The organism is Paenibacillus sp. JMULE4 (assembly GCF_013337105.1).
GTDB lineage: Bacteria > Bacillota > Bacilli > Paenibacillales > NBRC-103111 > Paenibacillus_G > Paenibacillus_G naphthalenovorans.
The window spans coordinates 1-41,927 of sequence record NZ_SGWF01000024.1 but is presented as its reverse complement, the minus strand read 5'-3'; the positions used below and the strand labels follow the sequence as shown (position 1 = coordinate 41,927).

Genomic DNA, 41,927 nt, shown 5'->3' with positions numbered 1-41,927 from the left:
ATGATCCATCTCCTTTATTTCCTCCGGTGTAAGAGGACTCCGTATGTTCTTGATCCATAGTTCCGCCAGCCGTTGGTGGATAGGCATCACGTCCATAGATGCCACCACCCATAGCAGGCAAGAGCGCCAAGGATTATTACAGACCAATGAGCATGACGCTTGAGCGGACCGTCCTCGCGCAGCGGTTCCTGCGTTTCTCGGATAGTCCGGATCCGGCTGCCGTCATAACTGAAGCGATAGACCGTTTGTTTCTTCACTGTAACCCATCTCCTTTTCGGTTGATGATACAGTATATGCGCTCATGCGTAGAAGTTGACTGGATAGTTGTAAAAATTGCACACTAAGTTTCAGGGCTTGTCAGATAAAACAGATCATTTACTGGACGGTTTACTTTACCGCTTATTTTCAACGCCAATTCAAGACTAGGTTGTGTTCGTTGATTCTCATAACGGTTGTACTGTTGTTGCGGCAATCCTAGAAACTCAGCGAACTCGATCTGGTTCATCCTATGTTCGAATCGAATATCCTTCAAGTTATTTTTCACTGCCACGCAGATCACCTCACCGAACAGAATTCGACGGACAAGCTTGTCGAATCCTTCAAAGAAACATAGGAGCTTTTGGCGAAATATATGGTTTACACGATTGGAGATATATGGTATATTTTACTTGTCCGGAAGCACCGGCAAGAGCCCCTTGAGGAAGCACCTCAGGGGCTTAATTCATTTCCGATTCCTGTACTAATCTTTAGTACTTATGATAAAACAAAAAAAATGCCCCCACCAGCCGTAGCCAATAAAAAAGCCCCCCATCCCAAAGGAAAGAGGGCTCAAAAAGTTATATTTTCTGAATTATTGAACAGGCCGACCGGATCCCTTCCGAAGCTCAAGCCAGCAGGGAACTCTATCATTCATCTCTCATCGGTGCCGCAACTCCGGCCATGCGTGATACAATCATCAGTGCTAGGTATGCAGCCTGCGAACCAGTGAGTTCCTGCTTGTATGACTTTTCGGCCCACTCATAAGAAATCAGCGGATCGCCGTCCGGACCGCCCGGAAGCTGGCTCAACCCGGTAAGCTGATCTCCCAGTTGCCGCCACTGCTTAAGATTCAAATCCAACGGTCTTGACATATCGTCATCCTCCTCCAAGCAATCTGCATATTCCTTAGCCACATCAGCCACAAAATCGGTGAACGTCTTCCCAAGCAGCTGCAGCGCATTCTGCGGATCTGTTCGCCGCGCCGGGTCGAGAATGTAATGCCCTGTGATGTCTGTAGCCGGATTGAGCCCGTAGCGGTAGCAGCTGTAAGCCATGACCCACACATACCGCTTATACGCTTCCTGATTGTCGATCTTGCCGCCATAGCAGAGCTCCACGCCACCAGCTGCATCGTTCGCATCGGCCCCATATCTGGCATTGTCCGTCTTTACATCATAAATGACATGGTATGCCTTCTCCGCCGGACCGGTCAAAAAGGGGATGCATTCGATAATCTCCTTATCATCCACAAAAATATGAGCGGATTGGTACACATCGGCATGCGTACGTTCATAATAAGACACATTGGCTGCGGCCGTTGATCCGGGATTACCGGTATCGTGGGCCACCATAAACCTGCAGCGAGCCAGCGATAGGCAGGGCCGGCGTTTACTTGGCCCCGATAAGTACCGCTGGATGATCGGGTATTTCATTTTGAAAGAGGTCATTGTTGGCCATCACCTTTCTGCTGCAGTTGCTCCAAAAACTTTGTTAATGCTGGCGGTAACGGCACACCAAGAACACCCAGGTTTTCGACAACTGACAATCCCTCGCGACCAGAGTAAAAGTACAGAGCGATCGTTCTAAATACCGGGACTTCTCCTCCGATTAACTCGTCCAGCAGTACGGCCAGTGCGATCACTCCCAGCACAACGCCCTTGCGGATGCCGCCCCAAAACATGATCTCGCTGTTAACGGTTTTCGTCTTAACGGCCCCGAGAAGCCCGCTGATATAATCAGCAATCATAAGGAATACCAGCACCTTCAGCGCCGTATCCCAGCCTCCCAAGTATTGGCTTGCGATCAAACCAATAAAGGCCACAACTCCACCGATCGCCGTTTCCCCTTTGGTATCTCCAGCTGCGGCCGTAATGACCAATGCGCCTAACTGTCTAATTTGCATAAATGACCCCTCTCCGCCCTTTCACGGGCATAAAAAATACCCCGATCAGCTCGGGGCTTGATATTTGTGCTAATTTAAGTTATGCCTTATTTTTGTCAACTTGAGCGTATCGCCTTACTCGCTATAATTGGCGCGGAGGAATGTCGTCTTTTTGGTATATAGTCAGCAGCAAGCAGAGCGAGTATCACAAAAAACAGCGTTCCAATACTGCTGTACGCAGTCAATTCGTAGGTGTTCATGTTCAGCAATAAGGCCACCAAACAGAGTTTTAGCAGTGTTGCTTTTGTTTTGAATAACAAAATCAGAATGGCTGACAGAAAAAGAACAAACCCAATCATGCCGGACTCATACAATATTTTGATGAAATTATTGTCGAGCACCCCTGTAATGTGGCGAATACTTACACCCGCACCAGGGGAAAGACCAAAGAGCATGATAGCACCAAATTCGTTAAAAGCGTCCCAAATGTTAGAAATCACACTGAAACGATGGCTATAAGACTCATCATCCGTTCGAGCGATACGAGTAACGAACGATTGCCATATCCCGGTTTGATACAGTACGGCGAATATCGCAGCACACAAGAGGCCAAATCTAAACATCAGTTTAAAGCTGATCTTAATCTTGTAAGCCACCAAAAATAGTACGAGCACAATGGTTGTGGCAAAAATGTTTCCGCGCGAGAAACTGGTCAATAGCCCAAAGGAGAGGATGAGGGCACTTATAATATACCATTTGGCTCCTTTTCCACTCCGCCGATGCTCAACAATCATCCCGAGCGCCATAATGAGCCCTACCATGCAGACAGTCCCGAGTGCCAACGGCTCCCCTTGAAAGCCAAACGAACGGGTGATACGGTCGCCCGCAGCAAAAAAGCCCCTTTCACGCAATAGATACCCTTCGATCAATAACGGTTGCCGGGTGATGAACTGCAAAATTGCCAAAATGGCGTTGAATGTACTGAGAAAAATTACACCCTTTATAAATTTGATCCTGAAAGAATCATAATTTGAGGCGAGCAGATACACTGCAAAAAACACACCAAAGTTCATGATTAGCATAAACACGAGAGAGTTGATTTGGAAATATCCTTCCCCCGTTACGACGGATAGATAGGATGAAAATATGATACAGAAAAGGTAAGTCGACATGATCAGCACCGGGAATTTGGGCAACGCTATTATTTTGGCCCGAGAGATCATCAAAGAAATGAACGAAAGATACATCGCACTTAATACCAATACCTTATCCGGCGATAAAGTCCCGATCGGTGTAGGTACTTGGTAGAACACGGTTGCTTTGCTGTCCGGGATAAGGCATACCACCGCGGCGAATAAGAATGCGACTAGCGTTAATGTTTTATTTGGCACCAACAAAATTCCCCCCACCCCTTGATACATTTTGTATCCTACTTTCAGATCAATAATACCACACCTTTCATAAAAATGGGTACATTTTCTTATTCATCTTATGCGTCTTCTGCATTTACAAAATTCGACAAAGTTTTTAAGTATTCGTAAGCTTGTTTGATAAAATTAGACGATCCTTCTTCTACCGACGGCGCAAACTCATACCGCTCTTGTTTCACAAAGGCATTTCCACTAATAAATGCAGATTGGTCAATGTAATAGTTTAGCGTAAATGCCAAGCTCGTTTTTGACCCGAATATACTGTCTACCCGAGCATAGGAATCGGTAATTATGATGCCAGATTCTGCGCTCGTACTGATAATGAATGCCATTTAACTACCTCCTCCCCTTACTTAATTTCCTGTCAGTACCTTCATCTCGACCCAGGTTCCCGGTGTACCGCTGGCGATACAAGTCCAGCCAACGACGACATACTTGCTGCCAGGATCGCCTTCCTCTATCCTAAGCGTGTTCCGTTTCTCGTCCCCATTATTCCACGTACCAGTCGTCGGCATCAGGGTGCCGTACGTGATCACCTTACCCCCAACCTTATAATAGAACAAATCCTCATTGATCCTTCTGACCAGTGGCGGGAAAATGTTATTGTTCTGTACAAACACTTGCGAAAAGTTGTCATACTTAACGTTCTCAAAGGAAACACTTCCGGCGTTCGTTTCGGCTCCTGCATAGAGCAGATATCCGCTGCCCCCGCCCGACACGGTTACGTTCCGAATCTTGATATTGCGGAAAACGGCGGTATCTCCCGTTGCCGTATTCTTAAACCGAACCAGTCCATAGATGTTAGCCACGCTGACATTACTGAACGAAACCATCCCGGTATCGACTTCCACATTGGAACCTTGGATGTCAAAAAACGCATTGTAATTGTTATTGTTGTCTGCTCCCTCGATGTGGAAGCTAATCAGCTTGAAGCTCTCGCAGTTGTCGAACACAAAGCAGTTGGTCAGTTTCGTATGCTCCACATTTAGCTGAGACGCAAAGCTTTCGGAAAAATTCTTGAAGACAAAACCGTTAATCGCTGTCCGTTTTGTTCCCTGCTCAAAATTATCCCAGTTGTTCGAGTAAATATTGCTGAAAATACATCCCGTATTCCCAGCGTTGATAGAGGACAAATACATGATGTGTCTCGAATAATTGGAAATACGAATGTCCCGGATCGTGGTACTATAAATATAGTTCTGTGACGTATCTGTATCACTGGTACTATAACGTTCGCAGTAGATGAAACTTGCTGCGTTAGAAACACTCAATCGTTCGATGACACTTTCATAGAGCTTTTGAACATGGATAGCGTTGCCCCACTTATTTGCACTAGGCTGAAAGTTTTTGTACTCCAGTCTCAAGTCTCCAATTCGTATGCCTTCGCCGCCGGAGTAGAAGATTGGAATGTTATCCGATGTCTGTACAATGACAGAGGACGAACGGCTAAATCCTATCAGTTGTTTCCCCGATGCCACGTTGAGGCTGCGAGTGATTTTGTAACGCCCCCGGAGCACGAATACCCGGGAGAATGCGGCAAGGGCCTTCTCAAACGCATCTGAATTATCTGTCCCCTCCCCCGTTGTAGGATTGTAGTCATTTACGGCTCCAAACCATTGGGGGTACACCCAATCGACGCTCGCCGTGGTCATGCTGATATTGCCGCCCAGTGACAAATCGAATATGTGATCAAAAGGATTCGCTTCAATCTGTCCGTAGATCGTCACTGTCACCCCGGATGCAGGCTTAATCTTTGCACCGGGAGCAAAGGCCAACGCCTTACCTGCCGGGATTGTAATGTCCTCACTAATCAAATATTCGCCTTCCGGTAAGAAAGCGGCGTTAGCATTGGCAAGAATCGAGACAATTACAGAAGAACTATCCTCTGTCCCGGTCGGATCGGCCCCTTCACGGCGAATGTTAACCCCACGATGGTCTACATCATCGTAGATACTCGTTACGCGCGTCTCGTGGTCCGCGATATTATTCTTAAAAGCGTCATGGTCGTAAGCTGTAAAAAATCTCCCGACTTTTACACCACTCCCCCATGCTTTCGCCGCGCCCTGGAATCCTCGTGTCACACCTGTTAAGTTATCGCCGGATATGCCAGTGTAAAGGATAGTTTCCGCATCTTCTCCGCCGCCGATTACCAGCAGATTCGGCGCGGCTGGTAGAACAGAGGCGTCCATTACAGGAACTGTTGTTTGCACATCATCGATTGCGCTGGCGAGCTCTGTTTGAGGGCTGTTGACTTGGCCAGGATACATAGGTTGTTGTGCCATTCTTATTTGACCTCCTCACGCCAATTAAAATAAACCCCTGAAACCAACCCCGGGGCTTGATCGGTAATATATGGTATAATGCAAGTAAAAGATTAAAAGGAGATGATCGCTTTGAAAAAGACGATAGTCGCCCTTGCGCTCGGACTCTTGATCGGATCAGCAGGAACGGCGCTTGCCGCGAGCGAAACGGTACAAGCTGTGTTTGGTAAGTTTAATTTTGTTGTCAACGGAGAGGTTAAAGAGCTAAAAACTGATCCACTCGTTGTCGACGGAACCTCGTACTTGCCTGTCCGTGAGGTAGCCGGACTGCTCGGATTCCGGTTGGACTATGACGCCGATAGTCGTACAATTAAATTGGATAATAAACTTGGTACCGGGAGCGCCGGAGGATCAACAACAAATCAAACTAAAGGAGGCAGTAGTATGGAAACAATTACTGATGAATGGATTTCGCTTCAAGAACTAACCCAAAATTTCGGTATTAAAATCAACGCTAACAGCAATTCCTTGTCATTATCAAAGAATGAATTGGTTATTGAAATAAAATTCATTCGTAACGGTGATGAAATTATTGGCGGAAAAACTTCATCCGGTAATATAGGGTTAAGAATTAAAGATTCCGAGACTCAACTTAAACTCTCTGATTTACGAGCTGTCGGAATAGTAGATTAGAAATTCCCGCCTCCGCGAGACTGCACGAATATTTGAGAATTTAGATTTGCCACTATACGCCCGAGACCATTGGGCGTTATTTTTATTTCATGCCAGCCCCGATTAACCTTCCCTGATCCATCTTTCGACAAATACGGTATGATGTCCACGTCTTGAACGCTCGTTCCGAGTCCCGTAAGCAAGTTGCCGTCGACTTGAACCTCTATGCTTGTCGGCGTAGGCCCTTCAAATATCCCGTATTCTATCTCATGAGTATGGGACGGTATGATATGGGTGTGATCCATTCCGTGGACATGAGCCGCAATTTGGTGAGTATGGTCCATCCCGTGAACATGATCAATTGTCGCATAAGAGTGGGTGTGTGGGACAAGTCCATGGCGGTGATTTCCGGAAGGCACCCATGTATGCCAGCCGCCATCCTTGTCGACGAGGACAGTTCCGGCGCTTATTCCATGATCATGATATCCAGTAAGTTGGGACACTTCAGGTGTGCCATAGCTACCCGATATTTCCCAGCTGCCTCCACTCGATGTATCCGTTAGATGCTGACCGCCACTAGGGACAGTCGTACTCGTGCTGCTTGGGCCTGACGTCGTTTGACCTCCCGCTGCTGTCGTACTGGTGCTGCTCGGGCCGGATGTTATGGCGGGGGCTGCTGCTATAGCACGTTCATATGCCCGGAATGCCTCGACTTGATACGATAGTTGCATTTTGTTTATTCGCGCCGTCTCCTCCGGTATATACAATCTGAGAATGGCCGGGTGCGTCGGATCGGCGTTGTCCGCAAAGTCGTGCGAAACGAGATTCGTCGCCCCTTGTGCGTATACCTCGTTTATTCGTTGCCTATTGGCAAGTTCAGCAATTGTCCCAGCTATGTCTTGCGGACGGTTCGCAATTTCAATTTCAACGGCTCCCGGAGCACCATATAGATCACGTTTGCGGACGTTAACAACACGAGCCGTAATGTCGATGCCCAAATCTTTATCTTGTACCCGTACATTCGTCCCGGTCCTAAACCGATATATATCCTGCCCGGTCAATCGATGGATTTCGGACGCTTGTACCGTATACGACACGCGCGGTTGCTTCATTTCGTCCAGCAGTGCCTCAGCCCGTGCCAAGAGCGTTTCCGGATACTCAAACCGACGATCCACCCATACGCGGGAGATAATGCCGTATTGTGCCTGTGACGCGGTATCCTCGACATAGGGCTTACCTCCATTGATATCGGCAAACGTCAACTGATTGACGCCCTCGCCGTATCCGAGCGCATAGAGTCGGTTACAAACGTTCGACGGGTCAACGACTCTTTCCACGCCCTGCATGTTGATGCCATATCGAATAAAGGCTGCAACCTCACTGGATGCTGCAACAAGGTTCAGCTTCCAAGGATAAACTGTCGTGTCCCACGTCCACTGATACCCTACGTCAAATGGCTTCGGAACACTCATAATAGCCGCAAGCAGCGTTTCATTTTCCCAGTTATACTCAAACTGCCGAGCAAACTCGACCGTTCCGAGCTGCCAGCGCTGAACAGTTTGACGCTGTAGGATATAAGCCAGCACTTCTGCCGTATACACGCCAAGGTTGCCGATTGTGTGATATTGAAAAAGTACATCGTCGATCAGTGTTGCAAGGACATGTTCACAACTATACGTAACCGTTTTTCCGTCGCTGCTTCGCTTTGCGGTCGTCGGGAGGATGCGGAACAGTTCCACGCGCTCACGGCCGTCATACAACTCCACGAAACGCAAGGGTTGGCATTCCGCATTCTTAGGGTCGTTGGCAGGCAAGGAAAAAGACGCCGTCCAAAGTCCGTTGAGCGGCGTCTCATATCCGACTGTAAAGGCGTTTTCCAAAAGCGCCACGCGGCGCATGTTATTGTCGTAAACCGTCACCGGTGCTGCTGGCAAGATAATTACCCCCTACACAAATTTATCGCGGTGCGTAATCCGTAAAATGACATTGCGGCTTCCGGACGTATCGGTATATGTGATCTTGTTTGCTCCAAGGGCTAAATCGAAAAAATCGCCCGTCGTCTGTTGCAGCGCGTTCTGACCGTTGATTGTGACCGTTAGTGTGTTAGAATCAATGACAATCCTGTCACCAGGCTCAAACTCACCGTCAAACTCGATATAATCGATGTGGTATTTGGATAAGTTTGCTGCTAATGAACCTGCGCCGGACATGTTCGACTGCATATTGCGCTCGCGGACATAGATCGCGCCAATCGATCCCGCGCCGGACATGTCTGAGTCAAAGACGATCTCGCGGACGTAAACGGCTTCGATTGATCCCGCTCCGGACATGGCCGCATACATGGCTTGATCAGTATTGAGCAGCACTGATAACGCACCTGCACCGGACATGACTGAGTTGAACAAGATGATAGTTGCCACACCCGGGAGATTATAAGGCGTCCAGTTAAATCCGCTCCGGTTGAACATTAGCCCTCACTCACTTGTATCGATCCCGTCAAAAACCGCGCCCGGTCGTTGGCCAAAATCGTACGAGGGCTGTTAACCGGCCCGTGATAGAGTAAGTTGCCGCCTGTTGCTGCGCTGCGAATCCCGATATGCGTCACCGTCCCCCAATCGGCTGTAGCCACCGGGAAATTGATGTCTGCTGTATTGCTTGTCTTTGCCTGATCGGCTGCAAGTGTCGGGGCTGAGAATGTTATTGCCTGACGCGCATACCCTCCCCCACTCACTTCCTGCCCCGTATCAGCGGCAGTGGGATTGGACGTATATAGAGCGACGTAAAGTGCCGTTGGGGCCGTAAAGTTCTGTCCTCTTAGCGCGGCGTTGATTGCCGCTGTCTTCCAATAGTTTGATTTGGACAATGCAACTTCTGCCATGACATTCACCCCTCAACTAAATATTCGTTCTCGATTTTAAAGTGCTGGATTGTCGTCGGCCCTTGATTGGCCAAAACGATAACCGGCGGCGTTCGGATCTCCCCCGTTGACTGAATCGTCGTCACATACGGCGATGTAGTAACAGTGTCCTCGAATATCCGTTCAGCATCAGCGTTCGCCCACGGGTCAAACGCCGTAAAAGGAAGTGAAAACACCCCTGTCCCAATAATGCGATCAATATCAAAAGAACCGACAAAGCGCACGGTAAAAAACTGCCCTGGTCGTTCACGAAACCGCAATTCCAATGTGCGTGGCTTGCCGTAACTGTCGATCAAGTGTGCAGCCAGCGCAACAGCCTGTTGTTGTAATTCGTTGGCGTTGCGCGTAATGAAAGCACAATCTAGGACAAATGGACGCGGGCCCATATCTGCGCCAAAGTCCCATTGACCATTGCGTCCCGGAATTGTCAATGTGCGATCTACTGTACTTGGAAGGGCTGGACGTTTGGATGTGCCACGGACGATAAAACCAAAATCTTCATTAGATTTATCTCCAAGCCATATAAACGCGGTCATAGTATACCCCCTATACTCCGTTGTGCCTGGCTTGCTCGGTTGAATATAGCTCGAGCGATTGCTTCAATATCGTTTTCGTTTCTGATCTGGAGCACAGCACCGGCAAACATTCCCTCAAAATTGTAGACGGCGGCTCCTCCTGACCCGGAAACGCCGGCCATCTGCGCCGTTGGAGCCGCCGTGCCGGACAGTACATCGGCAGCCGTTGCGGCCATGTCAGCAGCTTTTTGGCGTACATCGGTTATCGAATTACCAATCCCTCTCGCAAAGCCCTCGCCTGTGTACTCCCCGAGACGCATTAACACACGAGATGGGGAGCGGATATCCAGAAAGTCCCGCAGTCCACCGGTTACTCTATCCGCGATACCTTTGACCGCTTCCCCAACGGCACCCGCCATGTTTTTGATACCATTGACGAATCCTTGAATCATGTCTTTTCCAAGCTGCAGCATAGTTGACGGAAGCTCTCGAACCCAATCGATTGCGGCCGTTATCCCAGTTACAATTGCATCTTTAACAGTTGCCACCGTGGAGATTACAGCATCCCGCATCTTGGTAAACATGTCCGAGCCGATTGTATAAAGCTTGCTAGGCAGTTCTCGGAACCAATCAAGAAGCGTGTTCCAAGTATCTTTAATCCATGTCGATGTTGCGGTGATGATTGTGGATATGGCCGACTGTATTCCGTTCCATGCCGATTCCGCTGCCGACTTAATGCCGCTCCACGCCGCACTCAGCGCTTTCGATATCAAATCGAGCGCCCCGGAAAATACCTGCTTGATGCCGTCCCAAATGTCACCGAAGGCTTCTTTCAGATTATTCCAGATAGCCTCAGCGTCTTTTTTCAGGTTTTCAAAGTCTCCCGTCACTAAATCAATGATGAGCAGGAGAGCGCCGCCGAAAATGTTTTTGATTGCCTCCCAGACGCCCGAAAAGAACGTTCGGAAGCCATCCATGATCGGACGAATCACATCAATGATTGCCGCGAATGCCGTCTGAGCTACCGACTTAAGGCCGTTCCAGGTGTCCGTGAGGAACGATACAATGCCGCTCCATACATCCGTGAAGAAAGTTGCGATACCTTCAAACACGGACGAAGTGGTGTTTTTAATAGCTTCCCACGTGGCAGACAAACCGGAAGTGATCGCTTCCCATGCCGTCGATGTGGCGGACGAAATGTTGTCCCACAATCCGACAAAGAAATCCTTGATCGAATCCCAGTTGGCGATGATCAAAGCTGCTCCGGCTACAATGGCAGCTATGGCTAGACCCACCGGACCGGTAAGCGTGGTAAATGCAGCGCCCACCGCCGACAAAACTGGAGTAAGCATCGCAAAACCCGCGACAATTTGCGGGATAAACCCAATCAATAGAAGCAGCGGCCCAGTAATCAATGCAAGAGCAGAAACAATAGCGCCGATGATGGCGATGGTCGTCTGGACGCTTGGCGGAAAACTATTAAACACGTCAACAACTGATTGGACAATACTGACCAGCATCCGTAACGCCGGAATTAACGCGGTGCCGATCGATATCTGGGCAGTCTCCACCGAACCGCTGAGTTCTTCAAGCGCTCCCCTGAAGGTGTTCATCTTTTGGGCAGCTACATCTTCGGCAGATATTTTGCCCATGGCCTCCGCCATAGCCTTGATGCCGTCTGCACCCTCTTTGTAGAGGATGTTCGCGGCGCGGATGGCGTCTGACCCAAATAGGGTGTTGAGTGTGACCTGACGCTGTTCCGCGGTCATGCCTTTTAAAGCATTTTGTAAAATATCCGCAATCTCGGCCATCGACTTGAGGTTGCCGTTGGAATCATAAAATGCCGACGACATAGCCCCGGAGTTAAAGGCCATTTCGTTGAACGCTTTATTTGCCTTATCCGTTCCAACTTTTACGCCTTCAAGTTCTGCCGAATAAGTCATCATAGCATCTACAATATCTTTTGTAGCCGTAGATGCAGGGGTAACACCATTTTCGGCTAAATACTGCAGAGCTTTTTGGGCGTTAAAAGAGTACAGTCCCAACCTTTCAAATTCGGCGGCAGCATCATCCGTAGTAGGCGTTAGGCGCATCAACATGGTTTTTAACGCTGTGCCTGCATCAGAACCTTTCAGCCCGTTTTGTGCAAACGCCGCAAGTGCCGTTACAGTGTCTTCAAATGATAGCCCAACGCCGGATGCTACAGCGGATACCTGGGACAGACCAAATTTGAGTTCTCCGACGCTCGTCGCGGAGGCGTTCGCTGCGCCGGCCAGAATGTCGGCAGCCTGCTGAACGGTGATGGCATCATCCTTGAACGCATTGAGCGCCGTGCTTGCAATCTCGGCAGCGTCCGCCAGCTCCAGCTCGCCAGCCGTCGCCAAAGATAAAGCGCCCGACAGACCTCCATTTAGGATGTCCTGGACACTTACACCGGCTTTGACCAGTTCCTCGATGCCGCGCGCTGCTTCGGTTGCGCTGTATTTGGTTTGCGCCCCCATGGTAACGGCCAAGTCCTTAAGCTCGTCCTTGAACTGAGCGACTTCATCCGGCGCCATGACCGAATAAACGTTTGCCATGCCCTGTTCAAAGTCGGCAGCGCCCTTCACAGCCACGCCCAAGCCTGCAGCAATCGCAGCGCCGGCCGCCGTCATGCCGGCACCCAGCTTTTTGGCTTGTTCGAAGGTATTCCCGAGCGATTGTTTGGCCTGTTCAAACGATTCCTGATAGTCTTTACCAAGCTTTTTCACAAAGCCGCTTTGATCGCCAAGCTCTGTCGTGACATCGGAGAGGCGGTCTTCCAGATTCCGGAGCTCGGCTTCTGTTTTCGCAACCTCCCGCTGAAACGCTCGGTACTGGCCCTCGCTGATCTGGCCTTTTTGGAATTGCTCGTTTACCTGTTCTTGCACCGATTTCAGCCGGTTCAGCTTTTCGCGAGTATTCTCCACCGCCTGCGAAAGCAACTGCTGCTTCTGTGCAACCAGTTCCGTGTTCGTCGGGTCCAATTTCAGGAGCTTATCGACCTGTTTTAGCTCTGACTGGATGTCTCGCGCCCGTTTGTTCACATCCGACAGGGCTGCAGACAGCCCGGACGTCTCCGCACCAATGACAACGTTGATCCCTTTAATTGTTTCGGCCATTTGATTCGCCTGCCTTTCCCCGGAAAAAGAAAAAGGCAGGCACTTGGCTCGCTACTATGTGCGGCTCTGGCTCTGTCCTTGGATTTTCACAGTAACGATTTGTTTGCAACGCTGACACTTAATTTCAAGGTCAGCCCTGTTCGCATAAAATAATGTTTGCCCGCATTTCGGGCATTTAACTTTCTCCATCGTCATCAGCTCGCTTCAACTTCTTTTCGCAAATTGTCCATTGCTGTAGCGAGTTTCCTTTTCGTTTTTCGAATTCGCTTGTCGAGAGATTCAGCCTGTTTGGCTGATATACCTTTTCGCAGTTTGCGCTGTAAAGCGGAAAGCTCCTCTTGAATCTTTTTTGTGACAGAATTTTGATAATATGCCGTATACACTTTGCCGCAATGAGGGCACGAAAAGCCAACCCGCTCGATGTCGTCTTTGACAGCTTCGGTCCCGTAACTGATCAGTATAAATTCCTGGCCACAGCCTTCGTTGCATGTCAGTTCTAGCAACCAATTCACCCCCGGTAAAATGCATCTATGTCCTCTTGCGTTGCTTCTCTTGGTTCATCGTTCATCCGACCAAAGAAAAAGTCCGCCATATCAAACAGGTCGCGGACTCGCAATTCGTTCATTTCTGCAAACGACAAACCTATACGCTTGCCCAGCCCAAGTATATCGATCTCTGGTTTATCGCTGGGCTTGCTGGACTGTTTGTTTGAGTCCTTTCGCTCCGGCACGAAAAAAGCCGCTTGTCGCTTCCTCCATAACAGCCGTCAAAATTTCAGAGTCGAAGAGATCAAACGATTCAAACGAGCTAACCCACTCTACGAAAGACGGAAACTGTTTACCTAAAGCGTCCGCCTTTGCCATTGCCCAGATAAGCTGCAAAAACATAACGGAGTCCAATTGACCGAGGTTAATATCTTTCAAGTCCAGTTGCTGATTACTGCCGGAAAGTGCTTGGAGGCCGACCATTCCCTGTGCCATTTTCAAAAAATCTCCAAGTAAGTCAGTCTTGAATTCCTGCTTATAAAACAAAAGAGCCAGGGGCGTCGCCCTGACTCTTACCGTTTGATCCCCGATATTCAGCTCGCGCATGTGCATCCCCCTTATGGTGTAAACGTCGGAGTGTATACCGCGTTGAAAAAGCCGTTATAAGCTGTTGCGTTGGTATCGGAAAGTTCCAGATCGCCCTTAACGAGCATCCGGCCATCAATCTCAATAGGTGAGATTGTCAGGCTTAAAACATCTGTTGCCGGCGTGATCGACTCATTTTTCGTCGTGCGTTCTTTTGCCGGCCGTGCAGCTACGCAATCGTAATAGACAAAACGCCGGTTGCGCTTGTCGCCTTGAACCTGGCCCAAAAGTGCGAACTTTTTCGGAATAGCATCCGAAATTTCAATCAGCGCACCGTTATTGTCAATTTCCCAGCCAAGCATTTCGGCCAACACTGCATCCGGCACGTTGGCCATTTCCAATTCCCCGGTGTATCCGTTGTTCGCGGTCACCGTGAAATAGGCGGTGTTGTCAGCGTAAAACGTACTTGCCTCACCAACCGTCGTCGGCGTCCAGCGGACAGCTCCGGGGATGGCAATAGGTGTCTCCCAAGCCGGTTGTTCGGCAGCTTGTGCGTCTACGAACGCGATATGGACTTTTTCGAGTCCAAACGTTACTTTGTTTTGAGACATGTTCGGTTTCAACCTCCTTATTCATTTCTAGCAATACCGGCATTCGCCCAGAATACCGTTTGCTCCAGATTTGTCATCGCCAACGACTTTTCGCGGCTATTGGGACAAAGCTCATCGATCAGATAGGCCAGTTCCTTTGCCTTCTCCCGGATTGCTTGGTATCTTTCGGGTTGTCCGTCTTTGGGAGCGTGATACTTAAAATTGTTTTCGATTTGCTGATTCACAGCCTTCACTCTCCGATCAATTGAATTTCGTAAATGGTTTGAAAGAGCTTTTCCTCATCCAGCCATGTTGCCGTTTTGGAGTATGGCATCCGCAATTCCTTGAGTTTGTCCTGGACAAGCTTCTCCGTTGCAACGTCCTTTTTGGTAGTGTAGAGCTCAACCTGATAGTTGCTGACCTCAACATAATTTAAGTTGTCGGCCATCACGTCACCGGAAAAAGCAAATTGGACCGTAATAAACGGTGGTGGAGGAGCGGGATTTTCGGGCGTGCTCACGAAATGCGAATAGGCGACCGGGTATCCGATCGCCTTGAGCGCTTGAATTAATTCGGCATTCGTCATGTTCCGCCCCCATTCCGGATGATCCGCTTAATCTCATCCGGCAACTTGGCAGCGTGCTTTTCATAGGCTGGTCGCAAGTGTGGAAAAGCCCGCACCCGGCCGCCTCCACGCTTGGCGTGCCCGAATTCCAGCAGATGTACACGGCGATAATGCTTCTTGTTCCAAACCGTATAGCCTCGATAACCGTGTGAAGCCAAAGTGCGACGGGTTTGAACAAAGCCTTTCGCATATTTGCCTGTTCGTTTTGGTGCCAGGCGAATCGTTTCCTCCAATACATCAGTGGCCGTTTCATCAACTTTAGTTTCAATAGCATTAATGACGTCTTCCGTGTACTCGCGAACGGCGTCTGTTATTGCAGCGGCCAGTTGATCGATTGAGATGTTAGCCACTTCCGCTCACCCTTTCACAAACCAAAATCACTTTGTCGCCGTTATTCCTTGTCCGAATGATGCTGTAGACGATCCCTTCATATTTAAGCTTTTGTTGGCCCAAATAATGGACAGAGTAAGTCTCCAATTGCTTTTCCGGGCGAAGGCCAGCGGCCGCGGCATTGTAGAATGCTGAGTCGCTTACGTTCAACTCACGCCCGAACACCTTCTTTTCGGAATAGGACGGGATTTGATTCCCATCCTCGTCCCTAGTGATGGTGCTCGACATCAGAAAAAAGACTTTGTCGTAGCGGGCCATTTGACTTCGCTTCATCGTCGCCATTTAAACCACCTGGCTTCGATATGCTAATTGATTCGCCATGACATAAAAGGCGGGCGAGAACTTCGTCTCCCCGCCTGTCAAGTTCCAGATGTCAGTTACGCCGAGCACAATCACGCCGACGGCCAGATCATCCGCGAGCATGGTTTCTGATACGCCAGCGCCTTTCAGGAATGATTTCACGACCCGAATCTTTTGCATAAGTACACCGTCAAAGTCGGTACCATCTACAGGAAGGCTCAAACCTTTTTTACACTCGGTGAGTAACTCGATATCAGTCATTGCTAGTCCCCGTTTGTTTTTCGGTCAAGCCCTGTACTGAATCATTAATTTGCGTAGTGTTGAGGTTTGACTCAGAAATTTGCCCGTCATTGGTTTGCCCAGGATAACCCTCTGGCCCAGCCGGATCTCCTAAGCCATCATCAACAGCCGCGTTTACCGCAAATGGTACGAGAACGATTTTTATTCCGCTTTTCTCCTGCTCAAATCGCAGCTTATTGGACAACTGTTCATGTTCGGTTTCCGACAACGGTTGCTTTGCTTGCCAGATCAAAACGGTTTCTTCTGTTTTCGTTGTGGCCTTCAATTCTGTTAATTGTTCAACTTCAGGCTTTTTCCTTGCCATGTGATCTCCGCCTTTCAAATAGGGGGGCTTTCACCCCCACATATTAGGTTGCTGTGCCTTTCTTGACGATGACGACGCCGTTCGGATCGATCAGCTTGCCATCAGCAATCAGGATCGCCTTGTCCACCCATTCATTCGAGTCATGGTCAAAGTAGCGGAACATGGTCATTTGCATATTGCTGTTAAAACCATAGTTCCGCAGGTTGCAATAAACCGCAACAACATCACCAGCAGCGGCGTCGTCATATGGGGCGATCACGTCATCCTCTACTTGGATGACTTCTTTTCCGCCAAAACGTTCCTGCGGACCGTCTGTAATGCCGTAGTTAACCCGGCCGATAGGCTGACCGTTTGCGTCGACCATGCCATCAATGTAACCTTCAAACGTGCCGGAAGCCATGAGGAAGGTAGCGCCGGCCTTATAAGCGAGCGGCATTTTCGCGAACACTTTTTTCTTCCACGCTTCCCATTCAGCAAATTCGGTTGGAGACAATGTTACGACTTGGGCTGCCGGAACCCGGTTGTCTGCCGTAATACCAAGCGGCTTACCTGTCCCGTTACCCTTGACGACTGCAAGATCAACGGCCTGCACCATTGCTTCTACGATCAAATCCGTAATGACGCTCTCGAACCCGTTTAAAGTAACCGTATCGGCGAGCAATGAAGTAGAAACCTTGCATTCAAGTCCGTAGTAGCTGAACGAGACGTTGGTATTCGCCTGAACCTTTTGTTTGTCGCTGGTCGGCGCTTCCCCGATCCATGATGCTGTCGGGCGGAGAGAAAGGATCGGAACCGTAACGCCACCTTTGATATTGAGCTTGCGAACGCGATTGAACACCTGTCCGTAAACCGTCATTTTCTTGACGACTTCATTCAGAATCGTGCTCGGAATGACGGCGGTCACATCGGAAATAGTGGTCATTGCATCAGCACGCGCCTCTTGACCAACAAGCAAAGCTGGCGTAACCTTGCCTGTTTTTGCATAAGACATAAACGCTTGCCGATACTCAAGCGTACCGTAAATATCCTCCGGCTCGGCGGAGCGCTGTTGTGTTTGTTGAGCTCCACCCAAGCCATATGTGGCCATAATTTGCGTGCGGCCTACGGGAGGTCCGGAGCGTTGTTGCCCCTGATCATCTACCGGAGGCAATACGCCGCGATTTTCTTCATCCGGGTCATCCGGCAGAGCATTAACGATGTCTCGCAGCTCCGCGATTTCAGCATTCAGTGTTTCAAGCTCGGTATTGATAGAGCGGAGCTCTTTCACGTCTTCAGTGGTGTTCGCTTTGGCGACGAGTTCAGCTTTTCGAGCTTCCTTCTTTGCAATCAGTTCAAGTAGTTTCTTTTTGTTCACTTATACCACCTTAACCCTTCATGAGAATTTGAGTACGGAGTTTTAAAACTTCCAGCTCGTCTTTCGAACTCTCCAGTCCGGACCTCTCACTCCCCAGTGCGGCGCGGGCACTCTCCAGTGCCTGCTTGTCACGAGCCGATATGTCAGTTCCCGAATAAGCCGGGAACGAAACAGCGGATACTTCGTAAACTTTTGCAATATCCAAAATGCGGCGAGTCGGGTAATCCGTGTCGAGATTTTCCCACTTTTGCTCTCGCACGGCAAAAATAAAGGACATCCCGGAGATGTCCCCTCTGCCTATGGCGCTATAAAGCGCTTTGGCATCTGAATTATTCTCAATGTCCAGTTTCGCACGGGTAAAAAGCCCCTGACTATCGATGGACAGTTGCAGCGTAGAGTTGACATTGTTGTTTCGGCTGCGGGCTAACGGGATTTTCGACAGATCATGATTTACGGTTAGAACAACGTCCCGAAAATCGGTGTTATCAAAGGCGCCGCGTTCGATGATTTCTTGGAACCATCCGCCGATGTCAGTTGCTTGATTGAATACCGCCGCATGCCCTTGAATGATTCCGCCATCCTGTTCAGCGCGAATATCCGGCATCGTAAAAGCCCGGACGGTACGCTCGAATGTATCAGGTAATTTTTTACTCATTATTTTTCGTGCCTCCTTGTTTAGTCACTAAACGACCGAGCTGATAGGTATTTGCCAGGTTTACATCGATATAGTTAAGCGACATGGTGCGACGCGACCCCGTGCCGTCTTCCAATGGCGGGTAACCAAGAACGGCAAGCTTTTGATCATCGGTGAGCAATCCCTGCTCGCCAGCTGTTTTAATCAAATCGAGTTTTGCCCGTGTCGAAAGGTACATCATATTTTTGTGATAGCATACGATTTCGTTGCCGACATCGATCTCACGGGGCGTGAATAACGTCTTCGAGAACGCCTGACCAAGAGAAATGACGATCGGCTCCAATGTCTTTTCGTAGAACGCTTGATATTGCTCATCCGTATAATCTCCGGTCAAGATCGGAAGCGGGACGCCAAACCACCGCTGCGTTTTGCTATCCAGAAATGCCAGCGTATCCTTATCAACAAATTTCGGATCAAGATTAATCGGCATGAAATCGCCTTTCAGGTCCACTGGCAAGATACCGGATTCGCCGCTACGCATCAGGCTTTCAAACCGTTCACGCTCAGCACGCTGCGCGACATCATCCATCAGCGTACTGATTTTCATAATACCGCGAACCGACATGCTAGTTTTAATCCCCTTCTCAAGGCCCTGTAGCACCGTATCATTTATCTGCAAGACCTTTAACAGCGCCGCATTATCCGGCTGCCCGTTTAACCCGCCACCCATGATCTCATTAACCGAGAATTTCTTGCGCAAGTGAATGACATCCGAATATTTGAGTGTGAAACTATCACCGGAAGAAAAGTAAAACCGAACAAACAACGTTTCAGTCTCATCTTGCAGGAACTCAACCTGTGTCGGGTTCAGTGGGTACAAGCCGGTATAGTTCCGGATCTCATTACCCCGCGCATCCCTCGTCAAGGTATAAGTCGGGTATATAAAAGCGTTGTAATTGAGGTATAAAAGCCAGATGATTTTCTCGAGAAAGTCCCGCGTTGTCATCAGCTCGTTCGGCGCGAATTTAAACAGCCGGTTCAGATTGCTACGCGGGACCGTCTGTATTCCGTTGGCGTCTGTCCGTATGTGCTTCGGCTGCAGCTTGCTGATTTCCGTAGCGATCACATCAATACAGTTCTGCACCACATCAGAAGCATATATGTTATCACCGAACTGACTAAACGATGGCGCAAACCCGCTCATCAATTTAGCGTAAACGAACTGTTTAGCTTTGTTCGTCAGACCCTTCAATGCGCTCCAAAGTGCCATTCATTCACCCCGCTCTCTTAGCCAAATCTAAAAATTCAGTTCGGTTATCGATATAAACCCGGTAAACGATAATGGTCGTTACGGCACCGTCGATCTTCTTCTCATCCTTGCCCTGTACCTTGACCGGCATCTGCTCCATTTTGTTATTGACGGCCAGTGCCGTATTCTCCAAACAATACCGGTCAATCGGATGGTCGTTATAAACGAGCAGGTTGCTGCTCAAATCCGCCTCGACCAATTTCATCGGCTCGCTCATGCTACCCCAATTCTGATCGACACGCTGCAGATCAAAGCCATATCCCTCCATCTCCTTAACCCAATAGATTGCTGACCAGCGGTCATAGCCGATTTTGTAAAAACGGATCCCGTACTCTTTATATAGCTTCACAAACCATGCCGTGACGAGTCGGAAGTCATTCTCGTTGCCTTCGGATATGGTCAACAATCCTTGTTCCTTCCACGCTTCATATCGCTTCTTTTCGTCACCAGTTAGCCTGTCAAGTTTGGCCTGCGGGACAAAATATTGCTGAACGGTGTACTTCTTACCATTTCTCAAAAACAACGCCCGAGCAGAAGCAAGATCTCCGGATTTGGAAAGGTCAACAGCACCGATCGCGAACGCTCCGCGGAATTCCTCAAGGTCGAATGTCTCCTTGTTATCGATCGTTTCCGCATCCAGCCACGCCGCCGCATTGTTCTGTTTGATATTAAAATCTTTGGCGAGAACGAAAGCCCTCGTCGCCTTGTTGGTTTTTGCTTCCTCAACCATACCGCGGAGGAAGCTCCATTTTTTGATAGTTCCGAGCCCGGGATTTGATTTAACCCAAGTCCGCTCATCCTGCCATACCTCTTTCTCACTATCCTGCGTGTACATCCAGATAAGCCATCGGGGGCGGTCCAGTTCGCCGGCCAGCACTTGGCGGGCATCGCGGATACGCTCGTCCAGGTAACCGTCGTTGGTAAATCCTTCCGTCGTCAGTTCAAAATAAAGAGGCTCTTCCTGGGTGGATAGAGCCTGACGGATCGGCATGATACTGCTGTTATCCGGTAATTCGTGCGCTTCATCGACAGCGCCGACGCCGATGTTCCGGCCTTCTTTCGCACCAGTCTTCGCAGAAATCTTCCGGATCGTCCCTTTGTTGCTATAGCTATATTTGCCGGAATGCGTCGGATGCTTTGGATTTCCGAAAAAGATTCCCTTAACATTCTTCCGCGTCCGTTTCTGTAGAGCCGGGCTTTCCTCGCGCATCGCATTAATCGCGTCGAACATAAGCCCGGCTTGCTCATAATCGTTACTTGAGCAAAGTATTCGCAAACCCTTGGGACCGCAGAAAAATTCAGCTAATGAGATGGCGCTAACAAGCGGCGTTTTTCCGTTTTTCCGACCAACTACAAGCAAAACATCCTGAAACAAACGTACCCAGCGACCGATTTCGGAATCGTAAATCTTGATACTGTAAATCGCCTCGATGAACGCCTTCTGAAACAATTCGAGTATGAACGGCTTACCGGAAAAAGGCGCTTCGTAATGCTTGCAATGCGTTTCGATGAACTTAATCCGCTTGTGCGCATCGTCCAATTCAAAACGAATATCCGGGTTATTCAAGTGATCTCTCAGGATCTCATGCATCAACCGCATATCTTGGCCGATCAGAATTTCCCCGGATTCGCATTTGTCCATGTATTCGATCAGGAATGAATGGCTCACTCGAATTCATCCATCCCGTCGTCAGGATCAAGCACGTTTTTACTGAGCACCCCATTCAGCGCCTTAATCACGACGGCATAACTGTTGACGTTTTTGAGATATTGCCTCGCAGCCTCAACCGGTTTTTGCAAGTTCGGATTCTTTGGATGAACCAGCACCATACCAGATACCCTGAGCGTTTCTCTAAGTTGCGCATTCTCGGCTTTCAGAAATGCCGCATCTTCAATAAGCCCTTCTACCAACTGCGCTTTAGATTGGTCAACATCCTTAAAAAGCTCGCGTAACTTCTCCAACTCTCGTTGATACAGTTCGGCCTTTTCCATATTTCTGAACACCTCCGGCCGATTTCAAATTTTTTGCCGTGTATCAAAAGTGGGTCCTCAGCCCGGTTCCAAGGACGATATGCCTCGTTAAAGACCGGGGGGGGTGGTTATGAAGATAATCGATAAAGTATTATGACAGCAACAATGATTGTCACATATTTCCAAATATCCGGAAGTATGATATCGTCGCAAAACGACTTAATATCCCTAAACACAATCGATCACTCCCGGTATTGTTCAAACCACTTGTCAACGTAACCGCGCCATTCTGCTTTGCGATACTGCAGCCGTTCGTCAGCTTCAATCCGCGCATAACATTCCTCACGGCTCGCCTCGATGTATATCAACTCCGCACCCAATTCATCGGCCAACCTCTCACGCTTAAATTTGTCCGCATACCCTCCGATCACCCAAGCATTCGCCCATTTGCCCATACGTGTCTTGATATTGTCGATCAGCAGGTTATGGACGCCAATGACGTTGCTAAACAGGTTATCCGGCTTATCAAAGTCCGGCAGCATGGACACTGCAACGTAAAGCCGATCCATATCGACGATCAAATCCCCGCGCTTCATCTGCTGACGAACAAACGTCTTCTTGCCGGCCAACGGAGGCCCGTAAACAAGAAAAACGCTTTTAGGTTTTTGGTAGCCGAATCGCCCGTGTTCTTGGTTGTGGCAGTCGAAGCAGACAAGATCAACATTATCCGGATTCAATGAGATCGTGGCATCGTTGACGTTCTCCGGCGTTAGCTCGATCTTGTGATGCCCGATAATATCGATAGATCGCGCGATAATCTTACCGCATCGCTGGCATTTGTTGCCCCGCTCTGCGATCAACGACATACGGAAGATTCGCCATTCTTTAGATTTATAAAAATCTTGAAGAGTTTTGAACTTTGCCACGTTACCAGCCCCCGTCCTTGACGCTCGGGTGCATCATCTTCATCTCGAAAAACAGCTTGATCGCCTGAACGTTACCGCGCTTGCATTGCATAAGCAGCGCCCGCCAGACATCAGCCAGTTCGGCATTCGTGTACTTATCCAGTTGCTCGTTGACATAATTGACAAAGCGCTCATCCTGCATCCATTTCCAGAGGGTTTTGGGGGTAACGCCGACTTCTTTGCATTTTTCGGCTTTAGTACGCCGATCCTCTGGATTTAATAGGAGCTCGGCCATTTTAATTTGCCTTGCGTTTGGCCGCCATTCCTTACTTTTTTGCACCTTGCTTTTTGTCATTCTCACCACCCGCCAATATGTCAGGTACGTCTTGATTTATGCTGCTCCAATTGAGTCCGTATCGGCTCAAAATACTTTCAAAATCCTCTACATCGTGCGGCTCGATCCGATATCCTTTTTCACCGACCCCAATATGCTTCAGCTCGTGAAGCATCAGGATTTTTCGCTGGTTATCGGTCATGTGTCCGATATTTGGCTCATAAAACGTAATGATAAAATCAAATGGCAAAAACGCACCGTACACCTTGTTTACCTTTCGGCAATCGGCGTGAACGGTGCGTCCTTTATCTATTTTCCTTTCCCAGCTGCGAACATAGCCAATCTTGATATCGAATACAGAAATATAGCTCAACTCCGGCATTCGGGCAATAATACGTTCGGCCAACTCCTTAAGATCATCAGCAGCTTCACAATCTTTGATTCCCAATGATTGTCGTAGATCCTGAATGATTTTGGTTCTTTCATCTGTTCGCAGTCTATCGTATACATCTTGAAGCGTTTGTAGGGCTGGACATGGGAGCTCGCAATTAATGTCAACCTTCTCACATTGTTGTATGACGGTCCACCCCCAAATTAATTCGATCACGGTGCTGCTTTGCCCATCGAATCGCAGCCGGCAAATCAATATGGTGACGTCCATAACACGTATGCAGCATGAGTATGCCGCCTTTTATGTTGCTTCTCCACCACACATCACCGATTTTGATATAACCCTGTTTCCGCCGATACCCAATCTGAAGCTGTTCGATCACTTGACCGATTAATAATTCTCGGCTGATCTTCTCAACTCTTTGGCAATACCGTTCATATGCATGATCTGCTATCCTGATTTCCAACGATTCAAGTCTCATATCCTCCTTCTCCTCCAAAACGATTAATTAAAAAACAAAAAGACGAACTCGCGTCCCGATAAAATTGCTTCCGGGTTAATACGCTGCTCGTCTTGTATACACTTATTCGACACTATCATTCTAACACGGGTTGACATGGCTTGTGTTCTCTATTTATTCGCATTTATTTCGCTATTTTTTCGTACTCCTCAAGAGCTTTCTTCCTCCACCGGTAGAAAACATCTTTCGAGACGTTCAACTCTCGCGCCGTTTCGTCCCATGGTTTTCCGTCTAGATAATGGATTCTCAACAGCTTTGCGTACCCCGGCTTGTACGCTTCCAACGCCGCCAGCACCGTATCGATCCGTTCAATCTCCGTTTTCAAGTCCTGGTATTCCGCCACGCGCTCCAGTACAGCATCCAAATCGTCCATTTCCCATCCGCGTGCAGCAATCACCTTCTTGATCTTGCTCCGGATCTCCTGGAGTAACTTTTCATCCTCCTCGTCTGCTCCACGGGTCGGCACCGCCGCCAATTGCGCCCGGGTTCCGGCCGGATATCTCGTAAGGTAGGCATGGGCGACGGACTCCAACTCTTGTTCATGTTTGTTCAGGTACATGTAGCTCGGGAGCCCGCGGAGTCGCCGATGCAGCTCCTGCAGCTGGTCGTCCTGGTTAAGCCGACTGATCGTGATTCCGGATCCGACGCTGTACGTGGAGAGGACCTGCAAGCGGGCCAGCTTCTGCCGGTATTGGCTCAGTTGTTCGATCGCTTTTTGTTCTATCATGGCCCTTACTCCTTCCGCTCTAAAAGCTGATCCAGACTTGACTCGACTTCCACTTCCCTCATGCCGTCCCATTGCTCTCTGATTTCGACCGCCTTTGCTAACACGGCCTCAACCTGCTTTTTGGTGATGCCCGGTATGCACTCCATTGCTTCTCGCATATGACTCACACCTTTTTCATACGCCCGGGTATGGATCCAATTCATATCGTTCCAAAATTGCTGATCTGTGCAGCTTTGCATGCGCTGCCTTATTTTTCTCTTCACTATCGGATTCATGATGCAATCAGCTCCTTGTGAACTTTCTCGATTCTAGCTTTGACTGCCTGCATAAGCTCCTCTTGCCCCGAGGCCTTGCGTTCCAGCGCCGCCACAGCATCTTCGTCCATCGTGCCCTCTGCCACCAGACGCATGACGACGATCCGCCTCGTCTGCCCTTGCCGGTGTACCCGGGCGTTTGCCTGTTGGTCCTCCTCAAGGCTCCAAATCTGGTCAAACCAGACGACCGTCTGACAGCTAGACTCCTGGAGGTTGAGACCGTGACCGGCTGATTTCGGGTGCAGGCAAAGCAGCGGAATTTCGTCGTTGTTCCAAGCTCGGATGTCCTCGTTTCCGTCCTTACCCTTTCGCAACACCCTGGCCTGCGGGAACCGCTGCTGAATCCGGTCAAGACTGTGTTTGAAGTTATAAAACACCATAACCGGTTTGCCCTGTGCCGCCTCGATGATGTCTTCCAGCGCATCCAACTTGGCATCGTGGATCTCCTTCACGCCGCGATCCTCGTCGTAAACGGCACCGGAAGCCATTTGCAGCAACTTGTTACTCAGGACGGCAGCTGTTTGGGCGACAACATCGGCGTCAGCATATTCGATAAGCAGATCTCGCTCCAGCTTCTTGTACAGCTCCCTCGCTTCCGCCGATAACCTTACCGGGATCGTCCGATCGATCCGCTCCGGAAGTTCCAACCAGTCCTCAGCTTTCATGCTGACCGCGACATCCGCGATAGCTTCGTATATTCGCTGTTCGGCCTCTTTCTTCTGCTTCCACTCGTAGACGACATGGCCGCTGCGCGCACCAGGGGTAAAATATCGATCGCGGAAACCGGTTATCGTCTTGCCCAGCCGCTCGCCTTGGTCGATCAAATACATCGGTGCCCATAGATCCAATAGACTGTTCGGCGCCGGCGTACCGGTTAACCCAATCACCCGTTTCACCATCGGCCGGACTCGGCGGAGAGCCCGAAACCGCTTGGAATTGGAGTTTTTAAAGCTACTTAACTCGTCGATTACGACCGTGTCAAACGGCCATTTGCTGCCGTACTCGCTCACCAACCATTCCACGTTTTCGCGATTGATGACCCAAATGTCGGCGTCGGCTTTCAGCGCCCGCCTGCGAGCCGCTACGCTACCCAGGACCTTCGATATCCGCAGATGCCGCAGGTGATCCCATTTTTCGATCTCGCGAGCCCAGGTGTCGTCCGCAACTCGCAGCGGGGCGATCACCAGCACTCGGCCAGCATCGAAGTAGTCGTTCAATAACAGGTCGATTGCTGTAAGCGTCGAAACGGTCTTGCCAAGTCCCATTTCAAGCAGTAAAGCGATGTACGGCGTATCGATAATCCGCTGAGTCGCGTAAACTTGGTATTTATGCGGCTTGTATTTCAATTACTGCTCACCTCGGCAATGAATTGATCTATATCAGCATCCGAATCGATTTTGTAAACTTGGTGGCCCATCTTCCGAAGCGTCCTGGCCCATTTTGCCTGCAACGGTTCCAGCGGTTTCCCCGGTGCTTTCATCTCGACATACACCGTTCTGCCGCCGGGTAGGATGACGATCCGGTCCGGCACCCCACGATTACCCGGACTTACCCATTTCGGCGCCAGCCCGCCGATCCGCTCGACCTCCCGGACCAAACGTCGTTCCAACATGGACTCTCTCATTTCGGCCTCCGCAAGACTTTTTGGTATTCGGCATCGCTGATATTAAAAACCCAATCACGGTTTCTCGTAAGCCGCCCGCGAAATCCGACATCGGTCATAACCTTTACGAATTCATCTTGGCTAACTACCAAACCTGTTTCAGATTCAAAGAGCCGACGGACCATGAAGTCAGGAACATATTGGTTGATGTGCAAACGGGTTAAAGGGTTGAAGTTTTTGATAACCCATTCCCGCAGCATGTTCAAACTATCCACGTATTCAAATCCTCCTTTTTCCGAGTTGCCGATTTGCAGTCTACGCGCACGTACTGCTAGGATAGTCATTTAACTATAGTCGTCATATAGTTAATCTCTACTCCCATCCCTTTTAAGAGATTTACGGCAACAACGGCAACAACACCCGATAACTCTTGATATTATTGGATTGGTTCGGTTGCCGTAGTTTGGTATGTTGCGGCAACGGCACGGCAACACGGCAACAAGCTACGGCAACAATAGCAACGGCTTGGCAACACCCTACGGCAACCGTTCAAACACCTTCTGGACACCGTATCCGGGCACCCTCGCTTTCCCTTTTCGCTCCTCCCAACCCGGTATGCGTCGCAGGATATCCATGATCTCTTTACCCTCCCAAGGGCGCATGTCGCCTCTCCGCTTGCCCAAACATTCAACCCAGATTTGGGCCGCACAGACGCGCTGCCGCTTCTGGCCTGTCGGCCGGTCCAGCTCGTCAAGCTCTTCGGACTCAAGCCATTCCATGATCAGACCCTCCCGCGGATCGGATTCCATGTGTGCCGCTTGTTGCCGCTCCGCCTCCTCACGGGCTTCGCTGTCCAGTTCAAGGCCCTCGCCCGCCCGGAACCACGTCAAAACTTCCGCCCAGACTTGCTGCACTTCGTAGTCGCCGAAATGCTCCCAATGGCTTTTTTCCGCCCTATCAGGGTCAACCTCAACCGGCCAGAACCGCCGATTGCCGGTCGCGTCCCGAAGGAAGTCCCTCGTATTGGTTGTCCCGAAAAAGACGCACTTTCGCGGAAATTCCGACACTTGCCGGTCGTAAGCCACCCGGTAACGGTCCTCCGTCTTGGACAAGAACGCCTTAACCTCCTCGACCTCTGTCCGCTTCATGGCCGACAACTCGCCGATCTCGAAAATCCAGCCGTTTTGAAGGTGTTCGCCGGCCTCTTTGTTTTCGAACGTCCGGAGGCTGTCACTAAACCAATCTCGACCCAGCTTTGCGAGCAGCGAGCTCTTTCCGGCCCCCTGCGGTCCTACCAGCACAAGCATCTGGTCGAATTTGCAGCCAGGTCGGTACAGCCGCGTCACAGCCGCTAGCAACATTTTGCGCGTCACCTGGCGGACGTAATGGGTATCGGCGGCGCCGAGATACGTCACAAACACTCGTTCCGCGCGTGGCACGCCGTCCCACGTCGCGCCTTCGATGTATGCCTTGATCGGGTGGAACGTGTGCTTGTGAACGACCTCTGTGAAGGCGTTTTGAATCGTCTTTGTCGAGTTGATGCCATGAACCTTTGCAAACCAATGCTGTAGCCGTTTATCGTCAGCGGCCAACCATGGCTCGTATGATCGCCCCGGGCGCTCCCGGTCGCGCCACGGCAGCGGCTTGCGTATAACCTCCGTATTGCCGAAAGCGTCGTAGGCCAGTACGCCGCGCCATGGGCCATGCGTAAGCAGCAGTTCGACGTTTCCCGCTGTCGGAAGCACTTCTCCCGTCTTCTTGTGCAGTTCCAGCTTCTCAGTCCAGCTGTCGTCCTCCGATTCGTCTTCTTCGTCGAACTCATCGGCCATTTCCGCGAAGTCCGCCTGTCGTTCGGCTGCGGCCAGTCGCTTAACCTCCGGACGATTGATCGCCCACTGTTCCATAGCCAAATGGCTCGGCTTCTTGGCGTCCGGTGTGTGATCCTTCACACGCTCATCGAGATGGCCGAATTTATGGACCCTGACGAGGTCGAATAGGTTGTATGTCCGGCCGTCGGCGATGGGGTCACTGTCTTGGTGCGAATAGGCCAGTTCCTGATCTGGATAGATCTCCAGCCCATTAGCTGATGTTCCGCCGACGTACGTATACCGGTTTGCCATCGTGCCGGGGACATACACATCCGACAAAAACGTGTCGATGCCTTCCTCAATGCTGTATGCCCGGCAGAATAGTCCGATCGTGCCTTGCTTTTCCCGCGGGTCCTGTGCGCGCTTGCCGGCGGCCTCGACGACCTTCGTCTCCTCCGGGTGTCGCGGCCACGCCGTGACGTCGCGCCAATCCTCGTATTCCGCCAATAGGCTGTCAACAGAAAGCGGCGTGCCTTCATAGATCTCTAACACCGGCTCCGCATCCTTGCTGCAGCTCGGGAAATACATGAGCCGATGGACTTGGAACGTCGTCTTGTCGAAATAGGTCATACCGATCTGCTCCGCCAGCTTGCGGGCCGCGGCGGTATACTCGTCTGGTGACATCGTCCGATCCGCCGGCACGATGAGGCGATATTTGGGCTTGTGCGGCCGGTGGCTGTGCGTGGAGTAAACGGCGTATGCTGTGCCGCCCAGGACGAGCTCGACCGTAAAGAGGAAATCGCCATCCGCAAAGTCGGCATCCAGGGTGAACAGACTGCGCGTGTCGACGTTTTCCTTCTTCCGGCGGCCGCCGCGGACGAGCCCGCCAACAAAAGCGGGACCGTCCTTGACTTTGCCTTTGCCTGCGGGCGTCATCGCGTCGTATTGCGCCATCGTCTCCGCCGTCCGCCGGACCTTCCGGAGCCGCTCGACGAACTCGTCCCAGGTCAAGTATTCAGGTTTCCAGTTTGTATCCGCCCGGTGCTTACCGAACGAAATATCAAGCTCTTGCATGTCCGTCACCCCAGCAATTCGTCAAATGCTTCATCCACCGCCATTCGGAGGTTGTTCACGGCGACTCGGTAATAACTTTCCTTGAGCTCCACGCCGACGAACCGACGCCCCATCTTGATTGCCTGGTATCCCTCGCTGCCGATGCCGGCGAATGGGCTGAATACGATGTCTCCCGGGTTGCTCCAGAGCTCTACGCCGCGGGCGATCACATCGAGTTGCAGCGGACAGATGTGCTTCTCGTCTTTCTCGTCCCGCGCTGATCGATACTGGAGCGTGTTGTTCGGGTTGATGTCCATCCAGACCGGAGAAGCGTACTTCTGCCAGACGAAGACGCTCCGCCACATTTCAAACGGCCACGGCTCCCGGCCGTCTGCCCGGACTTCCGCCGCGTGCTTTTCGTATGCCTCCCGGCTCACATCCAAGCCCTCACCGATAAATTCTTCGAACTCGCCGCTGATCGGCTCCGGGTTGACGCCAGGCTTCCGCATCGTTACGAGGTAATCCGGAATCCCTTGCCGGCTCATGGCGCTATCTTTGACGACCTGTTTATGGAGCAGACCGAGCGCTTTGGTCCGTTGCTGCGCGACGACCGGGTCTTTCCAGATGCAGACCTCGCTATGGTAAATCCAACCTTCCGCCTCGAATGCGCGGATCAGATCCCCGCGGAAGTCCCGGATACCGATATAGCCGTGATGTGCCTTGCTCGTCGGCAGGTTCATACAGTGAAAACTCACGAGCCGTCCAGGGATGGTTACGCGGTAAAGCTCGCGGATGAGGAAACGGAAATGCTCGAAGAACTCCTCATCACTTCGGCAGTTGCCCATGTCCCGGTCGCTGTTCGAGTACGTATATAATGAAGCAAAAGGCGGCGAGAAGATCGAATAATGAATGCTGTTGTCCGGCAGTCCGCGGGTGATCTCCACGCAATCGCCGTTATAGAGCGCGAAATCGGATTCGATGACCTGGTCAATCGCTTTAGCTGTCATTCATCCATCACCGCCAATAGTGCTGCCTTACATATAGCTTCGGGTGCTGTTTTAGCCGTTGCCCGATAACCGTTAACTGTATAAGGCTCGTTTAGCACCAAAATAAACCGTGCCATCCATCCCCATGCGCCATCTTCTAATTCAGTCATCGCCATTTCTGAAAAATGTGTTTTGCTCATCTTATCCACCACTTCCCATGCTGCGGATATGTCGGTGGAATAACGGTCAATCATGACTCTGACGCCATCCTTATCGCGAAATTGACCATGTGTGGTATATCCCATCACCTTTTCAGCCACCAACGCATCCATCTCACGCCCCGGTTCCATCGCCAATATCTCTTTAGCTTGCAAATTTCTCACTCCTTAGCCACGACGGGATAATGATTGGCCGCCGCGGTTCGTATTCGGCCACGTCGCGCTCCGCTTGCCGGATCGACTCCGACGTGATGTCTTTGGTGTACTGGACCATCTCCGCGACCATCTTCCGGAAATCGGCCTCTTTGCGCTTGATGTTGTCGGCCGTTGCGCCCTCTCTGCTCGACGTGATCATATGCACGTTCACGGGCCGCGTCTGGCCAAACCGGTAACACCGCCGGATCGCTTGGAAGACCTGTTCAAAACTGTCCGACAACCCGACGAAGACCATGTCTGCGCAATGCTGCCAGTTCATGCCGAACCCGGCGATCGAGGGCTTTGTCACGAGAACTCGGATCTTGCCGGCGGCGAAGTCGAGCATTGCCTGCTCCTTGTGAGCGGGCTTATCGCTCCCGCGGACTTCGACAGCGCCGGGAATGGCGGCCGCGAGCATTTCGCTCTCGACGTTCAGATCGCACCAGACGAGGAATGGTCGATCCGTCGCGTTGACGATCTCGGCGCAGGCGGCTACCCGTTCAGCAACCGTCTCCCGACGCGCCCGCTGCCGCTGTGATAGCGTCTTGGCAAGCGCCCCCTCGACGTCGATCACGACGTCCTCCACATTGAGCGGCGGTAAAATGTAACCGTCGTCTGGATAGCCCAGATCCGACGGCTTCTCGAGCACAACACCCCAGGATGCGACCCATTTCCAGAAAGCATCCTCCGCGTGGCCCTTGAGCCGCCATTTCTGGGTTTCCCCTCCGTCGTGGACGAAGAACATCGAAAGCATCTCCGTCCGGCTCATGACACCCAAGAACTCCGCATGATTGCCGATCTCCATGTAATCATTCGGAGCCGGCGTCGCGGTGCAGGCAAGCCGGTATGGTGTGAAGGCGAACGACTCGATCAGCTCTGTCCGGATCTTGCCCGTGAATGATTTGAGGATGGAACTCTCGTCCAGGACAACCCCCTCGAACAAGACCGGCTCAAAATGTCGTAACATCTCATAGTTCGTGATATTGAGCCCCGGCCTGACGTCCTCTTGGCCGCGACACATCGTAATTTCGTATCCGAGCTCCGCCGCTTCCCGGACCGTCTGCGCTGCGACTGCCAGAGGGGCGAGCATAAGCACGTCGCCACCGGTCAATCTGTGCACGTTCATAGCCCATTCGGTTTGCATGCGCGTCTTGCCGAGACCGGTCCCTGCGAAGATCGCCGCACGCCCCCGCCGCAACGCCCAGCGGACAAGATCGCGCTGGAAGTCGAACAGGCTTGGATGCAGATCGTTCCGGTCGACGAAGAAGCCAGACGGCGGCATGATGGCACGCTTGTTTTCGATGAACGCCTCATACTCACGCATTGCCCTCCGCCTCCCCAATCAGCCGTTCAAGGTACCAACGCGCCTTTCTCAGATCCTCGACACCGTTTTTCCGTTTCCAGCGCCATAGGTACTTTATGACGTTGCCGGTGCAAACCGCCTCGATGCCAATCAGATCCTCAGTCGCCGCCTTGATGGCGTCGATGCATTCGACATTGCCGGCCGTGTAGTGGGCCGGGTGGTTGACGGGATCGCTGACAATTTGCGGACTGGCATTCTCTACGTATGGTTCTCGCATCTATATCAACTCCGTTAATCCTTTTGATAGAAATCACATTCAAATCCAGCCGCCGTCAACGGCAGCCCTGGTGCCCACTCGATCGGTTGGCTCATGATCTCCGTTACTTCCTCGACCGATCCAGTCCCGACCGGCACCTCCAGCACGACTTCGTCATGGACGTGCATGACGATCCGGTACCCCTTAGCATCCAGTCGCATTAAGCTCTCTGCCAGGCAGTCCCGAGCGATCGCCTGCACCAAGTTTTCCACGAGTCGGCCGCCGTACGTCCGGTGACTCATCCACTTTTTCTTGACCTGGTCCATGCCGTCGAAAACGAGTCCGTCCTTGTCATAGTTCGGATCTGGCTTGATCCGCGGATTGACGTAAGCGAGGCTCCGGCCAGACGGCAGGTCAGCGAACAGCATGCCGGACTCGTATCGGTAGCGGACGCCGTGCTTGAGCTTGACGGTTGTTTTCTCGCGGACCGCCGTGATGGCCGCCTCCTCCGCCGCGTACCACAGCTTGACGATGTTCGGGTTGGCCGTGCGCCATTGCTTGACCAGACGCGGGTAGTCGTCCGGGTCGATCTCCTTTTTGGAGTCCATCGCGGCCATCGCGTTCGGGCCACCCTGGTAACCGCAGGCGAGCACGGCCACTTTGCCGCGAGCCCGCAGCTCGTAATTGGGATGCCCCTTTACGATCGTCTCCAGCGGTACGCCGAACATTTGCGCCGCTGTCGCCTCGTAAATTTTGCCGTGTCCCTTGAATACGTCGAGCACCCAATGCTCATCAGCCAGCCAGGCGATGACGCGGGCCTCAATCGCGGAGAAGTCGGAGACGATAAACCGGTAGCCAGGCGACGGGACGAACGCCGTCCGGATGAGCTGGGAGAGGACGAACGGCGGCGGACCGAATAACATTTCCAGCAGTTCAAAGTCGCCACTCCGGAGCGTCTCCCTCGCCAGTGCCAGGTCTTCAATCTTGTTTTGGGGCAGGTTTTGGACCTGGATCAACCGACCGGCCCAGCGCCATGTTCGGTTGGCTCCGCAGAACTGGAGCAGCCCCCGAGCCCGATCGTCGGCGCAGATGGACCGCATCATGGCGTGGTACTTGTCAACGCTCGTCTTGCTCATTTCCTGCCGAAGCTCCAGTACCCGGCGCGTCTCGTCGTCCGGTGCTGCATCCAACAGGACCGGCATATGCTCCTTGGAGAGCCCATCTGCCGTCTCCAGACCGCGCTCTGCCAGCCACGCTTTGAGCTGCGTCAGGCTGTTCGGATTCTCCAACCCGGTGATCTCCCGGGCCTCCTGCATCAGCCGCTCCTCGTATTGCGCATCGCAGGCAAAGGCCTGCTGAACGAGTACCGGGTCCAGCCGGACGCCGCGGTCGTTGATGCGCTGGTCAAGCGCCCACAGCCGCCACTCCTTCTCCGGGACCGGGAACCGTTCAAGCTTCCGGCGGACCTCCCGTTCGACGACGACGTCCTGTCTGTTGTACTCGATGTACTGCTGCCACTTGATCGGATCGTGATGCGGATAGTTCCGAGTCCGGCCGCCGTTGGTCTTGGTCGGCTTGCATGGCACGGAGAAATATTTGATCAGGACCTTGCCTTTCGCATCCTTCTGGGCGTCGAGCTTCAGTACCTCGGCGACGCCTTCCAGATAGCCGGGGAGCCCGAGCGTTAGGGCGTGAACCGCCGTGCAGCGCCATTGGAGCGGATCGCATTCAATGCCGAAGTGCCGGGCAATTGCCGTTCGCTCGAATGCCGCATTGAAAGCCGTTTTAGTGACAGCTGGATTGGTCAGGTCGTACAGCACGCGCTCCGGCAAATCCTCGAAGGCCGTCAGATCGATCACTTGGACAGGTTCGTCGTCGTAGGCGTAGGCAAAAAGCAATATCTCGAAGTCCGGGGCCTCGACGTACCGATGCACACCACAGGTTTTGAGGTCGACCGAGGAATAAGTTTCGACGTCGATTTGGAGAGTGGTCATTGCGTCACCCTGTAGGGTAGGATTAGCACGTCAATGCCGTTGTAATTGGTCAGCACGATCGGCTCCAGTGGGCCGCGCAGCTTGATCTCGACACCTGTTCCCGCTGCATCAAAGACGGACAGTGCCGTCGCCAGGTATTCCGCATTGAGTGATCGCTGGGAGTTTTCCCGTGGCGCAGCTTCCGAGATACGAATTGACATGTCGATAAGCGGCATGTCGCGGATGACGTTGAGGTACGCGTGGCCGTTCAGAATCTCGATCTGTGCGATCGGCGCCTCTTTGTCCAACTTGGAGGCGACGCCAGCGACGAGCTGCGCGGCCAATAGAGCCTTCGACATTTCCTCCTGCAGGATCGTAATCTCGCCGTTAAAGCTGCTCGGGATGATCTTGCTCGTATCAGGATATACGCCTTCAAGCGGCTGCCCTGTCTTAGCGTGAATCGTTAGCGGCTGCTCGAACTTGTGCGCGTCATGGATGACGAGCATATAGTGCCGATTGGTAACAACGGCGTGGCCGCCGGTCGCGTAGTGAATGCCCTGGAGGATACCCGCCGTCTTTCCCGCTGCGGCGAACTTGGGGCCGAACTTGCTGAGGATTTGAGATTTTGTAAGGGTCACAGCTTCTTCCCCCCATGCCGGCGCGGCCGCGTTGCATTATAGGCCATCTTCTCGCGGATCACCGCCTCCAGATCGATTCCGTAGTGACCGCAGGCGTCGAAAATCCGAATGCACACGTCGGCCAGCTCGATCGGGATGCCGCAAGGCTTATCGCCTTCGTAGTAGATTTCCCGCAGTCCCCGGCCGTTCCGGTGATCCTCCAGCGCCTCCGACAGCTCGGAGTGCATGAGTGCAATCATTTCTCCGAACGTTCGCGGCTCCTCGTACCAACCTTTGTCGATGGCGTTTTGGTGAGCTTCGTTGACGAGTTCACCAATTGTTGTGTCTTTTCGTTTCATGTACCTCTTGCCTCCCCGAATAGTTGGATAAGAAAGGGGACCCGCTACCGAATCCCCTCCGTCGTCATTAGTTCAAGAAATCGTCATCGTCATCGCTGATGTCGACTACGTCGTCAAAATCCTCGCTGGCAAAGTCGTCATGGACGCTTGCCCGACCGCCGAGGAATTCACCGTCTTGCACTTTAACGACGTTGTTCAGTCCTGCAGCAACCCCCCGGTTGCCTTTTGCATCATACGGGTAGAAGTTGATCGACACCTTCGCATAGCAGCCGGAATACACTTCCGTGCTGTCGGTAATCTCTTGGAACTTCACCTTCCCGTCCGGACCTTTGCCGACCGGCTTGGCGATTCCCGGCTTTGTCTTGCTGGTGGCGTTGAAGAAGTAGTGGCCAGCATATGCTTCATCGTCAGGCCGTTCCTCATCACCATCCCGCAGCGGCTTTTTCAAGTTAGCTGGCACCTTGCCGCCCCACTTGGACGACTTGCCTTGCTCCACAGCCGCATCCACGGCCGCTTTGATTTTGCGCAGCGTATCCTTGTCATCTTTGGGGACAAGAATCGACACGCTGTATTTCTCTTCCCCGTTGTCGTCCGGACGGGGCTCGAAAATGTGGCAGTACGAGAGACGCACTTTGCCAGTGATAACTTTGGTGGTTTGATTGTCAATTGCCATATAGGATCAGTCCTCCAAATTAAAATTTTCGTTTGCGAAATCGTTCTCGACGCTGTTGAGCTCTGGCCGCTTGTCAGTCTCCGGGACAAGTACCGGCTTGCCCGGCGGCTTAACGATCAGATCGCCGATCAGCTCGGTCAGTTCTTTCTTTCCGATCCGCTTCTCGAGTTCACCGATGCCAAGCAACTCACGTGGCTTCAAATACTTGTCTTCAGCAACGTGATTGGCTTTAAGAATCCATTCAGCAGCTTCTTTGTCCGTGATCTGCCGATTGCTCCGACCCTCAACGAGTTTCCAGCCCGGCACCTGGTGCCCAGCCTTCGCCTGCTCGAAAGCGTAATCGGCGACATCCTTCGCCCATGCCTGCAATTGTTCCGCGACGTGGAGGATCTGGCCGATCTCGTCGAGCGTGAGCAACGCCGGGTCCTGGAACTCGTATTCTAGCGCCTTCATGTTGGCGTCGGCGCGCGCCCGGCAGTTCCCCTTGACCTTGCACCACCGGCAATGGTCGCCCGGCTTGTATTCTCCTTTGCCCTCGTAGGCCAGCACTGCTGCGGGACGCACGACCGTCTCCGCCCATTCGAACAGCTCGTCAACGGACATGTTATCTGTACTGACGCTATCGAGCCGTGGCTGGACAATGGTCATATGTACCTCTCGGATATCGTAAAGGTAGCTATAACCGGACCAAGCACCGAGGCCATAGAGCCGAGTCTGTGGGTTGCCGATCGCGCTGACCGGCACGCCCTTGCCGTATTTCAGGTCGATCACTTCCAACACGCCGTCAGCGATCAGCACAACGTCGCCGGTACCGTATCCGTCCGGCACCCATTCGCTGAAATCCAGCTGCTCCTCGAGCAGCAGCACTGCATCGGATGACCGGGCTTTGGCTGCCATGAATCGCTCTTCGACCAGGTCGACGTAATCTTGAACGGCGTTTTCCATCTCCGGCCCGTACAGCGGATTGGCTTTAATCTTCTCAAGCGCTGCATCCAGGCGCTTCTGCTCCTTGCTGTTGCAGGGGAGTAGCCGTCGCCGCAATTTGATTTCGGAAAGCTCATGAGCCAGTGTCCCCTCGTCGGCGTATTCGCTCCGCTTATCTGGCACGCTCTCCTGCAGTCGGGCACTCGGCGGGCAGTTAATCCAGCGGGAGGCCCCAGAGGCGCTCAGCAAGGCGTGAGCGCGTTCAGCGTGTGCTTGCGTCACCTCTGGCACCCCCTGCGCCGCAGCTGCTCCTGCAAGATGTCTAGCTCATTGCGGAGCCGATCGATTTCGGCTTCCGCTTCCAATGCACGACGGATTGCATAGGGCCAGCCTTGGCGGGCTTCGGCGGCGAATTTAATATCATGTTCCATCCCCATATAAGGGGCACACGGCTTAAGGAGCATCCGCCTAAAGTCGTCCCTGTCATAGATATCTTGAATAACGTTCCGACCTTCCGGCACCCACGGCCCCTGCGTCGCTGCCTCGCAAATCGCCAGATCCGCCTCAAGATCACGTACTTGCTTTCCCACCGCCATCAAGCCAGTCCCTCCAACTCGCGCTTAAAGGCGACGCGTTTTTCCACCGGCACAGCCGTGATATTGGGAACACCATATTTGTCCAGCAACGCCTTGACTTTCTTTTTGGCGTCCGGTCCCTTCTTACCAATTTCTGCGGCGACAGCGCGAAGTTCGACGTCGGTTGGGATCGGTTCATCAGATTCGGCTTCATCCAGATCGGGCTCAATTTGCGTTTCCGATGCGGGTTGCTCGTCTTGCGGCTCCGGCGGAGCGGCCAGCGGCTCTTTGACGGTTTCCGGTTTGGTGCGGGCCTTTGCTGGCTTGTCCGCCCTCGGTGCTTCCGGCGCAGCTACTGGAGCAGCGGGCTTGCCGACGATACCCGTGGACAGGGCGGCAAGCTCTTGGATTGCTTGTTCGGCATTTTCTCCGTTGATCGTGATTTGAACAGGCATGGATGATTCCTCCTATATGTTGTTGGTTGAAAATGTGATATAATGACGGTAAGGTGATTTTCTTACGCAGTCGTCTTTTGCGACTGCTCTTTTTGTTTTAGGCGGGATGCGCAGCGTTCTAATTGCCGGCGATAGATTATTGATGCGCGCTTGGACTTCGCTGTTTCTATCAGCTGGATCAGGTTTCCGCAAACTCGGAATCGTTGTTTACGTGTCATCGGTCTTTCACCTCCTTTCAATGTGCTCATATCATCTTCACTTCCAGCTCATCGATTTTCCGACACAGGTCCTGTTCCCATTCCAGGTCACCCATCTCGTGAGCGTGAAACGCAAGGGATTTCAGCGCATCTAGCTCATATACCAACTTAGCGTTGACGGTTAAACAGTAGCTGATCTCCTGTTGTTCGCTTTTGGGAAGTTTACCCCAGCCACCCAACCTTTCCGCTTTCATCTGGAGTTCGGCTAGGCGGCGATGTATCGGATGGATGGCGATCATGAGACCTCACCGGCTTCCAGTCGTCGGATCCATTCCAAGTACGCTTCCTTTCGGATCCTCCGGCTGTTCCCACTTTTGAAGCTGGGCAGTTCACCATTTGTGCAGCGGAGATATACCGTGTTCGGATGCCACCCCATCAGCTCGGCAACTTGCTTGACGGTCAGAATGTCGGGTAATTTTTCCAGACTGGGCACATCGATCACTCCTTTTCGGAACATACTTCGCAGCAAATCGATGTGCTGGAAAAGTCGTCGCCTTCACGGATAATATGAGCGATAATTTCCGGTTCGACGGCGTGCTCAATTCCGCATTTCGGACATTGCGAGTAAATTTCGTCGTCGTATAGCGGAATCTTAATCTCGACATCATCTCCAAGTTTTGTTTTGAGATAAAGCATTGCGGCGCACCTCCTCTCATGCGACTTCGACTTTATTTCGAATCGCCATTTCCTTCACGATCGCGAGATACACTTCAGTCAATCGTGCATCATCGGCAATGACATCCAACTTGCTTACCTTGTCGATCTTGGACTTGGCAACGCCTTCGAGCGCCATCTTTTTGCGCTTGTTTACTTGCCGAATAGACAAATTGCATTGCGCCCGTTCTTCGAGCAGCTGATACGACTCAACGCGGACCCCCTCGTAATCGCCGCCTCGCGCTTGGGCGATTCGATTCAGCAAAGCGGTTACCTTCTTGCGCCATTCGGTAGGATTGAGGCTAAGGATCTCCGTGATCTGCTCTTGCCGCTGCTCCGTCTGATTGAGCCGAGTTTCCACTTCGGACAATCTCCGCTCCTGCTCTACCAATTGCGCGATCGAGGCTTGCAGAATTTCCAGTGTAGTTTGGGGCGTTTTAGCGAGCTGCTTTTCCATTTCCTCAAACTTGGTGACGTAAGCAGCCGTGAACAATACGCCTTTCTCTCCGGTCATCTTGTTCGCCACCATATCGCAGCCTTTGCGAGTGAGAAGGTAGCATTTCAAGGTGCGCCCAGTGCTGTCCTGATAAGTGCTTTCGATGAAGAAATCTACTGAACGGAAATTTCCGTTCAGTAAGTGCTGGATGTAGCCGTTGATTTTTTCGAGCAGATCAGCGTGGCGAACTTTCGTCATTTCTGCTACGTCCCGGCTATCGACGAGCAGTTGCCCGTTTTGATTGATTACCGTTAATTGATTCATTGGTCGGCTCCTTTCTGTTTGGATAAACAATCAAACTCAAATTAAATTTGATATTTGGGCGCAGAAAAATATGACCACAAATTTTACTTGCGGAAACTCAAATTTTGGTATATAATCCAGGTTGTAAGGTTAAACTAGATTTGAGTTAAGCACGAAGGTAAAATGACGGTTCATGGAGATCTGGAAAGATTTCTTCATCCGGTACGCCAAAATAATGCTCGATTCGTTTCAACAATCGTGTACCTGGAACCGATCTTCCACTCTCCAGTTCCCGCAAATGGGTTTCAGTAATGCCTAGTTCCTGGGCCACTTGTCTTTGGGTACCTTTCATTTCGCGTAACTCTTTAAGTCGTTGACGAGGTTTAGTGTTTGCGTTTGGCATTTTCAGACTCACCTCCTTGCTGTATCCATATAATAACACTCAAATTTTATTTGAGCAATACCTTTTTTATAAAATTTAATTTGTGGAGTGATTTCCATGTCGTCGTTAGGTTCAAGAATAAGAGAATGCCGGAGAAGGAGAGGTTATACACAAGCGCAGATGGCCGATAAACTCGGTATGACCGAAGCTAATTTTTCGAGTTATGAGCGTGACAAGAGTCAACCCCCAAGCGAAAAGTTGAGTCAAATCGCGTCAATTTTAGGGGTTTCCACCGATTATCTGCTCTTTGGCGACTTTGAAGATAAACTACAAGAAAAATCGGATCTGCTAGATGATCACTTAAAAAACTCTGAGTTCTTTAGTACAGCTTTGTTTATTATAAAAAGACTGGCATTAAAGTATAAAGACATAATACCTCAAGACTTGATTATTGATTCGGGGTTTAACGGTTTTAGAAAGGCTGTTGAAAGCTTTAACGCCTCAAAAAATGTAAAGTTCGAGACATTCGCAACAACTTGCATAGAAAATGAAATTGTCTTAAGAGCACGAAACGCAGGCCTTGATCCTATAACAAAGCTTGAACCCAAATACAGAGGGGGTTATGAAGACATCCCATCCTGGGCAACCCATAAAGATGTTCGTGACTTCAAGGAAATGCTCGAAGAAGACGCTCCAGTCATGTTTGATGGCGTGCCTCTTGATGAAGAGGACAAAGAGAAAGTATTAAAAGTGATGGAAGCGATCTTCTGGGATGCCAAGAAGCGCAACAAGCGGAAACCGATCGAAGAATAGCGGAGGGAACTGGATGGACAAGATTATCCGACAACTCATCCGTAAATATAAAACAAATAACCCTTTTGAGCTTGCAAACTGCCTGAATATTACGGTTTGGTTCCGTGATCTCGGGAAGGGAACACGAGGACTTTATATGTGCAAGTTGCGGCGCCGGTATATTGTCATTCATGATAATCTTGATGAATGCTGGCAACGTTTTGTTTGTGCTCACGAATTGGCGCACGACCGCCTGCACCCCGGATTCAGCCGGTTTTGGCTGGACGAGCAGTCCTTCTTCAACGCCGGTAAGTTTGAGCGCCAGGCAAACAAATTCGCTGTCCGCCTACTAACCGCGGGAGACAGTTTGCAGCGCGGGGAGTCAATTTCTGAGTTCTTACGCCGTAACGGTGTGCCAGAAGAAATGAGCAAATTCTATATGTGATCTATGTGAACTTTGCGCTTCCCAGCCGCAAGGCTGTTTACCATACATTTTTAATCAAACATATGTTCTGTTAGATAGGAGGAAAATCCATGCTCGGTTCTTTTCGTCGCCGCGGCTGCACATGTAAAAAGAAACGTTGTACATGCGGATCAAAATGGACATACCGCTACCACATCATTGATCCAAAAACGGGAAAGCGGAAGCAAAAAGAGACGCGCGGGTTTGACACAAAGGAAGAAGCGGAGGCAGAAGCAAAACGCATACTTGCGGAGTTGCAGAACGGGACGTATATCGAGGAAAAAGACATCACATTTAATCAATTTGCCGAAGAATGGATATTGATATACGAAAAATCGGGAAAAGTAAAGCAAAGCACACTGGACATTCGCAAAGCCAAGCTAAAACATTTGGAGAACTTCTTCGGTCAGATCAAACTGAAAGAGATAACAAAGCTCATGTATCAGCAATTTTTAAACGAGCTGGCAGAGAAATACGCTAGGAAAACTGTCGCCAGTGCCCATGAGGTGGGCAGCATGATATTTAAAAA

Annotated in this window: 56 protein-coding genes; 4 read left to right on the top strand and 52 right to left on the bottom strand. The window is 51.2% G+C overall.

The features are described 5' to 3' along the window. From EXW96_RS28815 to EXW96_RS26630, 7 genes are all read right to left on the bottom strand, one after another. Nucleotides 1–87: DUF7667 family protein (locus EXW96_RS28815; protein ID WP_483874545.1), on the bottom strand; the 87-nt coding region annotated here is incomplete at its 3' end. A 253-nt stretch (nucleotides 88–340) separates the two neighbouring features. Next, nucleotides 341–544: a helix-turn-helix transcriptional regulator gene (locus tag EXW96_RS26655; RefSeq protein WP_309225229.1), complete on the bottom strand. Its 204-nt coding sequence runs from the start codon at nucleotides 542–544 to the stop codon at nucleotides 341–343. A gap of 361 nt (nucleotides 545–905) precedes the next feature. Beyond that, a complete protein-coding gene (locus EXW96_RS26650) occupies nucleotides 906–1,706 on the bottom strand; it encodes a peptidoglycan recognition protein family protein (RefSeq protein ID WP_174351828.1) in 801 nt (266 codons plus the stop codon). Then, entirely contained in the window at nucleotides 1,703–2,161 is a 459-nt protein-coding gene (locus EXW96_RS26645; RefSeq protein WP_174351827.1) for a phage holin family protein, read from the bottom strand. The genes EXW96_RS26650 and EXW96_RS26645 overlap by 4 nt, the downstream gene beginning before the upstream one ends. A 95-nt stretch (nucleotides 2,162–2,256) precedes the next feature. Continuing rightward, nucleotides 2,257–3,531, bottom strand: a complete 1,275-nt coding sequence (locus tag EXW96_RS26640) for an O-antigen ligase family protein (protein ID WP_375256483.1) — start codon at nucleotides 3,529–3,531, stop codon at nucleotides 2,257–2,259. A gap of 98 nt (nucleotides 3,532–3,629) precedes the next feature. Continuing rightward, the gene (locus EXW96_RS26635; protein WP_174351825.1) at nucleotides 3,630–3,902 is read right to left on the bottom strand and encodes a hypothetical protein; all 273 of its coding nucleotides are present in this window, start codon (nucleotides 3,900–3,902) and stop codon (nucleotides 3,630–3,632) included. Nucleotides 3,903–3,923: 21 nt separating this feature from the next. Beyond that, on the bottom strand, nucleotides 3,924–5,852 hold the full coding sequence (locus EXW96_RS26630; RefSeq protein ID WP_174351824.1) for a hypothetical protein: 1,929 nt from the start codon (nucleotides 5,850–5,852) through the stop codon (nucleotides 3,924–3,926). A 111-nt stretch (nucleotides 5,853–5,963) separates the two neighbouring features. On the opposite strand from EXW96_RS26630, the gene EXW96_RS26625 reads away from it, so the two are divergent. Continuing rightward, nucleotides 5,964–6,524, top strand: coding sequence for a stalk domain-containing protein (locus EXW96_RS26625; RefSeq protein ID WP_174351823.1), 561 nt, complete (start codon nucleotides 5,964–5,966; stop codon nucleotides 6,522–6,524). Here the strand turns inward: EXW96_RS26625 and EXW96_RS26620 are convergent. The 45 genes from EXW96_RS26620 to EXW96_RS26400 all read right to left on the bottom strand — a co-directional run bounded on the left by EXW96_RS26620 (nucleotide 6,521) and on the right by EXW96_RS26400 (nucleotide 40,164). Beyond that, on the bottom strand, nucleotides 6,521–8,437 hold the full coding sequence (locus EXW96_RS26620; RefSeq protein WP_254611595.1) for a phage tail protein: 1,917 nt from the start codon (nucleotides 8,435–8,437) through the stop codon (nucleotides 6,521–6,523). The genes EXW96_RS26625 and EXW96_RS26620 overlap by 4 nt on opposite strands. 12 nt (nucleotides 8,438–8,449) lie before the next feature. Next, nucleotides 8,450–8,869, bottom strand: coding sequence for a phage distal tail protein (locus EXW96_RS26615; RefSeq protein ID WP_174351822.1), 420 nt, complete (start codon nucleotides 8,867–8,869; stop codon nucleotides 8,450–8,452). A gap of 101 nt (nucleotides 8,870–8,970) precedes the next feature. Beyond that, the gene (locus tag EXW96_RS26610; protein WP_174351821.1) at nucleotides 8,971–9,381 is read right to left on the bottom strand and encodes a phage tail fiber protein; all 411 of its coding nucleotides are present in this window, start codon (nucleotides 9,379–9,381) and stop codon (nucleotides 8,971–8,973) included. Nucleotides 9,382–9,386: 5 nt separating this feature from the next. After that, nucleotides 9,387–9,956 carry a distal tail protein Dit gene (locus EXW96_RS26605; protein WP_174351820.1) on the bottom strand — a complete coding sequence of 190 codons (570 nt, stop codon included), beginning with the start codon at nucleotides 9,954–9,956 and terminating at the stop codon, nucleotides 9,387–9,389. Continuing rightward, on the bottom strand, nucleotides 9,953–13,075 hold the full coding sequence (locus tag EXW96_RS26600) for a phage tail tape measure protein (protein ID WP_174351819.1): 3,123 nt from the start codon (nucleotides 13,073–13,075) through the stop codon (nucleotides 9,953–9,955). Before EXW96_RS26600 ends, EXW96_RS26605 begins: the two co-directional genes overlap by 4 nt. 680 nt (nucleotides 13,076–13,755) lie before the next feature. After that, nucleotides 13,756–14,166 carry a hypothetical protein gene (locus tag EXW96_RS26595; RefSeq protein ID WP_174351818.1) on the bottom strand — a complete coding sequence of 137 codons (411 nt, stop codon included), beginning with the start codon at nucleotides 14,164–14,166 and terminating at the stop codon, nucleotides 13,756–13,758. An 11-nt stretch (nucleotides 14,167–14,177) separates the two neighbouring features. Further along, nucleotides 14,178–14,756 (bottom strand): major tail protein, encoded by a 579-nt coding sequence (locus EXW96_RS26590; RefSeq protein WP_174351817.1) that lies wholly within the window; start codon nucleotides 14,754–14,756, stop codon nucleotides 14,178–14,180. A 17-nt stretch (nucleotides 14,757–14,773) separates the two neighbouring features. After that, a complete protein-coding gene (locus tag EXW96_RS26585) occupies nucleotides 14,774–14,980 on the bottom strand; it encodes an Acb2/Tad1 domain-containing protein (protein ID WP_174351816.1) in 207 nt (68 codons plus the stop codon). A 5-nt stretch (nucleotides 14,981–14,985) separates the two neighbouring features. Next, nucleotides 14,986–15,321: a hypothetical protein gene (locus EXW96_RS26580; protein ID WP_174351815.1), complete on the bottom strand. Its 336-nt coding sequence runs from the start codon at nucleotides 15,319–15,321 to the stop codon at nucleotides 14,986–14,988. Further along, nucleotides 15,318–15,710: an HK97 gp10 family phage protein gene (locus EXW96_RS26575; RefSeq protein WP_174351814.1), complete on the bottom strand. Its 393-nt coding sequence runs from the start codon at nucleotides 15,708–15,710 to the stop codon at nucleotides 15,318–15,320. The genes EXW96_RS26580 and EXW96_RS26575 overlap by 4 nt, the downstream gene beginning before the upstream one ends. Continuing rightward, the gene (locus EXW96_RS26570) at nucleotides 15,703–16,032 is read right to left on the bottom strand and encodes a phage head-tail adapter protein (protein ID WP_174351813.1); all 330 of its coding nucleotides are present in this window, start codon (nucleotides 16,030–16,032) and stop codon (nucleotides 15,703–15,705) included. Before EXW96_RS26570 ends, EXW96_RS26575 begins: the two co-directional genes overlap by 8 nt. Then, entirely contained in the window at nucleotides 16,033–16,311 is a 279-nt protein-coding gene (locus EXW96_RS26565) for a phage gp6-like head-tail connector protein (RefSeq protein WP_174351812.1), read from the bottom strand. It lies immediately after the preceding gene. Beyond that, entirely contained in the window at nucleotides 16,304–16,654 is a 351-nt protein-coding gene (locus EXW96_RS26560) for a hypothetical protein (RefSeq protein WP_174351811.1), read from the bottom strand. The genes EXW96_RS26565 and EXW96_RS26560 overlap by 8 nt, the downstream gene beginning before the upstream one ends. A 43-nt stretch (nucleotides 16,655–16,697) precedes the next feature. Then, nucleotides 16,698–18,008 (bottom strand): phage major capsid protein, encoded by a 1,311-nt coding sequence (locus tag EXW96_RS26555; RefSeq protein WP_174351810.1) that lies wholly within the window; start codon nucleotides 18,006–18,008, stop codon nucleotides 16,698–16,700. Between the two features lie 10 nt (nucleotides 18,009–18,018). Continuing rightward, nucleotides 18,019–18,663 carry an HK97 family phage prohead protease gene (locus EXW96_RS26550; protein WP_217437530.1) on the bottom strand — a complete coding sequence of 215 codons (645 nt, stop codon included), beginning with the start codon at nucleotides 18,661–18,663 and terminating at the stop codon, nucleotides 18,019–18,021. Continuing rightward, nucleotides 18,656–19,912: a phage portal protein gene (locus tag EXW96_RS26545; protein WP_174351809.1), complete on the bottom strand. Its 1,257-nt coding sequence runs from the start codon at nucleotides 19,910–19,912 to the stop codon at nucleotides 18,656–18,658. Before EXW96_RS26545 ends, EXW96_RS26550 begins: the two co-directional genes overlap by 8 nt. A 4-nt stretch (nucleotides 19,913–19,916) precedes the next feature. Continuing rightward, nucleotides 19,917–21,620 (bottom strand): terminase large subunit, encoded by a 1,704-nt coding sequence (locus EXW96_RS26540; protein WP_217437529.1) that lies wholly within the window; start codon nucleotides 21,618–21,620, stop codon nucleotides 19,917–19,919. Continuing rightward, the gene (locus tag EXW96_RS26535) at nucleotides 21,617–21,943 is read right to left on the bottom strand and encodes a hypothetical protein (RefSeq protein ID WP_174351808.1); all 327 of its coding nucleotides are present in this window, start codon (nucleotides 21,941–21,943) and stop codon (nucleotides 21,617–21,619) included. The genes EXW96_RS26540 and EXW96_RS26535 overlap by 4 nt, the downstream gene beginning before the upstream one ends. Nucleotides 21,944–22,164: 221 nt before the next feature. Next, nucleotides 22,165–22,848 (bottom strand): HNH endonuclease, encoded by a 684-nt coding sequence (locus EXW96_RS26530; RefSeq protein WP_217437528.1) that lies wholly within the window; start codon nucleotides 22,846–22,848, stop codon nucleotides 22,165–22,167. A 1-nt stretch (nucleotide 22,849) separates the two neighbouring features. Then, a complete protein-coding gene (locus tag EXW96_RS26525; protein WP_174351807.1) occupies nucleotides 22,850–23,182 on the bottom strand; it encodes a phBC6A51 family helix-turn-helix protein in 333 nt (110 codons plus the stop codon). Beyond that, a complete protein-coding gene (locus EXW96_RS28160) occupies nucleotides 23,154–23,768 on the bottom strand; it encodes a putative metallopeptidase (RefSeq protein ID WP_174351806.1) in 615 nt (204 codons plus the stop codon). The genes EXW96_RS26525 and EXW96_RS28160 overlap by 29 nt, the downstream gene beginning before the upstream one ends. Further along, nucleotides 23,725–24,033 (bottom strand): hypothetical protein, encoded by a 309-nt coding sequence (locus EXW96_RS26515; protein ID WP_174351805.1) that lies wholly within the window; start codon nucleotides 24,031–24,033, stop codon nucleotides 23,725–23,727. The genes EXW96_RS28160 and EXW96_RS26515 overlap by 44 nt, the downstream gene beginning before the upstream one ends. A gap of 163 nt (nucleotides 24,034–24,196) precedes the next feature. Continuing rightward, the gene (locus EXW96_RS26510) at nucleotides 24,197–24,799 is read right to left on the bottom strand and encodes an RNA polymerase subunit sigma-24 (RefSeq protein ID WP_174351804.1); all 603 of its coding nucleotides are present in this window, start codon (nucleotides 24,797–24,799) and stop codon (nucleotides 24,197–24,199) included. Between the two features lie 5 nt (nucleotides 24,800–24,804). Beyond that, on the bottom strand, nucleotides 24,805–25,074 hold the full coding sequence (locus tag EXW96_RS26505; RefSeq protein ID WP_174351803.1) for a hypothetical protein: 270 nt from the start codon (nucleotides 25,072–25,074) through the stop codon (nucleotides 24,805–24,807). Next, entirely contained in the window at nucleotides 25,071–26,459 is a 1,389-nt protein-coding gene (locus EXW96_RS26500) for a DEAD/DEAH box helicase (RefSeq protein WP_174351802.1), read from the bottom strand. Before EXW96_RS26500 ends, EXW96_RS26505 begins: the two co-directional genes overlap by 4 nt. After that, nucleotides 26,456–26,737 carry a VRR-NUC domain-containing protein gene (locus tag EXW96_RS26495; protein WP_174351801.1) on the bottom strand — a complete coding sequence of 94 codons (282 nt, stop codon included), beginning with the start codon at nucleotides 26,735–26,737 and terminating at the stop codon, nucleotides 26,456–26,458. Before EXW96_RS26495 ends, EXW96_RS26500 begins: the two co-directional genes overlap by 4 nt. Then, a complete protein-coding gene (locus EXW96_RS26490; RefSeq protein ID WP_174351800.1) occupies nucleotides 26,734–26,991 on the bottom strand; it encodes a hypothetical protein in 258 nt (85 codons plus the stop codon). The genes EXW96_RS26495 and EXW96_RS26490 overlap by 4 nt, the downstream gene beginning before the upstream one ends. Nucleotides 26,992–27,252: 261 nt before the next feature. Beyond that, nucleotides 27,253–29,598 (bottom strand): virulence-associated E family protein, encoded by a 2,346-nt coding sequence (locus EXW96_RS26485; protein WP_174351799.1) that lies wholly within the window; start codon nucleotides 29,596–29,598, stop codon nucleotides 27,253–27,255. Between the two features lie 5 nt (nucleotides 29,599–29,603). Next, the gene (locus EXW96_RS26480; protein WP_174351798.1) at nucleotides 29,604–30,584 is read right to left on the bottom strand and encodes a DNA-methyltransferase; all 981 of its coding nucleotides are present in this window, start codon (nucleotides 30,582–30,584) and stop codon (nucleotides 29,604–29,606) included. Next, nucleotides 30,581–30,937, bottom strand: a complete 357-nt coding sequence (locus EXW96_RS26475; RefSeq protein ID WP_174351797.1) for a BC1872 family protein — start codon at nucleotides 30,935–30,937, stop codon at nucleotides 30,581–30,583. Before EXW96_RS26475 ends, EXW96_RS26480 begins: the two co-directional genes overlap by 4 nt. Beyond that, the gene (locus tag EXW96_RS26470) at nucleotides 30,927–32,300 is read right to left on the bottom strand and encodes a helicase-related protein (RefSeq protein WP_174351796.1); all 1,374 of its coding nucleotides are present in this window, start codon (nucleotides 32,298–32,300) and stop codon (nucleotides 30,927–30,929) included. The genes EXW96_RS26475 and EXW96_RS26470 overlap by 11 nt, the downstream gene beginning before the upstream one ends. Next, nucleotides 32,293–32,556, bottom strand: coding sequence for a DUF3310 domain-containing protein (locus tag EXW96_RS26465; RefSeq protein WP_174351795.1), 264 nt, complete (start codon nucleotides 32,554–32,556; stop codon nucleotides 32,293–32,295). The genes EXW96_RS26470 and EXW96_RS26465 overlap by 8 nt, the downstream gene beginning before the upstream one ends. A 14-nt stretch (nucleotides 32,557–32,570) precedes the next feature. Continuing rightward, nucleotides 32,571–34,529: a DNA polymerase gene (locus EXW96_RS26460; RefSeq protein ID WP_174351794.1), complete on the bottom strand. Its 1,959-nt coding sequence runs from the start codon at nucleotides 34,527–34,529 to the stop codon at nucleotides 32,571–32,573. Further along, nucleotides 34,526–35,146, bottom strand: a complete 621-nt coding sequence (locus EXW96_RS26455) for a beta clamp domain-containing protein (protein ID WP_174351793.1) — start codon at nucleotides 35,144–35,146, stop codon at nucleotides 34,526–34,528. Before EXW96_RS26455 ends, EXW96_RS26460 begins: the two co-directional genes overlap by 4 nt. Further along, nucleotides 35,143–35,484, bottom strand: coding sequence for a nucleoside triphosphate pyrophosphohydrolase family protein (locus EXW96_RS26450; RefSeq protein WP_174351792.1), 342 nt, complete (start codon nucleotides 35,482–35,484; stop codon nucleotides 35,143–35,145). The genes EXW96_RS26455 and EXW96_RS26450 overlap by 4 nt, the downstream gene beginning before the upstream one ends. A 67-nt stretch (nucleotides 35,485–35,551) precedes the next feature. Further along, a complete protein-coding gene (locus tag EXW96_RS26445; RefSeq protein WP_174351791.1) occupies nucleotides 35,552–36,157 on the bottom strand; it encodes a DUF2815 family protein in 606 nt (201 codons plus the stop codon). 6 nt (nucleotides 36,158–36,163) lie between these two features. After that, the gene (locus EXW96_RS26440; RefSeq protein WP_174351790.1) at nucleotides 36,164–37,363 is read right to left on the bottom strand and encodes a DUF2800 domain-containing protein; all 1,200 of its coding nucleotides are present in this window, start codon (nucleotides 37,361–37,363) and stop codon (nucleotides 36,164–36,166) included. Beyond that, on the bottom strand, nucleotides 37,360–37,677 hold the full coding sequence (locus EXW96_RS26435; RefSeq protein WP_174351789.1) for a hypothetical protein: 318 nt from the start codon (nucleotides 37,675–37,677) through the stop codon (nucleotides 37,360–37,362). Before EXW96_RS26435 ends, EXW96_RS26440 begins: the two co-directional genes overlap by 4 nt. Continuing rightward, nucleotides 37,677–38,111, bottom strand: a complete 435-nt coding sequence (locus tag EXW96_RS26430) for a hypothetical protein (RefSeq protein ID WP_174351788.1) — start codon at nucleotides 38,109–38,111, stop codon at nucleotides 37,677–37,679. The genes EXW96_RS26435 and EXW96_RS26430 overlap by 1 nt, the downstream gene beginning before the upstream one ends. 62 nt (nucleotides 38,112–38,173) lie before the next feature. After that, a complete protein-coding gene (locus EXW96_RS26425; RefSeq protein WP_174351787.1) occupies nucleotides 38,174–38,329 on the bottom strand; it encodes a hypothetical protein in 156 nt (51 codons plus the stop codon). 26 nt (nucleotides 38,330–38,355) lie between these two features. Continuing rightward, entirely contained in the window at nucleotides 38,356–38,607 is a 252-nt protein-coding gene (locus EXW96_RS26420; RefSeq protein ID WP_174351786.1) for a DUF7667 family protein, read from the bottom strand. Then, nucleotides 38,604–38,801: a helix-turn-helix domain-containing protein gene (locus EXW96_RS27975; protein WP_309225228.1), complete on the bottom strand. Its 198-nt coding sequence runs from the start codon at nucleotides 38,799–38,801 to the stop codon at nucleotides 38,604–38,606. The genes EXW96_RS26420 and EXW96_RS27975 overlap by 4 nt, the downstream gene beginning before the upstream one ends. A 5-nt stretch (nucleotides 38,802–38,806) precedes the next feature. Next, on the bottom strand, nucleotides 38,807–39,004 hold the full coding sequence (locus tag EXW96_RS26410; protein WP_174351784.1) for a hypothetical protein: 198 nt from the start codon (nucleotides 39,002–39,004) through the stop codon (nucleotides 38,807–38,809). Nucleotides 39,005–39,020: 16 nt separating this feature from the next. Next, nucleotides 39,021–39,782, bottom strand: coding sequence for a Rha family transcriptional regulator (locus EXW96_RS26405; RefSeq protein WP_174351783.1), 762 nt, complete (start codon nucleotides 39,780–39,782; stop codon nucleotides 39,021–39,023). A 145-nt stretch (nucleotides 39,783–39,927) separates the two neighbouring features. Next, nucleotides 39,928–40,164 (bottom strand): helix-turn-helix transcriptional regulator, encoded by a 237-nt coding sequence (locus EXW96_RS26400; protein WP_174351782.1) that lies wholly within the window; start codon nucleotides 40,162–40,164, stop codon nucleotides 39,928–39,930. A 96-nt stretch (nucleotides 40,165–40,260) separates the two neighbouring features. Between EXW96_RS26400 and EXW96_RS28730 the strand changes: the two genes are divergently transcribed. The 3 genes from EXW96_RS28730 to EXW96_RS26385 form a co-directional block, all read left to right on the top strand. Next, on the top strand, nucleotides 40,261–40,956 hold the full coding sequence (locus EXW96_RS28730) for a helix-turn-helix domain-containing protein (protein WP_174351781.1): 696 nt from the start codon (nucleotides 40,261–40,263) through the stop codon (nucleotides 40,954–40,956). 13 nt (nucleotides 40,957–40,969) lie between these two features. Next, the gene (locus EXW96_RS26390; RefSeq protein ID WP_174351780.1) at nucleotides 40,970–41,380 is read left to right on the top strand and encodes an ImmA/IrrE family metallo-endopeptidase; all 411 of its coding nucleotides are present in this window, start codon (nucleotides 40,970–40,972) and stop codon (nucleotides 41,378–41,380) included. Nucleotides 41,381–41,469: 89 nt separating this feature from the next. Beyond that, the coding region (locus EXW96_RS26385; RefSeq protein ID WP_174351779.1) for an Arm DNA-binding domain-containing protein at nucleotides 41,470–41,927 on the top strand (458 nt) is incomplete at its 3' end.

Excerpts from the sequence above, each read along its gene's own strand:
- EXW96_RS26650 (WP_174351828.1), bottom strand. The coding sequence starts at position 1,706 with ATGACCTCTTTCAAAATGAAATACCCGATCATCCAGCGGTACTTATCG.
- EXW96_RS26645 (WP_174351827.1), bottom strand. The coding sequence starts at position 2,161 with ATGCAAATTAGACAGTTAGGCGCATTGGTCATTACGGCCGCAGCTGGA.
- EXW96_RS26635 (WP_174351825.1), bottom strand. The coding sequence starts at position 3,902 with ATGGCATTCATTATCAGTACGAGCGCAGAATCTGGCATCATAATTACC.
- EXW96_RS26630 (WP_174351824.1), bottom strand. The coding sequence starts at position 5,852 with ATGGCACAACAACCTATGTATCCTGGCCAAGTCAACAGCCCTCAAACA.
- EXW96_RS26610 (WP_174351821.1), bottom strand. The coding sequence starts at position 9,381 with ATGGCAGAAGTTGCATTGTCCAAATCAAACTATTGGAAGACAGCGGCA.
- EXW96_RS26605 (WP_174351820.1), bottom strand. The coding sequence starts at position 9,956 with ATGACCGCGTTTATATGGCTTGGAGATAAATCTAATGAAGATTTTGGT.
- EXW96_RS26600 (WP_174351819.1), bottom strand. The coding sequence starts at position 13,075 with ATGGCCGAAACAATTAAAGGGATCAACGTTGTCATTGGTGCGGAGACG.
- EXW96_RS26595 (WP_174351818.1), bottom strand. The coding sequence starts at position 14,166 with ATGCGCGAGCTGAATATCGGGGATCAAACGGTAAGAGTCAGGGCGACG.
- EXW96_RS26590 (WP_174351817.1), bottom strand. The coding sequence starts at position 14,756 with ATGTCTCAAAACAAAGTAACGTTTGGACTCGAAAAAGTCCATATCGCG.
- EXW96_RS26580 (WP_174351815.1), bottom strand. The coding sequence starts at position 15,321 with ATGACGAATGCCGAATTAATTCAAGCGCTCAAGGCGATCGGATACCCG.
- EXW96_RS26570 (WP_174351813.1), bottom strand. The coding sequence starts at position 16,032 with ATGGCGACGATGAAGCGAAGTCAAATGGCCCGCTACGACAAAGTCTTT.
- EXW96_RS26565 (WP_174351812.1), bottom strand. The coding sequence starts at position 16,311 with ATGACTGATATCGAGTTACTCACCGAGTGTAAAAAAGGTTTGAGCCTT.
- EXW96_RS26560 (WP_174351811.1), bottom strand. The coding sequence starts at position 16,654 with ATGGCAAGGAAAAAGCCTGAAGTTGAACAATTAACAGAATTGAAGGCC.
- EXW96_RS26550 (WP_217437530.1), bottom strand. The coding sequence starts at position 18,663 with ATGAGTAAAAAATTACCTGATACATTCGAGCGTACCGTCCGGGCTTTT.
- EXW96_RS26545 (WP_174351809.1), bottom strand. The coding sequence starts at position 19,912 with ATGGCACTTTGGAGCGCATTGAAGGGTCTGACGAACAAAGCTAAACAG.
- EXW96_RS26535 (WP_174351808.1), bottom strand. The coding sequence starts at position 21,943 with ATGGAAAAGGCCGAACTGTATCAACGAGAGTTGGAGAAGTTACGCGAG.
- EXW96_RS26525 (WP_174351807.1), bottom strand. The coding sequence starts at position 23,182 with ATGACAAAAAGCAAGGTGCAAAAAAGTAAGGAATGGCGGCCAAACGCA.
- EXW96_RS26515 (WP_174351805.1), bottom strand. The coding sequence starts at position 24,033 with ATGAGACTTGAATCGTTGGAAATCAGGATAGCAGATCATGCATATGAA.
- EXW96_RS26510 (WP_174351804.1), bottom strand. The coding sequence starts at position 24,799 with ATGATAGAACAAAAAGCGATCGAACAACTGAGCCAATACCGGCAGAAG.
- EXW96_RS26505 (WP_174351803.1), bottom strand. The coding sequence starts at position 25,074 with ATGAATCCGATAGTGAAGAGAAAAATAAGGCAGCGCATGCAAAGCTGC.
- EXW96_RS26495 (WP_174351801.1), bottom strand. The coding sequence starts at position 26,737 with ATGAGAGAGTCCATGTTGGAACGACGTTTGGTCCGGGAGGTCGAGCGG.
- EXW96_RS26485 (WP_174351799.1), bottom strand. The coding sequence starts at position 29,598 with ATGCAAGAGCTTGATATTTCGTTCGGTAAGCACCGGGCGGATACAAAC.
- EXW96_RS26480 (WP_174351798.1), bottom strand. The coding sequence starts at position 30,584 with ATGACAGCTAAAGCGATTGACCAGGTCATCGAATCCGATTTCGCGCTC.
- EXW96_RS26470 (WP_174351796.1), bottom strand. The coding sequence starts at position 32,300 with ATGCGTGAGTATGAGGCGTTCATCGAAAACAAGCGTGCCATCATGCCG.
- EXW96_RS26465 (WP_174351795.1), bottom strand. The coding sequence starts at position 32,556 with ATGCGAGAACCATACGTAGAGAATGCCAGTCCGCAAATTGTCAGCGAT.
- EXW96_RS26460 (WP_174351794.1), bottom strand. The coding sequence starts at position 34,529 with ATGACCACTCTCCAAATCGACGTCGAAACTTATTCCTCGGTCGACCTC.
- EXW96_RS26450 (WP_174351792.1), bottom strand. The coding sequence starts at position 35,484 with ATGAAACGAAAAGACACAACAATTGGTGAACTCGTCAACGAAGCTCAC.
- EXW96_RS26445 (WP_174351791.1), bottom strand. The coding sequence starts at position 36,157 with ATGGCAATTGACAATCAAACCACCAAAGTTATCACTGGCAAAGTGCGT.
- EXW96_RS26435 (WP_174351789.1), bottom strand. The coding sequence starts at position 37,677 with ATGGCGGTGGGAAAGCAAGTACGTGATCTTGAGGCGGATCTGGCGATT.
- EXW96_RS26430 (WP_174351788.1), bottom strand. The coding sequence starts at position 38,111 with ATGCCTGTTCAAATCACGATCAACGGAGAAAATGCCGAACAAGCAATC.
- EXW96_RS26425 (WP_174351787.1), bottom strand. The coding sequence starts at position 38,329 with ATGACACGTAAACAACGATTCCGAGTTTGCGGAAACCTGATCCAGCTG.
- EXW96_RS26420 (WP_174351786.1), bottom strand. The coding sequence starts at position 38,607 with ATGATCGCCATCCATCCGATACATCGCCGCCTAGCCGAACTCCAGATG.
- EXW96_RS26410 (WP_174351784.1), bottom strand. The coding sequence starts at position 39,004 with ATGCTTTATCTCAAAACAAAACTTGGAGATGATGTCGAGATTAAGATT.
- EXW96_RS26405 (WP_174351783.1), bottom strand. The coding sequence starts at position 39,782 with ATGAATCAATTAACGGTAATCAATCAAAACGGGCAACTGCTCGTCGAT.
- EXW96_RS26400 (WP_174351782.1), bottom strand. The coding sequence starts at position 40,164 with ATGCCAAACGCAAACACTAAACCTCGTCAACGACTTAAAGAGTTACGC.
- EXW96_RS28730 (WP_174351781.1), top strand. The coding sequence starts at position 40,261 with ATGTCGTCGTTAGGTTCAAGAATAAGAGAATGCCGGAGAAGGAGAGGT.
- EXW96_RS26390 (WP_174351780.1), top strand. The coding sequence starts at position 40,970 with ATGGACAAGATTATCCGACAACTCATCCGTAAATATAAAACAAATAAC.